The sequence below is a fragment of the Spirosoma utsteinense genome (genome assembly GCF_014282275.1).
GTDB lineage: Bacteria > Bacteroidota > Bacteroidia > Cytophagales > Spirosomataceae > Spirosoma > Spirosoma utsteinense.
In genome coordinates, this window is sequence record NZ_VFIA01000032.1 from 1 (window position 1) to 57671 (window position 57671).

The 57671-nt window shown below is 51.3% G+C and carries 49 protein-coding genes and 1 pseudogene (1 of these 50 running past the window's edge); 22 read left to right on the plus strand and 28 right to left on the minus strand.

Annotated features, from left to right (window positions below; translation table 11 throughout):
* On the plus strand, positions 1-758 hold a 758-nt coding region (locus tag FH603_RS20900; protein ID WP_222439561.1), incomplete at its 5' end, for a hypothetical protein.
* A 437-nt stretch (positions 759-1195) separates the two neighbouring features.
* Here the strand turns inward: FH603_RS20900 and FH603_RS20905 are convergent.
* The 7 genes from FH603_RS20905 to FH603_RS20935 all read right to left on the minus strand — a co-directional run bounded on the left by FH603_RS20905 (position 1196) and on the right by FH603_RS20935 (position 8451).
* Positions 1196-1603, minus strand: a complete 408-nt coding sequence (locus FH603_RS20905) for a hypothetical protein (RefSeq protein WP_186739651.1) — start codon at positions 1601-1603, stop codon at positions 1196-1198.
* Positions 1604-2168: 565 nt separating this feature from the next.
* Positions 2169-2474, minus strand: coding sequence for a hypothetical protein (locus tag FH603_RS20910; protein WP_186739652.1), 306 nt, complete (start codon positions 2472-2474; stop codon positions 2169-2171).
* Between the two features lie 717 nt (positions 2475-3191).
* Complete coding sequence (locus FH603_RS20915; protein ID WP_186739653.1) at positions 3192-4262, minus strand: BT4734/BF3469 family protein; 1071 nt, start codon at positions 4260-4262, stop codon at positions 3192-3194.
* A gap of 103 nt (positions 4263-4365) precedes the next feature.
* Entirely contained in the window at positions 4366-5769 is a 1404-nt protein-coding gene (locus FH603_RS20920; RefSeq protein WP_244968020.1) for an AAA family ATPase, read from the minus strand.
* Complete coding sequence (locus FH603_RS20925; protein WP_186739654.1) at positions 5766-6050, minus strand: helix-turn-helix domain-containing protein; 285 nt, start codon at positions 6048-6050, stop codon at positions 5766-5768. The genes FH603_RS20920 and FH603_RS20925 overlap by 4 nt, the downstream gene beginning before the upstream one ends.
* Before the next feature lie 72 nt (positions 6051-6122).
* Positions 6123-7040 (minus strand): hypothetical protein, encoded by a 918-nt coding sequence (locus tag FH603_RS20930; protein WP_186739655.1) that lies wholly within the window; start codon positions 7038-7040, stop codon positions 6123-6125.
* 43 nt (positions 7041-7083) lie between these two features.
* Positions 7084-8451 carry a site-specific integrase gene (locus FH603_RS20935; protein ID WP_186739656.1) on the minus strand — a complete coding sequence of 456 codons (1368 nt, stop codon included), beginning with the start codon at positions 8449-8451 and terminating at the stop codon, positions 7084-7086.
* Between the two features lie 535 nt (positions 8452-8986).
* Between FH603_RS20935 and FH603_RS20940 the strand changes: the two genes are divergently transcribed.
* From FH603_RS20940 to FH603_RS20950, 4 genes and pseudogenes are all read left to right on the plus strand, one after another.
* On the plus strand, positions 8987-9646 hold the full coding sequence (locus FH603_RS20940; RefSeq protein ID WP_186739657.1) for a DUF6766 family protein: 660 nt from the start codon (positions 8987-8989) through the stop codon (positions 9644-9646).
* Between the two features lie 130 nt (positions 9647-9776).
* The gene (locus FH603_RS20945) at positions 9777-10385 is read left to right on the plus strand and encodes a hypothetical protein (protein ID WP_186739658.1); all 609 of its coding nucleotides are present in this window, start codon (positions 9777-9779) and stop codon (positions 10383-10385) included.
* A gap of 626 nt (positions 10386-11011) precedes the next feature.
* A pseudogene (locus FH603_RS29295) lies at positions 11012-11287 on the plus strand (chitobiase/beta-hexosaminidase C-terminal domain-containing protein); the annotation flags it as partial.
* 189 nt (positions 11288-11476) lie between these two features.
* Positions 11477-15481, plus strand: a complete 4005-nt coding sequence (locus FH603_RS20950) for a lamin tail domain-containing protein (protein WP_244968021.1) — start codon at positions 11477-11479, stop codon at positions 15479-15481.
* A 156-nt stretch (positions 15482-15637) separates the two neighbouring features.
* Here FH603_RS20950 and FH603_RS20955 read toward each other — a convergent pair whose 3' ends face one another.
* The 3 genes from FH603_RS20955 to FH603_RS20965 all read right to left on the minus strand — a co-directional run bounded on the left by FH603_RS20955 (position 15638) and on the right by FH603_RS20965 (position 20147).
* Positions 15638-16255 carry an arginine-tRNA-protein transferase gene (locus FH603_RS20955; protein ID WP_394366382.1) on the minus strand — a complete coding sequence of 206 codons (618 nt, stop codon included), beginning with the start codon at positions 16253-16255 and terminating at the stop codon, positions 15638-15640.
* A 232-nt stretch (positions 16256-16487) separates the two neighbouring features.
* Entirely contained in the window at positions 16488-17237 is a 750-nt protein-coding gene (locus FH603_RS20960) for a GLPGLI family protein (protein WP_186739661.1), read from the minus strand.
* A 30-nt stretch (positions 17238-17267) separates the two neighbouring features.
* Complete coding sequence (locus FH603_RS20965; protein WP_186739662.1) at positions 17268-20147, minus strand: TonB-dependent receptor domain-containing protein; 2880 nt, start codon at positions 20145-20147, stop codon at positions 17268-17270.
* A 264-nt stretch (positions 20148-20411) separates the two neighbouring features.
* Between FH603_RS20965 and FH603_RS20970 the strand changes: the two genes are divergently transcribed.
* The 8 genes from FH603_RS20970 to FH603_RS21005 all read left to right on the plus strand — a co-directional run bounded on the left by FH603_RS20970 (position 20412) and on the right by FH603_RS21005 (position 26683).
* On the plus strand, positions 20412-21005 hold the full coding sequence (locus FH603_RS20970; protein ID WP_186739663.1) for a DUF4230 domain-containing protein: 594 nt from the start codon (positions 20412-20414) through the stop codon (positions 21003-21005).
* Positions 21006-21130: 125 nt separating this feature from the next.
* Positions 21131-21691 (plus strand): YqgE/AlgH family protein, encoded by a 561-nt coding sequence (locus tag FH603_RS20975; protein ID WP_186739664.1) that lies wholly within the window; start codon positions 21131-21133, stop codon positions 21689-21691.
* Positions 21692-21825: 134 nt separating this feature from the next.
* Positions 21826-22431 carry a porin family protein gene (locus FH603_RS20980; protein WP_186739665.1) on the plus strand — a complete coding sequence of 202 codons (606 nt, stop codon included), beginning with the start codon at positions 21826-21828 and terminating at the stop codon, positions 22429-22431.
* 240 nt (positions 22432-22671) lie between these two features.
* The gene (locus tag FH603_RS20985; protein WP_186739666.1) at positions 22672-23139 is read left to right on the plus strand and encodes an NADH-quinone oxidoreductase subunit A; all 468 of its coding nucleotides are present in this window, start codon (positions 22672-22674) and stop codon (positions 23137-23139) included.
* A gap of 8 nt (positions 23140-23147) precedes the next feature.
* A complete protein-coding gene (locus tag FH603_RS20990) occupies positions 23148-23687 on the plus strand; it encodes an LSm family protein (protein ID WP_186739667.1) in 540 nt (179 codons plus the stop codon).
* 28 nt (positions 23688-23715) lie between these two features.
* The gene (locus tag FH603_RS20995; RefSeq protein WP_235985423.1) at positions 23716-24270 is read left to right on the plus strand and encodes an NADH-quinone oxidoreductase subunit B; all 555 of its coding nucleotides are present in this window, start codon (positions 23716-23718) and stop codon (positions 24268-24270) included.
* On the plus strand, positions 24270-25241 hold the full coding sequence (locus FH603_RS21000; protein WP_186739668.1) for a hypothetical protein: 972 nt from the start codon (positions 24270-24272) through the stop codon (positions 25239-25241). Before FH603_RS20995 ends, FH603_RS21000 begins: the two co-directional genes overlap by 1 nt.
* A 170-nt stretch (positions 25242-25411) precedes the next feature.
* Positions 25412-26683 (plus strand): MFS transporter, encoded by a 1272-nt coding sequence (locus FH603_RS21005; RefSeq protein ID WP_186739669.1) that lies wholly within the window; start codon positions 25412-25414, stop codon positions 26681-26683.
* 180 nt (positions 26684-26863) lie between these two features.
* Here FH603_RS21005 and FH603_RS21010 read toward each other — a convergent pair whose 3' ends face one another.
* Both FH603_RS21010 and FH603_RS21015 read right to left on the minus strand, forming a co-directional pair.
* Positions 26864-27325, minus strand: coding sequence for a GNAT family N-acetyltransferase (locus tag FH603_RS21010; protein WP_186739670.1), 462 nt, complete (start codon positions 27323-27325; stop codon positions 26864-26866).
* Between the two features lie 2 nt (positions 27326-27327).
* Positions 27328-27813: a MarR family winged helix-turn-helix transcriptional regulator gene (locus tag FH603_RS21015; RefSeq protein WP_186739671.1), complete on the minus strand. Its 486-nt coding sequence runs from the start codon at positions 27811-27813 to the stop codon at positions 27328-27330.
* 296 nt (positions 27814-28109) lie between these two features.
* Between FH603_RS21015 and ahcY the strand changes: the two genes are divergently transcribed.
* Both ahcY and FH603_RS21025 read left to right on the plus strand, forming a co-directional pair.
* Entirely contained in the window at positions 28110-29420 is a 1311-nt protein-coding gene (gene ahcY / locus FH603_RS21020) for an adenosylhomocysteinase (protein WP_186739672.1), read from the plus strand.
* Between the two features lie 161 nt (positions 29421-29581).
* Entirely contained in the window at positions 29582-30733 is a 1152-nt protein-coding gene (locus FH603_RS21025) for a hypothetical protein (protein ID WP_186739673.1), read from the plus strand.
* Positions 30734-30823: 90 nt separating this feature from the next.
* Here FH603_RS21025 and FH603_RS21030 read toward each other — a convergent pair whose 3' ends face one another.
* The 3 genes from FH603_RS21030 to FH603_RS21035 form a co-directional block, all read right to left on the minus strand.
* Positions 30824-33373: an FdhF/YdeP family oxidoreductase gene (locus FH603_RS21030; protein ID WP_186739674.1), complete on the minus strand. Its 2550-nt coding sequence runs from the start codon at positions 33371-33373 to the stop codon at positions 30824-30826.
* A gap of 115 nt (positions 33374-33488) precedes the next feature.
* Positions 33489-33581 (minus strand): MFS transporter small subunit, encoded by a 93-nt coding sequence (locus FH603_RS29300; RefSeq protein WP_425326521.1) that lies wholly within the window; start codon positions 33579-33581, stop codon positions 33489-33491.
* A 40-nt stretch (positions 33582-33621) separates the two neighbouring features.
* Positions 33622-35040: an OFA family MFS transporter gene (locus FH603_RS21035; protein ID WP_186739675.1), complete on the minus strand. Its 1419-nt coding sequence runs from the start codon at positions 35038-35040 to the stop codon at positions 33622-33624.
* A 291-nt stretch (positions 35041-35331) separates the two neighbouring features.
* Between FH603_RS21035 and FH603_RS21040 the strand changes: the two genes are divergently transcribed.
* The 3 genes from FH603_RS21040 (at position 35332) to purQ (ending at position 37740) form a co-directional block, all read left to right on the plus strand.
* A complete protein-coding gene (locus FH603_RS21040; RefSeq protein ID WP_186739676.1) occupies positions 35332-36072 on the plus strand; it encodes a 5'-nucleotidase C-terminal domain-containing protein in 741 nt (246 codons plus the stop codon).
* Positions 36050-36973 (plus strand): bifunctional metallophosphatase/5'-nucleotidase, encoded by a 924-nt coding sequence (locus FH603_RS21045; RefSeq protein WP_186739677.1) that lies wholly within the window; start codon positions 36050-36052, stop codon positions 36971-36973. Before FH603_RS21040 ends, FH603_RS21045 begins: the two co-directional genes overlap by 23 nt.
* Positions 36974-37053: 80 nt before the next feature.
* On the plus strand, positions 37054-37740 hold the full coding sequence (gene purQ, locus FH603_RS21050) for a phosphoribosylformylglycinamidine synthase subunit PurQ (protein ID WP_186739678.1): 687 nt from the start codon (positions 37054-37056) through the stop codon (positions 37738-37740).
* Positions 37741-37897: 157 nt separating this feature from the next.
* On the opposite strand, the gene FH603_RS29135 is transcribed toward purQ, so the two are convergent.
* From FH603_RS29135 to FH603_RS21060, 3 genes are read right to left on the minus strand one after another with little or no spacing between them, the layout of a single operon-like run.
* Positions 37898-38017, minus strand: coding sequence for an oxidoreductase (locus FH603_RS29135; RefSeq protein WP_342355221.1), 120 nt, complete (start codon positions 38015-38017; stop codon positions 37898-37900).
* Entirely contained in the window at positions 37966-38184 is a 219-nt protein-coding gene (locus FH603_RS21055) for a hypothetical protein (protein WP_235985422.1), read from the minus strand. Before FH603_RS21055 ends, FH603_RS29135 begins: the two co-directional genes overlap by 52 nt.
* A complete protein-coding gene (locus tag FH603_RS21060; protein ID WP_186739679.1) occupies positions 38181-38369 on the minus strand; it encodes an ArsR/SmtB family transcription factor in 189 nt (62 codons plus the stop codon). Before FH603_RS21060 ends, FH603_RS21055 begins: the two co-directional genes overlap by 4 nt.
* A 119-nt stretch (positions 38370-38488) precedes the next feature.
* Here FH603_RS21060 and FH603_RS21065 point away from each other — a divergent pair, with 119 nt between their 5' ends.
* Positions 38489-40126 (plus strand): CotH kinase family protein, encoded by a 1638-nt coding sequence (locus FH603_RS21065; protein ID WP_186739680.1) that lies wholly within the window; start codon positions 38489-38491, stop codon positions 40124-40126.
* A 3-nt stretch (positions 40127-40129) separates the two neighbouring features.
* Here FH603_RS21065 and FH603_RS21070 read toward each other — a convergent pair whose 3' ends face one another.
* Positions 40130-41329, minus strand: coding sequence for an alpha/beta hydrolase family protein (locus FH603_RS21070; protein ID WP_186739681.1), 1200 nt, complete (start codon positions 41327-41329; stop codon positions 40130-40132).
* Positions 41330-41568: 239 nt separating this feature from the next.
* On the opposite strand from FH603_RS21070, the gene FH603_RS21075 reads away from it, so the two are divergent.
* Entirely contained in the window at positions 41569-42447 is an 879-nt protein-coding gene (locus tag FH603_RS21075) for a glycosyltransferase family protein (protein ID WP_186739682.1), read from the plus strand.
* A 260-nt stretch (positions 42448-42707) separates the two neighbouring features.
* On the opposite strand, the gene FH603_RS21080 is transcribed toward FH603_RS21075, so the two are convergent.
* The 9 genes from FH603_RS21080 to FH603_RS21120 all read right to left on the minus strand — a co-directional run bounded on the left by FH603_RS21080 (position 42708) and on the right by FH603_RS21120 (position 56076).
* Positions 42708-45380, minus strand: a complete 2673-nt coding sequence (locus FH603_RS21080; protein ID WP_186739683.1) for a hypothetical protein — start codon at positions 45378-45380, stop codon at positions 42708-42710.
* A 279-nt stretch (positions 45381-45659) separates the two neighbouring features.
* Positions 45660-46535 carry a hydroxypyruvate isomerase family protein gene (locus FH603_RS21085; protein ID WP_186739684.1) on the minus strand — a complete coding sequence of 292 codons (876 nt, stop codon included), beginning with the start codon at positions 46533-46535 and terminating at the stop codon, positions 45660-45662.
* Positions 46536-46661: 126 nt separating this feature from the next.
* Positions 46662-47402 carry a 3-keto-disaccharide hydrolase gene (locus FH603_RS21090; protein ID WP_186739685.1) on the minus strand — a complete coding sequence of 247 codons (741 nt, stop codon included), beginning with the start codon at positions 47400-47402 and terminating at the stop codon, positions 46662-46664.
* 107 nt (positions 47403-47509) lie between these two features.
* Positions 47510-48376 carry a UTP--glucose-1-phosphate uridylyltransferase GalU gene (gene galU / locus FH603_RS21095; RefSeq protein WP_186739686.1) on the minus strand — a complete coding sequence of 289 codons (867 nt, stop codon included), beginning with the start codon at positions 48374-48376 and terminating at the stop codon, positions 47510-47512.
* Positions 48377-48529: 153 nt separating this feature from the next.
* Positions 48530-49525 carry a mevalonate kinase family protein gene (locus FH603_RS21100; RefSeq protein ID WP_186739687.1) on the minus strand — a complete coding sequence of 332 codons (996 nt, stop codon included), beginning with the start codon at positions 49523-49525 and terminating at the stop codon, positions 48530-48532.
* A gap of 205 nt (positions 49526-49730) precedes the next feature.
* Positions 49731-50207, minus strand: coding sequence for a hypothetical protein (locus FH603_RS21105; RefSeq protein WP_186739688.1), 477 nt, complete (start codon positions 50205-50207; stop codon positions 49731-49733).
* Positions 50208-50399: 192 nt separating this feature from the next.
* On the minus strand, positions 50400-52193 hold the full coding sequence (locus FH603_RS21110; protein WP_186739689.1) for a RagB/SusD family nutrient uptake outer membrane protein: 1794 nt from the start codon (positions 52191-52193) through the stop codon (positions 50400-50402).
* 28 nt (positions 52194-52221) lie between these two features.
* Positions 52222-55383, minus strand: coding sequence for a SusC/RagA family TonB-linked outer membrane protein (locus FH603_RS21115; RefSeq protein ID WP_235985420.1), 3162 nt, complete (start codon positions 55381-55383; stop codon positions 52222-52224).
* 321 nt (positions 55384-55704) lie between these two features.
* Positions 55705-56076: an XRE family transcriptional regulator gene (locus tag FH603_RS21120; protein WP_186739691.1), complete on the minus strand. Its 372-nt coding sequence runs from the start codon at positions 56074-56076 to the stop codon at positions 55705-55707.
* 258 nt (positions 56077-56334) lie between these two features.
* Between FH603_RS21120 and FH603_RS21125 the strand changes: the two genes are divergently transcribed.
* Positions 56335-56988, plus strand: a complete 654-nt coding sequence (locus tag FH603_RS21125; protein WP_186739692.1) for a hypothetical protein — start codon at positions 56335-56337, stop codon at positions 56986-56988.
* 79 nt (positions 56989-57067) lie between these two features.
* Positions 57068-57671, plus strand: the 5' portion of a protein-coding gene (locus FH603_RS21130; protein ID WP_186739693.1) for a PD-(D/E)XK nuclease-like domain-containing protein. 182 nt of this gene lie beyond the right edge of the window; only the first 604 of its 786 coding nucleotides appear in the window; the start codon lies at positions 57068-57070; its stop codon lies beyond the right edge, outside the window.

A 57671-nucleotide genomic window follows, 5' to 3' on the forward strand; every position in this document is an offset into this window, starting at 1 on the left:
CGGCCCATTGGAGGTCGGTCAGTGGCTCCCACTGTTTGGTCATGACTTTGTCGTTTGGCGACCACAAAGTTGGCACGACCCTCAACCTTTCTCAATTTCCCAACACGTTCTTAAAAGAGATAGAATCAAGATCAGAAGGCAATATATCATCACCAATAATTGAAATACTGCTAAATAATAACCCAGAATTTCAAGCATTCCCAATTCAGGAATACATCAAAAATTTTAGAAGAAAGTTAAATTCAATAAATTTTAGCAAGTCAAAAGGCTTAGAATTTGAAATTGAATTCCCTTTGAGCTGGTATTTTAATGAAGGAAAAAGACCAAATGTTTTATGGCTACTGAAAAATGATTTAAATGGAGTGTCAAACACAGTAACAGTTTATTTAATATCAAATAAGTTAGGGGTTACGCCCGATATAATAGCTTCAATAAACCCATTAGAATTAGCAGACGAAATTTTTGCGTTAGACAACATTACGACTGAATACTCTAGTTATAATCCTCTTAATTTTAGTAGCACTAGAATGATTATTGATGGTTGTTATGGCGTTAGATTAGAATTTGACTCAAAAATATCACGACTAGGCTTTCAAGGCGAGTTTTTCATCGTAATATATTATGTTATGTTTCGTGATTACTTAATATGTATTAGTTTTTACGTACCTAAGTTAGAGAATGAAATAAATAAGGAAGACAATAAAAAATTTTTTGACTTAATTATGAATAGCTTAATAGTATTAGATAAATACAAGTAGGTTTCTTCTTGAAGATTTTAAGTTTAATCAAACTAAACACCAAATGCATTATATAACATTTTTCGAAGCATTGAAGAGCTTCAAGAAGTAATAAGCTGTATTTTATTATTATTGATCCGTGAGCAAGTCTGTAAAGTCAAGCGGGATACCACGAGCATCAACCGAGCATAATAACAACATAGAGATGAAGTTGCTTTACGGACTAATGCACGGAGTTAGAAGATGTTTTGATTCCCGTTACCATGCAAGACTGCCTTTATCCCAATAAGTTCATCTAACGTAACATGAGTATTACGCTTAATACCTGACACTGCAAATAGTCGCTGACGAATCACCCCGTCCGTATCTGCCTATGTGATGCAGATCGCGTTAATCTGACTAGCAAGTACACTAGCTGTTTCTTCATAAATAGTGTTACTTCTGAAGAGACAATATACTTATGCCGTTGTACCATCTGAATACACTACTCTGATGAAATGAATGTCACTGGTGGCCATTGGTGTGTAAACAGCATGTCCCTCTTCAATTGAAACACTAATATTTGTCGTAGCATAAGGCAAAATTTTGATTTTTACTCGCTTATGTATCATTAACAATTCGTTAGCTGTACGACCTATTCCTACTTCAACGGCTACTATTGTCTTACTACAATTATTATGCGCCCTAATTTTAACACTTCTTCTGAACTGGTCATCTGTGGAAAGTTTAGCAAATAAAACCTTAATGTCTTTTGCCCGACATGCTACTACCATTTCATTCACTCGCTTTTTAGCCTTCTGACTGTATGCTAAACTTTCTACACAACTAAACTCAAGTACGTACAACAAAATAATAAATTTTTTCATAGTAATTAAAGAGTAAAATGGATGGCAGTACATTGAACAATAAAAAATGCCCGCTAGAACCAGCAGGCATTTTTATTATGGCTGCTTTCCAAGCACTACCGTATTTATTGTATCCCTTATTTCATTCCCATAAGGGTTTTCTGATCTAAAAAAGCAAGAGCAATAAATTTCGCCATACAACTCGGAATCTATTTTTTCTGCAGACATCGCCCCGACCGCTTGCCAATCTTCATACCATTTAGAAAATAGCTCACTTCGTCGTCTTGCAAATCTTATATTTCTATTGCCTGGACCTGGGTTCCAAACACTCTCATCACTACAGACATACAACAAGATCCTATCAGGATGCTTTGACATGTAGTATTATAGTAACTCTAATATCGTTGTTCCTATCCGAGGATCAGCAGGCATTTTTCTTGTAGGCCGCGTATTAAGCTCCGGCCCAAACCCAAACATCCTTAATTCATGGGCAAAAGAAGAAGCGGATGATACATAGCCATCCGCTTCGCAAAAGTAAATTATATATCTAATCCCGTTGTCTGTGACAAAGGAAAACTCGGCATCGTTAGCTTTTTCTGGGAAAACCGAATAAGCCTGATAATTGGATACATTTAGGTTCACCCGATTCGCTCTTTTTGTTTCCGTTAGCACCGCCCTTAGCTATATACTCCTGCATTTGGTCTGCTACTTCGACCATTCGACGAAAGTCTATTGCCACAGAAGGAAAGGAACTTGTATTGTTAGCTCCTTCATTACTGCATTGTTTTGCTACGATAATAGGCGAAGTGTTAACCTTTGATACATAGCTAAATGATCGTTGGGTACTACAAGCACCTTGGCTGGCTGCACCCATTCTGTTTACTTGTTTCATCGCTCCGTCCGATAGAGGTATGAGTGTGCCAAAAATTGGTATAATACAATTTCTGGTCTGATAAGGAACACTGCGTTACATTAAAGTGCTACAGTATTGTTACGAATATAGTGATCATTTAGTTTTCATCATAATCCGGAAGTAGGAATCTGGATTCCGGTTTTTACTTCCGCTCGTCGTTAGTTCGCCGGATTTCCAGGCTTTTTCCACCGCAATTGATCGGTTTTCACTAATTCCTGTTGTTCGTTTACCGGATTTGATCGGTTTAGGTGCCTTTACAGCAGAAAACTATTTTCGTTCGCGTGTTTCGTTTGCCATTAATTTGATTATCCGGTTCGGTTTGTCTCACTCCGTCATCAACAACTTCATCCGCTACATCATCACTTGCATTATTGTAGCCTCCTACAGAAAAAGATACATTCTAGCTTTTATCCTATATTTTTCATAATCACATAGATATGTGAGCCAATCCAGTGGCAGAAGTCCAAAGGCCTCTATCCCTCAGCAGGTCTTAGTTATTATTGTCACGCAGGATTCCCTTTATCTCCCTAAGCTCATCCGCATTAATCCCGTGTTCACACGAATGTGCCTCATTGATCCGTGAGCAAGTCTGTAAAATCAAGCGGGATAGCATGAGCATCAACCGAGCATAGTAACAACATAGAAGTGAAGTTGCTTTACGGACCAATACACGGATCAATAATTTGGTTGTGATAACTAAGGCTTATTCCAAGCTGCCGGATAGTGATTAGATTGCTCAACTTCTAACCGTTCAAGCCGTGATTCTTCCGGTCTAAGGATTGAGCCGGGTCGGGCTAGTTGATCGGCAATGGTATAAACAACGACAGGTTTGGAGTCCGTATAGTATGGTTGTTCTTTTTCAACCAGATAAATCGGTTTCGTCAAACCGTACCGGATACCGTCTCGTATCGTTTTCTGTGATTTGCTGAACGTAGGCCATTCACTCGCTATGGTTTCGAGAGCTAAGGTTACAATTTGCTCGTCTACAAGACCCGCTGCTATATACCCGCCCGCTACGGTTGCCGCCTTTAACAAAGTAGTATGCCGTTGGCCCTCACCCGCCGTTCGTACGAAGCGAACGAGCCTAGGTAATAGGTTTCTTTCATCCTGTCTGTTAAAGCGGCTGTAATCAATTGTATGGCTTGCTTTGGGCGGCTCATACGTACCAGACAGTACGATAGCATTTTCATTGATGTACGGAGTGGGATCGTAGGATACAAACCGTAAATCAGTTGGGTTGCCCCCTTTGCCCTTGTCGAGATTAACCCCGAATATATCGCTGAACAACTTTTGTAGATACCGGAAATGGGCCGCTAAGGTTTCAGGCGTCCGGTGGTCTGGTAACTGTACCACAAACCAAAGTCCTTTACGCACCGAAAAGGTGCAAAGTAGTACGTAGGGTAAGCGGGCTATATACTTTTTAAGCTCGGCCATGTTAACGCCGGGATTGTCTTTGATATCTACATCGCCCATCATCATCGGCCATTGTTGGCTGATCTTTTCGGCAAAACTTGTGTCCCTTCTTCGGTGGTGAAGCAGGGCAACGGGTGTAATAGTCGGAAGCTGCTTTTTTAGTTCGCCCTGCTTTTCTGGGTCAGATTCAGCTCGTATGGCTTCGATGGTCGAGCGGTAATACTTGGTACTAACGATACGTCGTAGACTTGTATTTCGGGCTGGTACGTTGGCAAAATGACCCCGCTGGTGGTCGAGTTCAAAGAAGCTGATCGGTACATCCAAGAGGTTAGGGCGGTATGGCTGACTGTTCATCCTGCTAAGTGCTAAAAAAGGTGCCAAACGGTTTTGGCAGGGTAGTTTGATACTGCCAACTGCCAAACCCCCTATATGGCCTTTAGCAGTTGGCAGTATTGATTTAATCGATTGTGACCAGTTTGTAGAACTGGTTGCGACCCTCTTTGTAGTCGCTCAAGCGAACAGCTCGGCCCTCATCATCATACATGGGGGGGTGTTGCTCAATGATCGTTTTTAGGCGTTCTCGAATCGTTGCATTTTTAGCCTTAAACTCACTTTCCAATACCGTCCATACTTCATGTTTGTGTAGGGGTCCATCCGATAAAAGACTTACAAGCCGTTCTGCAAGATCCTCGGTATCCGCTTTGTGTTTGCGGTGGTTGATGTGAGCGGCAATCTGATCAGCCTCAGCCAACACTAATCCGTTCGCATCTTCCCGGTATTGCAGATAAACCGGTTCAGGTCGTTTGCCCCGTCGTAACTTTAAATATCGCAATCGGATGAGGTCGGTATCATTCCCGCTGGCATCCTTTTCGAAACCGATTTGTATTACTGTACTGGCTTTGTTAGCGGCTTCAGTGCCCGTATGCCCTCTTGCTTTTTCGGTGCCTGGGTTTTGGTGAATGACCAGTAAAAAGGTCGCATCGTGCTTGTCACACAGATTGCCGATGAAGTCATATAACCGCATCGACTCCTTGGCGTCGTTGAAGTCGCTAACGGCATCCGTAACCACGTCAATCAGGCAGAACATGTGAAGTGTTGTTTGTTCTCGAACGTGGCTTAGAAAGGCTTCAATACCGTCAAAACGGTGGCCACGCTCAATGGCTTTGATCGACGTAAAGCGGAAATCGGGAGGCTGATCGATTACTGTGTATCCGGCTTTTAATTTTATGCCCTGTATGGCAAAGGGTAACTCCTCGCTTTGATTGCGTTCAGTGTCAATATAGCACACACAGTAACGTTCCAACATTGACCGGCTAAATCCCAAAAAATGGGGGTTGTTCGGGTCACTGGTAAGCATCAGCGCAGCAAAAAGTTCGGCAAGCCTTGATTTGTGGCTACCGTATGCTCCCTGAATAATGTTGAGCGTTCCCCGTCCAATGATACCGGTATCCATACGGCTTACCAGTGGAGGACTAAATACCACGCTACGGGTAGCGGCATTGCTCACCAGTCGTTCACGTTCTAATAAATGGTCTAGGTTCTGTGCTTTCTGACTATACCGTATGTTTTCTTTTAAGTTGTCTGGCTTACCGATTTCAGCGGCAAAGTTGTGGTTAGCAGTTGCGGCTAATTCATCATCCGACATGCCATAAATTGGCAGTATGTGGGCATCTTCGTTGTGCTCAATAGCTATACCTGTTTTCCAGATATAGGATGTGCGTGATAATTTGATACCTGTTTCGTAAGCCTTCTGACGTATTTTATCTAAGGTGAAATCCTTAAACTGTTCTTGTTGAGATTTATCATCTCGCTCCTGAACAGGCAGGAATGGGGTTGCTAATCTTGAAATAGGATGATTCATGCGTCCAGCCCTCCCATCGTTTTCCGGTCACCCTCATCCAACCAAGCCAAAAGTTGAGTACGTCGGAAAGTCAACCGATTTCCCCGCTTCATATGGGGTATTTGGCGCTTTGATACGAGCGTATAGATACGGGCGGCACTTAGTCGAGTGACTTGCCGGGCTAACTCGATACCGCCAACCTCATCAGGGGCGGTTTGAGTCCCATTTTGTTGCCTTAGTTCCTGAAGCACCTGCTCAATAGCAGATAACCGGCGGTCAATTATTTCATAAGGGTTTATCATTACCGTTTAGCGTTTAATTACGCTGGCAATGTTCGGGCGGGGCAAGTGGTGCAACCGGTTGCAACCAGTTGACTATTTTCCTAACCGTTTGCTGTTATTCCTTTTTGCTTCCACTAACTCTCTGTTAGCCAGTTGTAAAGCATCACCAGAAAGAAGTGGCATTACTTTATCAAAGTTTTTGATAGTACTCTTTGCGTCGGCTGTTCTTTCAAGTGGTGAAGTCATTTTACCATATTTATCGAGCAACTTTTGTCCGCTTGTTTGTCCATATTTTTGTGCTATTCCGTCAGCATTATTACGGGTTATAGGCTGGTTACGATAATGATATAGCATTGCTATTTGTGCATGTGTAAGTTCCAGCGGCTCATTACCATCTGCCGGTGGTGTTGAGGTGAGCGATTTATTGGACTGACCGTCTTTAAGATAAGGCTTAATTTCTTCAGCATATTGTTGAATAATGTCTCGAACTAAGAACACGTAGTCGTTCAATCGCTCATAGATTTCAGGCCAATTCACGTTATTATATTCAACTAATTCGGGAAATTGATCGGCAGTTTTGCCCTCGAAAATCGATAGTTGCGTAGATAAGTTATCCAAAGATTTATTATAAGCCTGCAAGCCGATCGTACGGTTTTCTTTCTCAACATCATTACTTGCCTGCCTTAATTCATCACGAAAGCCCATAAGTTGTGGCTCCAAAACAGCCTGGATTCTGCCACTGTCCAACCAACTACGTACATTTTCGCCAGATTTAGGATTAGGCCCATCAGTAATACGACGAATACCTCGAAACACAATCTTAGACGGGCCTTCAAACGGAACTTGTTTAAGTCGTTCAAGCCTATCATATTCATTTTTTAAGGCTTGTGTGGTGCCCGGGTCATCACGTAGCAAACTTAACCCATTAGAAGGATCACGGCTAAACATGGCATAGAGAAGGCGAATTTCTTCAAAGGACGTTTGGGTTATGCTCAATATGTTCGTCCGCATAGCTCTTCGTAGGTATCATTTTTAGTAATTTGGCCTCTAGAACTTATAATAAAGCATCGTAAGCCAAATCAACAGTTTCAGAGGCGAACGAATCTAGGTAGATAGCTGTAATGGCTTCTGTCTTATGCCCCATTGAAGCTGAAATAACTCCTGTAGCTACGCCTGCCCTGCGTAGGCTAGTAGCGAATGAATGCCGGGCTACGTAAGTCGTTAGTGGAGCATTAATGCCTATTTGTTCACCAATTGTTTTTAGATCAGCGTTCACTTGCCCAATGATTTTTTTTAGCCGGTTTTTAATTTGTGTCGGCGTCTTATGGCTGGCCCTGTTGAGGATGCCGAATACATAACTATCAAGTCCGTTATAGGTCAGTGGCCTTTGTCGGTCAACAATTGAAAGAGCAGGTGTCAACATCCGGATAGAGAACTTACCCCCGGTCTTTTGTCGAACGTAGGTCAGGCGTGTATTCCCATCACTATCAGTTGTTAAATCCTGGTAACGTAGACTGGCAAGGTCGGTAAAGCTAATTCCACCAACATAGAAACTAAATAGAAATATATCTTTAGCCCGCTGCAATCGCTCTACTTCAATCGCGTTTCGAAGTTCAGAAAACGGACCGGTAGCTAAAGCCGTTGGTACAAATGTTTCGATTTTTCGAACGTCGTCGCGACTAATCGCTCGTTTACGGGTAGAAGTGTCAAACTTGCTAACATTAAATTTGTGCTTGTCACTAACGTTGCGCCTAAAAGGGTAGTCTTTCAGTTCGGCCAATCCTTCACCGATAGCTTTATTAAAGACAGCCCGAAGGGTTCTAAAACGATTACTTAAAGTCGTATCGGCTACACCCTTCGCACTCATGTGTGTCTCGAAAGCATTAAGGAATTTTACGGTAACCTCCGCAAAGCGAACGTCGTCCTGCTCAGGCGCATCGGCAGATTTAATGAAGTTGACTAACTGATTTTTAAGGTCTCGGTAAACCAAACTATTACCAACTCGGCCCGTCTTTTCCATGCCATAGATCAACTCTTCAATATAGGCCAACAACTTTGATCTACGGGCTTGCTTACGACCTTCAAGAGCTTTCGTAGCTACTTCTTTGGCATTGTGTACCTCATCGTTTCCTGCCAATGTTTCGGCGGCATCTCGGTATTTACGTTCCCAGCCCTCTAACGCAATGATAAGGTTGTTCCGATTTGGTTCAGGATATGATCTGCGGATTGCTTCGCGATAGCCAGTATGTTTGTCATTCCAGTATTTGGGAAATAGACTTAACCCGGTGGCAATGTGTTTGCGTTGCCTGTCTTTGGTTATGCAAACCATAAAAGGGTGGCTCCCATCGGCCAGTGTCTTAGAGGTAAAATACAAAATCCGAACAGTAGCCTTCCCTTCTTTGTGTTCAGTTGTCTTTGCCATTGGTTTACACGTCGGTTTACACAAATATAATAATAAACCTACTATTGGCAATTAACGACAATAAATAAATAATATATATATTACTGATTTACAGCCTATAACGAATAAAAAATAATCAGCAATAAAAGTCAAAGTACTGCCTGTCACGCAGGGGGTCGCGGGTTCGAGTCCCGTCCGGACCGCCACTGAAAGTCAAGCGCTTACAATGTAAAAATTGTAAGCGCTTTTTTATTACACCTGTCTGACGTAGAATTAGTCCGTCAACATCATCCCGTTTTTCAATCGAAAGTCATCACGTGACCACGAAAATTTCGAGATGCCGCAGCCGCATTTCGCCACAACTTAGGGATACGCCCCCCTTACAGGCGTAAAGGGCCAACCGGCTTCAGCCTCCGTGCGTATAGTATCTGGCGTCAGATCCAGATATAATTACGTTGATAGAATAAGTAGTTTACTAACTTGCCATTCCCTAGCCAGCCTAACGGGCTCCCCGACATACGGTAGCAGCCAAAAACAAGGGTTGGCCACATTGCTGATGAAGAAATTTTTGCGTGAGAATGGCCTCTCACTCCTCTTCCTGTTTATCACCTTACTAACCTTACTGGGCCAGATTGTTGTGGGCTGGCATGAGTTTAACAATGAACTTAGTGATTATAATCGTCCCGCACTCGCTTTTACGGCCTACTTAACCAGCGGACACTGTATCGAAGGCGTTTTCGAGAACTGGGAAAGTGAGTTTCTGCAAATGGGTCTTTACGTGATCCTGACCGTCTCGCTCCGTCAGAAAGGGTCTTCGGAGTCTAAACGTATCGACAAAGCCGAAGAAGTAGACCGCGAACCATCACCCAATCGTCCGGGAGCACCCTGGCCCGTTCGTCGGGGCGGATGGGTGCTGATACTCTATCAGAACTCTCTGAGCCTCGCTTTTCTTGTTCTGTTCGCTTTGTCGTTTTTTCTCCATGCAGTAGGGGGCGTTAAGCAGTATAACACGGAGCAGGTGCTAAAAGGAAAGACAGAACTACTCACATTAGGGCAATTTCTGGGAACGAGTGAATTCTGGTTTCAGTCGCTTCAAAACTGGCAGAGCGAATTTCTGTCGGTGTTGTCTATTGTGGTCCTATCTATTTTTCTGCGCCAGAAAGGGTCTCCGGAATCCAAACCCGTTGATGCACCGAATGATGAGACTGGAAAATAATCGCCCGTTGTTATGCTATACATAATCCCGATCAGCGCTAACATAGACTCAAACCCTACCAGCGCGGGTTTAAAGGCATAAATACGAGCGAATAGCCCAACATTTGTACTCCCTGAACGCTTTTAGGGGTATGGCTACCGAAACGAAACCCAATACCGGCCTGTCGCTGACCGATTCGAACGGTCGGGAACAGTTACAGGCTTCCCTGACAGATTATATCACCTTCCTGCGCCGACAACCCGCTATATGTGGTACGCCCGAGCAGCAGGAGACGTTAATCAGGCATGTCGCTCAGGGCCATGACTTAATTAAACTTGTAGCGGCCGAACGACTTAAAATTACCCGTGAGCTCGATAAGCAGAAGCACGACTGGATGGAAATCGAGAAGGAGATGACGGCTCCTATCCTGGCCGCCATGCAACCCCTCAAAGACGCTGTCGAGCATTACAACCGGGAGCAATTGCGCGTTCGGGAGCACCAGCTGGCTGAAGCCGCTGAACATAATGCATCTGCGGTGCCGACGGGTGAAACGACCTGGCTTACGCCGGAGGTGGCACTGGTGGCGCTACCTAAAGGGGTACAGATGAAGTGGACTTTTGAGATAATAGACCGAAATCAGATACCCAACGGCTACTGGACAATCGATGAAGCCGCCATCAAAGCCGACATTACCCGGGGCGCACGGGATATTCCGGGCATCCGCATCTACGAAGAAGCCGTCACTACATTCCGGAAGTAAGCTGTAGAGACGTATAAGGGGCCGGGTTCTGAATGAATGCACCAGATTGCTGCGCTCATTCAGAACCCGACCCCTTATACGTCTCTACATTATATATGATCCTATTTTTTTATAAAAAAAATGATCATATAAATACTATTATTTATGCAAATACGACGAACATATAAAGTCTAAATTCCTCATCAGGCGAAGCAAAATTCTAAACGTTGAAGTTAGTTAAAAATAAAAAATATTATTATCCAACAATGCTAAAAAACACTCTTCGACTGAATTAATGGAATATTAATCTGTATTAAAAAGAAATTATTTTTTATATACCGATTAATAAAAGCAACTTATTTTTTAGCCTGATTCAGCTCACATGATCAAACCAACAATCGGCAGGAATTATATACCCTTACATTAGCAGTGTATCTACAGGGCAACTAACCGGAGCTAATAAACTTCAGATACCATATCCTTTATCCAAATACTATAAAACTTCAGGGCCAGGAATAATACACTTCACAAAAATTATTTATCCATTAAATGATTTTCGGCCAACACGATTTTTTTAATCGTGCGAATTCGCTTGCGTTTACTTTACCCAGCAGTAATATATCCATACACTCAAAGTAAATACTACCATGAAAAATACTGCCTACCTGTTTTGCCTTTTTTTAACAGCGACGTTTTCCGGATTCGGGCAAAACGTCACATTTTCGTCCAGTAGGGGCTTTTATCAAAGCCCCTTACAGCTTACTCTCACAACTAACCTGAGCGAAAGTACGATTCGGTATACTATTGATGGGTCTGCCCCTACTACTTCAGCCGGTCTCATATATACGGACGCAATTCCTATTAATACAACCACTGTTATTCGGGCAATTGGCTATAATACGACCACCACGACGCCAGTTACAACGAACTCCTATTTGTACCTAACCGATATATTAACACAACCCACAACTATCATAGGATGGCCCAATAATAGTTACCCACTCGGATCAGGGTCGGCTACGGCTATTCATGATTACGAAATGGACCCCGATGTAGTGAACAATCCTGCTTATACTAACAGCATTAAAAATGGGCTAACATCAATTCCAACAATGTCCCTTGTTTTAGACAAAAACGATTTTTGGGATTTATATGAAGGCGAAACGAAGCATCCAACCTCAGTAGAAATTTTTTATCCGGATGGAACAAAGGAACAATTTAATTGCGACCTCGAAGCACATAGCCACGATCGGCTGAAACGTTCGCTTAAATTGGGATTCAACGCCAGTACAAACACAAATCTATTAAAAAGTGCCCCGTATAATAATGCAGGTACTGCCAGCACGTTCAACGATACCAAAATTGTATTACGCGCTGGAAATAACCGCTCCTGGGCTCGAAACTGGAATCCCGATCGGACCTGTTATACTCGTGACGAGTGGTACCGGGTATCACAGCAGGCTATTTCCGGAACAGGTGGTAGAGGCACCTTCGTCCATTTGTATGTCAATGGGCTATACTGGGGACTGTATAACCCTGTAGAGCGCACGGATAATGGTATGCTGACCCATTATTTTGGTGGTGCCTTTGCCGACTGGATGTCGTTGGACCATGACGGAGTCAGAGACGGAGACCCTTCACGATTTAACTATCTGACCGGTACGCTCATCAATCAGGACATGAGCATAGCTGCCAATTACACACAGTTAAAGTCGTACCTTGACGTAAGCAAATTCTGCGACTACTTGATTGTAAGCTGGATGATGGGAATGACAGACTGGCCTGGAAATAATTTCCACGGCGGCAACCGTAATAATCCGGCAGCTCCTTTCTTCTACAACGCCTGGGACGCTGAATGGTCTTTTGACGTCACAAATGGATCCAATCAGGGTGCCTGGGTGCATCCTCAGTTTAGAAACACGACGACTGGTACCGCCACTATTGCCAAGATCTGGCACGCAGCCCGGCAAAATTCGGAATTCATGCAGTTGTTTGCCGATCGGGTGTATAAACATTGCTTTAACAGCGGTGCCCTTACCGATGCCGCTTCCCGGGCTCGGTGGGCACTTATCAACAGTTTTATCAACACCGCCATTATTGCCGAATCAGCCCGCTGGGGGGATGCCCTGAACGACGGAATAACGCGTACCCGCGATACGCACTGGACACCCGAGGTAAATCGGGTAGACGGACTCATGAACGGGAATGTAGTCCGGTTCATCAATGCCCTTCAGGAGCAGGGTTATTATCCCACGGTTACGGCCCCTGCCTTCAACCAGGAAGGAGGCTCTGTAGCTACCGGCTTTCAATTGCTGATCACCAACCCCAACCCGTCTGGTACAGTTTATTATAGTATCGATGGATCTGATCCGAAAACAGCGGAAGGAGCAGTAGGGCCCGGCGCTACTGCGTATACAACGCCCGTTACTATAGCCAGCAACCTGACCGTTAAAGCGCGCATTCAACGTGATGGTGTCTGGAGTTCGCTGCACGAAGTTTCTTTCACAGTCTCCGGACTTATCACTGGTCTGTACATCAACGAGTTTATGGCCAGCAACACGAAGAAGCCAGACGAAAACGACGAGTTTGACGACTGGATTGAAATTTACAATGCAACGTCCCAACCCATTGACATCGGTGGCCTGTACATTACAGACCTCTTATCTAATCTTACGCAGTACCAGATCCCTGTCACTAACCCGGCGCTGACAACCATTCCGGCAAAAGGCTATCTGCTTTTATGGGCCGACGGGCAGCCCGCCCAGGGACCGTTACACGTTACCATAAAGCTTAGCAAAGGCGGTGAAGCGATTGGCCTCTCGCAGCTGGTAGGCTCAACACCGACACTTATCGATTCCTATACGTTCGGCCCTCAAAAAGATGATGTATCGCTGGGTCGATTTCCGGATGGGACGGCAACGTTTAAGGAATTTTTCAAGCCAACCCCGGGCAGCAAAAATAGCATACCCTTCCGCGTAAATTTGCTGATCAATGAGATTCTGGCGGTCAACCAATCTTCCATTACCGATGAAACCGGCGAACACGACCCCTGGATTGAACTTTATAATAACAATAATGAGGCTGTTGACATTGGCGGGATGTACCTCTCCAACACCATCAATAACCCCTCTCTATGGAAAATCCCCAGTACCAATGCGGCCCAGACAACGATTCCTGCAAAAGGCTACCTTAAGCTTTGGGCCGATAACCAACCTAATCAGGGTATTCTGCATGTCGGTTTTACCCTTAGTGAAACAGGCGGGCAGATCGTGCTGGCAGACATCGTTGGCCCCGATGTTTCTCTGTCTGATACCCTACGGTATACTACCCAGACAGCCAATGTATCGGTAGGCCGGTTTCCGGATGCCAGCAAACAAGTCAGGCTTTTCAACACGCCCACACCAGGTGCTACCAACACGATTCCACCGCTATCAAACCTCTTTATTAATGAGTTTATGGCGAGTAATTCAAAGAAACCCGATGAATATGGCGAATTCGATGACTGGATCGAGCTCTATAATAATGGTACACAAGCGGTAGATGTCGGCGGACTATACATAACGGATGACCTGACAAATCCGGCTAAATACCAGATTCCTACAACCAATCCGGCGCTAACCACAATTCCGGCCAACGGTTTTCTGTTGATTTGGGCTGATGATCAGGCGACCCAGGGTGTGTTGCACGTAGGCTTTAAGTTAAGCGCTGGCGGGGAACAGATCGGTTTGTTCCAGCCCAATGGAACGGGTACGCTTACGCTGGATTCCCGAACATTCGGGGCTCAGGTAACCGACGTATCATCCGGAAGGGAACAGGATGGGGCCGCTACGTTTGTAAGCTTTACCACACCGACGCCCGGTGCCACTAATTATACAAACCATCCGCCGGTGGTAGCCAACGCCATCCCCGATCAGCAGGCTACCCAGGGCAGTAACTTTAATCTGGTGCTGGCGGCCAACACCTTCACGGACCCCGACGCCGACCCCCTGACTCACGCAGCTAGTTTGGACGACAATGCCAGCCTGCCCCCCTGGCTCAGCTTCAATGCCGCCACCCGCACCTTCAGCGGCACACCCCCCACAGGTAGTCCCGCCAGCCTCACCCTTAAAGTCACCGCCAGTGATGGGCGGGGTGGCTCGGTGAGCGACAGCTTCGGGCTGAGCATCGCGCCCGCCACGCCCGCCAACACGGCTCCCGTGCTGGCCCCTATCGCCAGTAGGACCGCTACGGTGGGCCAGCCCCTGAGCTTCACTGCCCAGGCTACCGACGCCGACTCCCCCGCCCAGACCCTGACCTATACCCTGGCCGGGGCTCCCTCGGCCACCATCCACCCCGTCACCGGTGCCTTCGCCTGGACACCCGCCACTGCCGGTACCTTTAGTCTGAGCATCACCGTGACCGACAACGGAACGCCAGCCCTGAGCGCCCAGCAACTCGTCGGCATCACCGTTAATGCTGCCCTCCCCCTTCAGCAGGCGGTGGTAAGCTACAGCCTGATGAACGCCGACAACGAACAGGAAATAAGGGTGATGACAGCAGGGGAAGTCATCAATCTGGCTACCTTACCCACCCGTAACCTCAACATCCGCGCCAACACCAGCCCTACCCTGGTGGGCTCAGTGAAGATGGTGCTCAGTGGTAAGCAGAGCCGCACCCAGACCGAAACAGGCGCACCCTACGCCCTGTTCGGCGATAACAACGGCAACTACAACGTGTGGGTGCCGGCCCTGGGCAACTACAGCCTGACCACAACGCCGTACACAGGGGGAAGCGCCCAGGGAACGGCGGGCGTACCCCTGACCGTGAGCTTCTCGGTCATAAACCAGGTGTTAGGTGCCCGGCTGAAGATTGAAGGTAACCCTGGCGAGGCTGGCATGATCGTGACTTATTACCCCAACCCCTTCTCTCAATCGTTTACCCTGCGCTTACAGAACAAACTACAGGGCAAACAACCCCTCATCCTGTACGACATCCATGGCCGGGAAGTCTTTCAGATGGATGATGTTCAGCCAGAGCAGACTATCCGTTTAGGGAAAGATTTAGGTTCGGGTATCTACATTTTACAAATAGGCACCGGTAGAGAAACCAAGCGTTACAAGTTGATAAAAGCCCATTGAGCTTCGTAAAAGGGCTGCTCGTTTCCTGCTCTTCACCGCAAGTTCTGTAGCAGGCAGAGTGCATGACCCGCGCAGCGTTAGCCTACATCCGGTTGGCCAATACCAGAAAGGCTCGAAACAACTTGTTTCGAGCCTTTCTGGTAAGAAATAAGGGAGTTAGCCCTGTTCCATCATCTCGGCGGAGAGAAAGTTCACGATCTCCCACGTGAACGGATACCAGAACCCGCTGTTGCTGTCAAATACTTCGGTAGCCGCTTCGCAGGTAAATAGCTTGTAATTGAACTTGTCGTAATTACTGGCCAGATAGCCGGGGTAGTAATACATTTTTTGCTGCGACCGGGCATAATTGGTTTTCAGCAGCATCAGGTACTTACCCAGGCTGTACTTACGGTAAGCCGGGTGGTAAAAATTCATAATCCCGGCAATACTGCGGGAGCCATTGTCGAAGATACCAACGGCGATCAACTGGTTTTCATCCCGAACTTCGATGGCGTACGTTTCAAACGCATTATAGTTGCCTCCGCCTAGCAGACATGATTCGACCGATTCGGGGGCGTCGAAATTTATTGACGCTCTGTACACGGTATAGAGTGTGGTTAGGTCTTCGGAAAACACCAGCGGTTTGATCGTTACCGAAAATCGGGCGTTAACCCGAAGCAGCCTGAGCTGGTCTTTGCCATACTCGACCTTGGCCAGCGTAATACGAAGCCAGTGTACAGGACAAAGTCTGTCCTCGAATGGTATGAACCGACACGTAAAAATATCCTGCTGCATTCGGAAATACCCCATGCTCAGGCACAAATCCAACTCACTTCCTCTCATCTGTACTACGTCTTCCCCGGGTCTTTCGGCTGAGTGACAATTTAAAGTCAAATTTTCAGTATGACCGCATAGGCCGACGGGTTTATCGGTTTTTTTCGATTACCGGCAGCACAAATCAGCCAGCATAAGTCTGGTTGACTACGTGTTGGGGGTAGACTACAGAAGAAGAGATCGGGGATTGAATCTAGTAACGGATTGACCAGTAGGGATTGCGGTGGGCTATCATGCTGTCGGCGATGTGCTGGCGAATAATAGCATCGTAGGCCGTATCATCAATCTTTTTACCTTTCAGTTTTGGCATCTTCAGCTCGTCGGCGGTAACGGGGCGAAACGTGACGCCTGTGGCCTCGATCACAACATCACCATCGTTGAGGCTTAATTCCATGATAACACCCGGCAAGCCATTGTAGCGTTCCGGCCCGGCCGGTACCGGTATATCCTGCGCGAACCAGGCGGTAATCTTCTGTTTCCTGATAGGGTCCTCGGTATCGGCCCGCATACAGATATACCCGGCAATATCCTTGATCTGATTGCCAATTTTCCAGACCGGCGTATGGAGGGAGTCGTCCACGATATAGGTTTTACCCAACATCTCGATCATTTCCGTTTTTTTGTCTTTTTCGAAATTCCGGTACAGTTTCAGTTCGGAGTTACGCCAGGAGTAATTCCCATCTTCGGTTTCACCCTGCTCGCTGGCGTAGCTATAAAAGCTCTCGTTGGCATTGAAGACCAGCTTCATTTTCTCTTTGTACTCACTGTCATTTTTCCAGGTCTGCGCAGCCCGGTCTTTCTCCTCCTGGCTTAGAAAACTCATCCGGCCAATGATCTTTACCCAGGAGGTCCGGCGTTCGTAGCTTACGACACCTTCGGTTTTCTGCCCCAGCGACGTCGTAGCGATCAGCGCGAACAGGAATAGGTTGATGAAACGATTCATAGCTTGATTTTTGATTGACAGTAACTCCTCTTAAAAGCCTCCGTTCCGGCGAATGGTAGCGTTGACACCCCGCATGTTATACGAGAAGCTCAGCAGAAAATACCGCGCCAGTGTATTCACCTGCTCGTTCTGCCGGTAGTTCTGCCCCGCATACTGGGTAATCGATACGTTTCGGTTCAGCAAGTCGACCGACGATAGGCGAATTTCGGCTTTTTTAGCCTTTCCAAGAATATGATAAACCGATGCGTTCCAGAGCGGGATACGCTGATCGAAGTTAGACTGCCTGTTTCGGAACACCCGGTAATTCAGACTGGTATTCACGTAAAAGCTACCCGGCAGTTTCAGGTTCAGATCGCCGTTGAAGTTGTTGTTGGTGATCTGCTGGTTCTGCCCCGAACTGATCGAGTAGCGGGTGTTGGTACGACCAATGCTGGCGTTTCCGTAAAACGTCAGCCACTCCGTCGGCGTCAGGTCGAGCCGGGTACCAATGGTATAGTTGCGGTTCTCGGTTTCGTTGCGCGTTCCGTTGATGTTGGTCAGGTTGTTTCCGAAATTAAGCTGTGAGTTGATGTTCAGGGTTGCCTTTGTTTTCTTGAGCGGAAAACCAACACTCATGTAGGAGCCTATGTTTTTGCCCCCCGTTATGTTTTCCGGAAAGGTTGTCGTGACGAGCGTTTCCGTATTAACCTGTTGACTGTATACGATCTGATTGACGTAATAGGTACCATACACATTCACGAACAGGTTCGTGAAACTGCCGGGGTTGAAATAACTGAACCCACCGTTCACGTTGTGTTGCAGTTCGGGCAGCAGGTTCGGGTTACCCTCGTTGATAAATAGCGGGTTGCTATTATTGATGATGGGTTGCAGATCACGGGACGATGGGATACGAACGTTTACGTCGTAGCCGCCATAGAGGTACTTATTGTTCTTCATGTCGTAGTTGAGCGACACGTTCGGCACGACGGTTGTAAATGTTCGGCTGATGAGACTGTCGACCGGCGAGGTCTGATCGGGGGCATAGCGACCATTGAGCGAGAAGCGCTGCCCCGCCAGCCCAGCCGACAGGTTCAGGCCTTTGAAGGAGTACCGGAGACCGGACCCGACCCGGTTGAACAGGTACTCGTTTTTATAGAACCGGCTCAGCGAATCGTTCCGGATCGGGAAGGCGTCACCTACGTTCAGCACATCCCGGTCAACCTCGTCATACCGTAAGCTGAAGTTATAGAACGTCTCCCAGAAAAACTTTTTGGCAAACGGCTCCACGTACAGCAAACTGGCTTTGTATTCATTCCGTAGGCTGTTTGTAGTTTGTGCCTGCCGAATAACGCGCAGGGCTTCGTTAGCGCTGGTAGCCTGAAAGAACCGCGTTTGAGAGTTGAGATCCAGGTTGCCATCGTTGGTATTGATCTGATAGGTAGCACTGGCCGCAAAACTCCGGCTTTTCTTCTTGAACTTCAGCCGGTACAGCACCGTGCTAGCCGAGCCAAACTGCCGGGAATCACTCTGGTTGGTGGATGAATCGAGTGTCGATGGCGTGTAGTCGGGCAGCGTTCCCGCAGGCGGTATACCATCGCTGCGGGATAAAGCCTGCCGCCGGAACAGGAAAGCATTGCCGTTGTTCAGGCGGGTGTTGTTAATAATAATCAGCGTTTGCATGGAATCGAGCGCTTTCTCGTACCGCAGGCTTACCCGGTGATTACCATTGAAATTAATCTGATTACTGGCTTCTTCGGTCAGGAATGAACCGGTCTGGAGGAAGTTCTCGCGGTTACGGAGGGCATTGATTTCAATGCGGCTCTGATTGTAGTAATAGCTGGTGCTGAGTTTGGTTTTCTTGGTGTCATAGTTGTAGTTGGCTCCTCCGGCGGCATTGTTGGAGAACCCACGCCCCCCGCCCCCGTTGATAGGGATACCTAACGACTCGTCGTCATCCCCGCCAAAATAGAACCCCCGCCCACTGCCGCTGAAACCGAAATCGGCGTTATCGTTCCAGTTGAACGAGTTGCTGCCCCTAAAATCCTGGTAATCGTTGAACGACAAGCCCTGCTGGTTGGTGTTGTTTCCCAGGCCAATGACCGAAAACTGCTGTTTGGAGTCGAATTTATTGTAGTTTCCCTTAACTTCGGCGCGGGCAGGCAGGTCATTGCTGGCAGGCCCGGCACCGGCCGTTACCTTACCGAAACCGCCTTTCTTGAATTCTTCCTTCAGCTCGAGGTTCACGGTTTTCTCTTTCTTCCCGTCTTCCACACCAGTCAGTTTCGACTGCTCTGTTTTATCGTTGTAGACCTGCACTTTCGAAATCGATTCGGCCTGGAGGTTTTTGGTAGCCAGTTTGGGATCCCGGCCGAAAAAGCTTTTACCATCGACGGTCACTTTCTCAACCGTTTGCCCCTGTGCCCGGATATTGCCATCCTGATCGACCTGCACGCCCGGTAGCTTCCTGAGCAGATCTTCGACCGTCGACCCCGGTGGTACCTTGAATGAACTGGCATTATACTCAATGGTATCGCCCTTGATGGTTAGCGGTGCTTTGGCCGTTCGCACAACGACTTCCATCAGTTCTTTCGTAATGGGTTTGAGTACGAGTTCACCCAGGTCTATCACGGCATCACCCGTGGGCTTTACTACCAGATTGTAAGGAATGTAGCCAACGAAAGAGATTTTCAGGATATACGTGCCAGACTTGATATTTTTGAACGTAAACGACCCTTTCTCATCGGCCCGCATGAAGTTGACAAGCGAGGAGTCTTTGGGACTCAGCAACATGATCGTGGAGGAAGCGAGCGGAGCCGCCGACGTGTCGACCGATCGTCCCTGGATACTGATACGGGACGGACTGGGCGCACTTTGCCCATAGAGGCTGGCCGTCAGCAGACATAGCACGGCCAGCAAGAAAAGGTTTTTCATAAAAAAGAGAAAGGTTGAGGGTGGTATTGCTTCCAGAGCAAAACTACTCCATAAAGTGAAAAACAGTTACACCGTTAACGTATTTTAACTAAAAATATAGTAGTTTATTTTTTATATGGGCTAATAGGCTAACAATCAGTGAATAGTGTCGATACTTGTTGACCATAGCCAGCCAATGAAATACGTTTGCCAACCTGCCTGTCGTTGCTAGGTAACCGCTTCTACCCCATCTCAGTCCATCAATTTCCGATCTTTCGGTTGTCTATGTCACGGTTCATCACTACCCTGATTCGCCTGTTCATTATGCTCCTCCTACTGGCAGGACTCATCGCCATCTGGGAGCAGATCCGGGGAAGCAGTGCCCTGAGCCGTTTCCGGCGGGACGACAGTACCGTTCAACACGCCGTACTAAGAGAGGTAACGGCGCTGGGCAAGCTGGAACTGGTTCGCTACACGTTCAAGGACATTGTCGAGCACGAACAGTTAAACACCTTCCTGCCCAATGCCAATGCCATACTGATTGTAGAAGGCGAAGCCACGGGCTGCATCGACCTTACGAAGATTGCCCTTGCCGACATTACTACCCGTAGCGACTCCCTGACGATCCGGTTACCCAAACCCGAACTGTGCAGCTGGAAAATAAACCACGACCGGTCGCGGGTGTACGATACCCGCTTTTCGTTTCTGGATGACTCCCAGCTGGTAAGCGACGCCTACCGGCAGGCCGAACGCCAAATCCGGCAGTCGGCGCTGAACGGCGGTATTCTCGAACAAACCCGCCAGAACGCCGACCGAATGCTGCGGCCACTGCTAACACGGCTATCGGGCCAGCGGGTGGGAGTCACTTTTGAGAAGTGACTGGAGCCGACAGCGTTGCCGTATACGAATAAAAGCCCGCCGTTGTAACAATTTTGGTCTATTTTAGGTAACATCGTCATTAGTCCGTCGTTTTCAATACACCTGTATTTACTGCGTTAGTACTCATGAATGCCAACCCGCCATCTGTTACCAACGGCAACCTGCTGATTGCCGAGCCTTTTTTGGGCGATAGCAATTTCGAACGGAGCGTTGTACTCGTTTGCGAGCACAGTAACGCTGGTACGTTCGGCCTGGTCATGAATCAGTTGACCGATATTCACCTTAGTGACGTTATCGAAGAGATCCACCCCGACTTACCGCTCTTCGTAGGTGGCCCGGTCCAGCAGAATACGCTCCATTTTATCCACCGCCGACCAGACCTGATCGATAACTCGATCCGTATCCTCGACGGTCTCTACTGGAGTGGCGATTTCGAACAGATCAAGGACGCCGTCAACGTCGGCACCCTTACCGAACGCGACGCCCGGTTTTTCATTGGTTACTCAGGCTGGGATGAGGGTCAGCTTGCCGAAGAACTGAGCCAGAAGGCCTGGATCGTGAGCCGTACCGACGCTGACTTTATTTTCGATACACCCGTCGATGCCTTCTGGCGTGGCGTTCTCAAGCGTATGGGCGGTCAGTATAAATCCATTGCCCACTATCCACTCGACCCACGCCTGAATTGATGGCTGGTCTTTGGTTACATTCGGGATGTACACCAACATCTTAACTTTTTTTAACCAATTTTGCGGATAATTCGGCGTTGTCGAATAATGAATCAGCCGTTATAGGGTGGTCATCTCTAACCATCCATTTCCGTATGCATACGTATCGATTACTTGTTCTTGCCTTTCTGATGTCGTCGTCCTTCCTCGTTCGGGCGCAAAGCAACAAACCCACCGGCGGCCACTTCGGCGTAAAAATAGGCGCTTCGCTCACGCGCCTGAACGTTTCGGGTATCACCGCCAATATTCCCAAACAGTCACTGGCTCCAATTCTGGGGGTTATGTATCGGTATCGCCTACAGAAAATCGTGCTCCAGCCAGAGGTGCTACTGGCACAAAAGGGCGGCAACTTCCAGACCTTACGGATTGGCGCAGCAGGCCGTGATACCGAAGCCAATAAATACTACTACGTGAGTGTGCCCGTTCTGTTGGGTTATATTCCCACCGAAGGGCTGACACTACAGGCAGGACCCGAATTCAGTTATGCCCTCAACGCGGGGAAAACGAATGGCCCCGGTGCCAAAAACGATTTGGGCCTGGCCGTTGGTGTACACTATGACTTCCTGGATATGCTCGACAAATTCAGTCTGCACCTGCGCTATGTTCAGGGGTTTACCAACGTATCGCCTGATCCGCTGGCCGTTTACAAAAACCGCGCGCTCCAGGTCTCGATTGTGTATAATCTGTTTCCGAAAAAGTAAGTTGATCAGTCGGCCAGTCAGTGAGTTGATCAGTCGACCAGTCAGTGAGTTGGTTAGTCGACCAGTCAGTGAGTTGATCAGTCGACCAGTCAGTGAGTTGGTTAGTCAGTGAGTGGCTGACGCACACAACTAATCAACTCACTGACTGGTCGACTGATCAACTCACCAACTGACCAACTGACTGACTCACCAACTGACCAACTGACCAACTCACCAACTGACCGACTGATCAACTGACGCATGCTTTCCGACTTCGGCATTATTCTGCTATTCATTCTGGCCGCGTTTGCCTTCATTGGCATCGTGCTGTTTGTGGCGCGGCTGCTGCGTCCGCATCGACCCAATGTGGAGAAGAATAGCACCTACGAGTCTGGGGAGGAGCCAACAGGAAACGCTAATGTGCAGTTCAACATCCGGTTTTATGTTGTAGCGCTCGTATTTGTGCTGTTCGATGTCGAACTGGTGTTTCTCTTTCCATGGGCTACCGTATTCGGGCAGGAGCAGCTCATTCGCGAGACGGGCGGCCTTTGGGGCTGGTTTGCGCTGACGGAAGTTTTTCTGTTCGTCGCCGTGCTGGCCCTGGGCCTGGCTTATGTATGGGCCAAAGGCTACCTCGACTGGGTGAAGCCCAAACCGAAAATACCGACGCTGGACACGAACGTACCACCTGCCTTGTACCAACAGGTAAATGAGCGGTATAAACGCTGATCTAATCCATGCTACGCCGTTCAGCCTTTGTGGCGATCCTGCTTCTGTTTGGCTACGTTCGTGCGGCAGCTCAGGACCAGTCGGTGGAGTCCTACGACGTGCGGGTCAGCACACAGAATGGCAAGCGATTTCGGGGGGTTCTGTATGCCGTGCAGGAGCAGGATCTTTACCTGGACAGTAAGCAAAATAACAGACAGTATCGAATTCCCCTGACCCTCATTCGCAAAGTGGTGATTCACTATAAACGACGCAGAAGCACCATTGAGGGGGCGCTTGTGGGGGGCGGTCTTCTTGCTTTTCTAACCATCCGGTCCAGCCGGAAAAACCCGTTTCGGAGCCCTGCCCTATACAGCGTAAATCTGCTGTTATCTACCGCCAGCGGGGCAGCAGCAGGCGCGATCATCGGACGTAACATTGGTCCCCAGGCCCGCAAAACGATACGCCCCTTCGGGCAAACGCCCGAACAGATAGCCGAAAGCCTGCGCGGGCAACTCGAGCCGTTTACGTACATCCACCAGAGCGACATACTGAACCGCGTGCCGCAATGAGTTGTTGGCCTGTTATATCTTTACGCTTATGAATCCAGTCAACGTGTCCGATAAATCCGGTGAAGCCAGCGTCATTCTGATGCGTTCTGAAGAACTCCTGAACTGGTCGCGGGAGAAATCACTGTGGCCCATGAGTTTCGGGCTGGCTTGCTGCGCCATTGAAATGATGCAGGCCTTTGCCGCCAGCTACGATCTGGAACGCTTCGGTATCTTTCCGCGCCCCTCCCCCCGCCAATCCGACATCATGATCGTGTCTGGCACCGTAACGTTCAAGATGGCCGACCGCATCCGGCGGCTGTATGAACAGATGCCCGAACCCCGCTACGTAATATCCATGGGGTCGTGCTCCAACTGTGGAGGCCCTTACTGGCAACATGGCTACCATGTGGTAAAAGGCGTCGACCGGATTATTCCTGTCGACGTGTATGTACCCGGCTGTCCACCTCGCCCCGAAGCACTCATCGATGGCTTTTTGAAGTTGCAGGAAAAAATCCGGACAGAGCACCCGTTGCTCGGAACTAAAGAATTTGTAGCTTCGGCCGACGACCGCCCCCTTTCCGACAACGGTTCGTTACCCGCCTGATGAATGCGCTGTCTGTTTCCTTCCGCCAAACCCTCCGTTTACTTCGACTCGTTGGGCTGCTCTATGGCGTTACCCTGGTGCTGAGCTTGCTGGCTGCGCTACCGCTCTATAACACCCTGAAGGGCGAGGATCAGAACTCGCTGGCGTTCATGAACCTGCTGAACGGCTTCGATTACACCATTTTTTCGGACTTTATGCGCCGTAGCGGGCCTGCCATTAGTCCATTGATGAGTGTAGGGCGATGGCTGGGTGTTCTGTATTTGTTTATGAGCGTATTTACGGCAGGAGGCATTTTATGGTGCTTTTCGCCTGCACCCGCTCTGCGTTCGGTCGCCCGCTTCCAGGTTGCTCCATTTTTATCGGCCTGTAGCCACTATGTAGGTCGGTTTATCCGGCTGTTCGGCGTTACATTGCTGTTTGTGCTGGTTGGCGCAGGTATTTGGCTCGTCATTGGTACCCTGGTGAGCATGATGCTAAGCGACACGATGACCGAGCGGGGCGTGTTCTGGGTTGGTCTGACCTTTTTTGCGCTGTTCGTACTGACAGCTACACTACTGCTCTGCATCGGCGATTATGCAAAGGTGCTCATGTTTAGTGAGGACGAACACACCGCCTTTCGGGCATTTGGGCGGGCCGGGCGGCTTGTATTACACAATTTGGGGCAAACTTACGGGCGCTACTGGCTGCTGATTGGGATTGGCACTGGTCTGTTTGGGCTCTATTTCCTCCTCGAAGACCTAATTCCCATGAACAGCTGGCTTACGATCCTGCTCATGTTCGTGGTGCAGCAGGCACTGGTCTTTGCGCGGGTCGGCTTAAAGGTCTGGTCGCTGGGAACGGCTTATTCGGTATACATGACCTTGCCTAAACCTGTTTCTCCTGTGCCGCCAACGCCGGTAGCCGAGCCGGTTTTTGCGCAACAGCCGACCGCTGACCCCGACCAGGACCAATCCGGATCAACTCTGGTATAGGTACCCGTAGCAATGGTAGTGCCGGTCTTCCGAAGCTGATATGGTCAGGTTTCCGGAGATCCAGGCTATTAGGGCCAAATTTATTCCACCTCTTGCCAAACCGCCCAATCTTCTTCGGTCCTTTCGTATTATTGCAGAATCATTTCGTTTCGATTCACTGATTTCGCCGTATGGCTGTTCCTACCCTCCCCCCTTCTGAACGTCAAACAACGCCCCCCGGCCTGTTTAGCTTACCTGTCATCGTAGCCGCGCTGGGCTACTTCGTCGACATTTACGACCTGCTCCTCTTCGGCATCGTCCGTGTACCGAGTTTGAAAGACCTTGGTCTCACCCCCGATCAAATCTCGACCGTGGGTACATCCATTATGAACTGGCAAATGGGTGGTTTGCTTATTGGCGGTGTGCTTTGGGGAGTCCTGGGTGACAAACGCGGGCGGCTATCGGTGTTATTCGGTAGTATCATCACCTATTCTATTGCCAATATCGCCTGCGGGTTTGTAACGAACGTAACGTTCATGGACCCAACGACCTACTACGCCCTGATGCGGTTTGTAGCCGGGATCGGGCTCGCGGGTGAGTTGGGAGCTGGCATTACGCTGGTCAGTGAAGTACTGCCGAAAGAAAAGCGCGCTATTGGGACGTCCCTGGTGGCAGGCGTTGGTTTGTTCGGCGCTGTAGTGGCCTATTTCACGGTTAAACTCTTCGACTGGCAAACGGCCTTTTTTGTTGGGGGCGGGCTGGGCTTTGGTCTACTGCTGCTGCGGGTGGGTGTGGTAGAGTCGGGTATGTTCAAGAACGTCACCGAACAAACGGGCGTTACGCGGGGCGACTTCTTTTCATTTTTCACCAACGCCGATCGGTTTAGCCGGTATATCAAATGCATCGGCATCGGCCTGCCTACCTGGTTTGTGATCGGCATTCTGGCTACGTTCAGTAACGAATTCGGAAAAGCGCTGGGCATCAGTGAAGAGATTCAGCCAGGGCTGGCCATCATGTGGTGCTACGTTGGTCTGGCCATTGGTGACCTCTCCAGTGGGTTTATCAGCCACCGGCTGGAATCGCGCAAAAAAGGCGTGGCCCTGCTCATGGGCATCGCACTGCTGTTCAGCCTCGTGTATCTGTTCGTAGGCATATCCAGCGCAACCATGCTCTATGGCCTTTGTCTGGCTATGGGTTTTGGCATCGGCTACTGGGCCATGTTCGTAACTATTGGCGCCGAGCAATTTGGCACCAACCTACGGGCCACGGCCGCCACAACCGTTCCAAACATGGTGCGGGGGCTGGTGATTCCAATGACTCTTTCTTACCAGGCCCTGAAACCCCTCATCAATACCATCAATGCCGGAGCCGTAGTCGGTCTTTTCGCCTTCATCATCGGGTTCTACGCCATCCTGACCATTCCGGAAACGCACGGGAAAGACCTGGACTACCTGGAAGAATAAAAAAATAAGAGAAGTTAGCGGGTTTCTCACATCGGATGGGCCACTACCAGGGGCTTTGCCCACTGGCAGGGCGAGATTACAGCCCTGCCAGTGGGCAAAGCCCCTGGTAGTGGCTCTACATCACTAGCTCTAAGTCACCGGTAGTAATCCAGGTCTTCTCATTAAGCAAGCATAACCAATTTATAACACGATCTCCATCCGAATATCGGCGCGGGCGTAGGGCGTTGGCACGCTGGGCACTTCGTTGAACCCTACCTTTCGATACAACGTCAGCGCTGGTGTCAGCTTCCGGTTCGATTCGAGCCAGAGCGTGCCGATGCCGAATTGACGGGCATACTCAATAGCGGCCAGACATAGTTTTTTACCGATGCCGTGCCCCTGCATCGCGGGGGAAACGGCCATTTTAGCGAGTTCATACCCGGTTTCACCCGTATTTACGACCGCTACACAGCCTACAACGACCTCGTCAGACAAGGCAAAGAAAATCTGGCCGTTATTGGGCAACACATGCTGTTCCGGGTGTTCGAGTTGTTCCAGATCGTGCGGTTCAACAGCAAAATACTGCTCGATCCAGGCAATGTTCAACCGTTTGAAATCGGGCTGGTAACGAGCGTCATAAGGAATGATGGAGATGTTTGTCATCGTCATTTGGGGTTTAGTAACTGATCCTGCACACGGTCGAAAAAGCTTCGGTCGGCGAGTTGCACTTCCATTTCGCTCAATGATACCAGGAGGTTATGCGTCTGACGGGCCATCATGTCCCGGTTGACAACCACAAACGCATCCCAGAGCGGCTGTAATTTGGGAAGCATAGCCTGCCCGGACTCGCTCAGGGTTAGCAATCGCTTACGACCATCCTGCTCCGATTTGGCTGATACAATCAGATCACGCTTCTCTAGTTCATTAATCACCTGAATAACGGCGGGGTGCGAGATGCCCAACTGATCGGCAACTTCCATCACCGCCACCGGCCCCTTTTGGGCAATAAGCACAAAAATGGTAGCCCATCGTACGTCGAAGTCCACACCGAACTGTCGATACGTTGCCGTAACACCCTGCCAGTAGGTGTCACTCAGGCGCCGAAGCCGACTGGCGAGCGCCAGTTCGGCCATGTCAGCCATAAAATCCATAAATAGGTAAGTAACTACGTAAGTTCTTACATAGTTAGGTATTAAATCAGATTTTGTCAAGTGTCCTGCCTTTATTTTTGTTAGTGTGATGCCACGTTCTATGCCACAACGCCCGGTTTACCGTAGAATAGGGTGCAAATCAAACCTGGAGCAAAGGCTATGATGAGGATGCAGGGCTAATCTATTAAACTGTTAGAATTTCTGCCCGAAGACGCTTATTTTTGTACTTTAGTAAGAATCTAATCAGCTGGCCTACATCTTATTATAAGCTGCGGGTAGCTATTCAAACAGTAGCAATGCAAACTTCCACGTACGTACCTTACAAGGTTAAAGACATCGCCCTCGCCGAATGGGGCCGCAAAGAAATCCGGCTTGCCGAAGCTGAAATGCCAGGTTTGATGGCCCTTCGCGCTGAGTTCGGCCCGTCGCAGCCACTGAAAGGCGCTCGTGTTGCCGGTTGCCTGCACATGACGATTCAGACAGCTGTCCTCATCGAAACACTCGTTGCACTGGGTGCCGATGTGACCTGGTCGTCGTGTAATATCTTCTCGACGCAGGACCATGCCGCTGCGGCCATTGCCGCTGCCGGTATTCCCGTGTATGCCTGGAAAGGCATGACCGAAGAAGAATTTAACTGGTGTATTGAGCAAACGTTGTTCTTCGGGGAAGAGCGCCAGCCGCTCAACATGATCCTCGACGATGGTGGCGACCTGACCAACATGGTCTTCGACGTCTATCCCGAGCTGATCCAGGGTATCAAAGGCCTGTCGGAAGAAACGACAACCGGTGTTCACCGCCTGTATGAGCGGATGAAAAACGGTACGCTGCACCTGCCGGCCATTAACGTCAACGATTCGGTAACGAAGTCGAAATTCGACAACAAGTACGGCTGCCGCGAGTCGCTGGTCGATGCCATCCGTCGGGCTACCGACCTGATGCTGGCTGGTAAAGTTGCCGTTGTTGCCGGTTATGGCGACGTAGGTAAAGGTTCGGCCGAGTCGCTGCGGGGAGCGGGCTGCCGTGTGCTGGTAACTGAAATCGATCCGATCTGCGCCCTACAGGCGGCTATGGATGGTTACGAAGTAATTCCTATGGATGAGGCCGTACCGCGTGCCCAGATCTTCGTTACCGCCACGGGTAACGTCCGGATCATCAAGGACCGGCACTTCAAAGCCATGAGGGACAAGGCTATCGTCTGCAACATCGGCCACTTCGACAATGAGATCGACATGGCCTGGCTGAATGAGAACTACGGTCACAGCAAGAGCCAGATAAAGCCACAAGTCGATATGTATGAGATCGATGGCAAAGAAATTATCGTGCTGGCCGAAGGCCGGTTGGTAAACCTTGGCTGCGCCATGGGGCACCCATCCTTTGTAATGTCATGCTCGTTTGCCAACCAGACGCTGGCCCAACTGGAGCTGTGGTCTAACGCTGACAAATACGAGAACAAAGTATACGTCCTGCCGAAAAAGCTGGATGAGAAAGTAGCCGCTATGCACCTGGCCCACGTAGGTGCCCGGCTTGAACCACTGGAGCAGGAGCAGGCCGACTATATCGGCGTAACGGTTGAAGGTCCGTTCAAGTCGGAAATGTACCGGTACTAATTGATGGAGGATATATAGGGACCAGCGCGCTATAGCGTACCTGATTATACAGCGCGGCTTCGGAAACGGGGCCGCGCTTTTTTGCATTAATTTTATTAGGTTTGACAGGTCAACGCCGGAGTATCCGCATCTGCCGGCATGTTCCTGATTTTCTGGCTGCTATGAATCGATTATTGCTCCTGCTTTCAGTATTGTTTCCGCTCCTCTGCCCGGCGCAGCAGGCGGAAATCGATACGCTGCACTGGAGCGCCAATCGACGGCTACAGCTATCCGACTTCCATGCACCCAAGCAACCCGGCCTGGGCGGCTCCGAATTTTACTATCAGATAGGGTACGATGTACGCCCAACGGTCATTGGTACGTTACCCGCCATCGATGCCTACTGCCTCATGTTCCGCAACCTGTCATGGGTTTCGGAAACAGCCCACAATGAGCGCACCCTGGCCTATAATCAGGTGCTGTTCGATCTGGTGGAAATTTATGCCCGCCAGATGAAAGCCAAACTCATTGCCCTCAAAGCCGACCGTCGTTTCAAGCAACAGGCCAAGCAGATCGAGTACCTGACCAACGCCGAACTGGGGGCTGAAGTAAATCGGTTCCGGTCAGAAACCGGCGGTGGCGACGACCTTGAGGTGCTCAAGCGCTGGCAGCGTCAGGTGATCCAGCGGCTTTATGAAGTACCGGATCTGGTAACGAACTTCCAGCCGGCAAAAGTGGGGCTGGGCTTATCGGTTGGCGGGAGCACCCTGATACCAACCGGAAATCTGATGCAAACATTGCCCCGGCAGGTTGGACTCCTGTATGGTGTTGATGTAGCTGTTGGCCGAACGCTGCTATTACTCAACCTGGGCCTCCATAATACCAGCCTGCGAAAAGGATTCACCGATCAGAATCAGGAATGGCCGTATGGCATCCACGTCAGGTCATCCCTGATCGACCTTGGATTCGGCCGTATTATTTACGACTCGCCACATACCCGGCTGGCCCCTTTTGTGGGCTACCGGCTGCTTAACCTGTTGCCCCGCGACCGGAAAGATGATCGCTATAAAGGATTCTCGCTGGCCAGTCACATGCCCACCGCTGGCGTAATCTGGGATCTTAAATTCGGCGGTAACATCTCTCAGCCCGACCGCGTAGAAGATCATTTCTGGTTTGTACGGACTAAACTATCCGTCAGCCCGGTTCTGGCACCCAAATCTCTGTCGGGTGGGCTACTCAACCTACAAATCAGCGTTGGCGGCTTTGGACGCCCCCGACGCGTGAATTATAGACCCGAGCGGACCACCATTGTTTTGCCGGGCAACCTCATGTAACCGTCCCTGTTCCTCCTACGCCCCGACATCGCTCCGCGTAGACGCTACCGCCTGAATACTATCTATTAGTACATCACGAGTTAAAAGCGACTAAGCCGTCACGGCTACGTGCTCACCAATACCATGCCCCGTTGCTACCAGTTCGGTAACGGGCTCCACTGTTATGACCACGAACTTAGAGGTCGGGGTATTACTGATGTAAGCCACACTCGCGACCGGAACAAGCGGATTCGCTTCGGGATAATAAGCCGCCGTGTTGCCCAGAGGAATGTTATACGGAATAGCAATGAACTTCTCCAGTTTTCGCGTTTGCCCTTCAAAATGGCTGGTAATATTGACCAACTGCCGATCCTGAATACCGCGATCGGCCATGTCCTTGGCGTTCATAAAGATGACCCGCCGTTCGTTATAAACGCCCCGGTAGCGGTCGTTATAATCATAAATCGTGGTGTTGAACTGGTCGTGACTCCGGATCGTCATCAGCACCAGCTGGTCAGGCGCAATGTCGTGCATGACCATATCCGTTACGGTGAAGTTAGCCTTCCCGTTTTCGGTGGTGAAGTTACGTTCACGGGGACCGTTCGGCAGGTAGAAACCGCCCGGCTGGCGAATCTTCTCGTTAAACTTCTCGAAGCCGGGAATAACCCGGTCAATAGCATCACGGATGGTGTCGTAATTTTCGGTGAACCCTACCCAATCGGCAGTGGTTCTGTCGCCAAGTGTCGAGATGGCAATGCCCGAGATGATCGCTACCTCACTGAGCATCTCCCCTTCCAGCGGCCGCAGTATGCCCTTGTTCATGCTGACCACGCCCATCGAATTTTCGCAGGACGTAAACTGATGCCCCAATTTCTGCATGTCAATATCGAGGTGAGTGAAGCAGGGAAGAATCAGCGATGTACGGCCCGTAACGAGGTGACCCCGGTTAAGCTTCGTACTGATGAAGGCCGTCAGGCTCTGCTTCCGAAGTGCTTCGGCAACAAACTCGGTATCGGGCGAAGCGGACAGGAAGTTGCCGCCCAGGCTGATAAAGACGCCCGTTTTACCCTCGTACATAGCCTTGATCGCTTCGACGGTATCCCAGCCATGTTCACGGGGCGGCTCGAAGTTAAATTCCTTCTTAAGAGCATCCAGAAATTCGTCGTGAGGGCGCTCCCAGATGCCCATTGTCCGGTCGCCCTGCACGTTGGAGTGGCCGCGTACCGGGCAGGTACCCGCACCAGGTTTGCCAATAGCGCCTTTCAGCAGGTGCAGGTTCACGATTTCCTGAATGCTCATGACCCCGTTCTTCTGCTGCGTCAGGCCCATGGCCCAGCAGGTAATGATTTTCTGCTTCGGCCCGATTATGTCGGCGGCTTCTTTAAGCTGGGCCCGCGTCAGGCCGCTCATCGCTTCGATGTCGTCCCACGATGTATTACGCATGGTTTCGACAAATTCATCGTAGGTCGTCGTGTATTCCTTGATAAAGTCATGGTCGACGACCGTTCCCGGCGCGGCTTCTTCGGCCGCCAGCAGGTGCTTCATGATGCCCCGCAGCACGGCCATGTCGCCGTTTATATTGACCTGTAGATACAGATCGCTAATGGGCGTACCATTGCCGAACAACGTCCCGAGCGCCTTGATCGGATTCATGTAATCCTGCGGATTCTTGAAATAGCTCAGTCCTGCTTCATGCAATGGGTTCACCGCAATAATTTTTGCGCCCTTCCGCTTGGCAATCTGCAACGCCGACAGCATCCGTGGGTGGTTGGTACCAGGATTTTGCCCCATGATGATGATCACCTCCGCATCGTGAATATCGTTGAGTGTGACCGAGCCCTTACCCAGGCCCAGCGTCGGACTAAGGGCCGATCCCGAACTCTCGTGACACATGTTCGAGCAGTCGGGCAAATTGTTGGTACCAAACTGCCTGACGAACAACTGATAGAGGAAAGCAGGCTCGTTGGGCACTTTCCCCGACGTATAAAACAGGGCTTCGTCGGGCGACTTCAGCGCGTTCAGTTCATCGGCCACAAGTTGAAACGCGTCGGGCCACGAGATTTGACGGTAGTGGGTGTCGCCGGGACGCAGCACCATCGGATGGGTTAGCCGACCGGCGTTGTTAAGGTCACGGTCGGTCATGTGCGACAGCGCAACCAGACTATGTTTAGCGAAGAAATCAGGGTCAGCCCGGCGCGTATCGGCATCGGACGCGGTGGCTTTCGCTCCGTTCTCGCAGAATTCAGCGACGGAACGGTGGTCATCAGGATCGGGCCAGGCGCAGGACGAGCAGTCGAAGCCGTCCTTCTGGTTCAGTTTCAGCAGTGCATGTGTACCTCGCCCAACACCGGCTTCACCCCACGAAAACTCCATGGATTTCAACACGGCCGTTACCCCGGCGGCCACCGTAGCGGGTTTGCCTAAGGTAAGGCCGGTAAACTCTTCGGGCGGCTGGGCCAGAATCGGGTTTTTGTTTTTTGCACTCACATTATCGGGGGCCGGGAAGACTCGTTTATCGGCATCAGGTTTGCCCTGCGGATCATAATGATCGTTTGTTGGTAAGGCACCCTGATCGGGACGTTCGCCACTTTTCGGGCCGGTTGCGGCCTGGTCAGCGGGAATGACGGGCTTATTTTCATCGAAATTGGGCGTCTTTTCCATGATATATTCAGTTTGAGGAGTTTGTCGGGTAGTTGTGTAATATCCCTTTAACCCCTTGTTCGGGTATTGGTTTAGCTGTTGGGCTGATATCTGCCACCCATCCGGTAGTGTCTACCTATTTAAATAGCGCAAGAGCTTTCAGCAGAGTTTGTGATACGCCCCAGAGCAGCGGAATACTGACGACCAGCCAGGCGAGAGCAATGCGCATGGGCGAGGATTGAGATGGCTTGTTCATGCAATAAGATCGATCAAACAGTGACAGGTTTCGGTTCGTCTTTAACCTGATAGCGGTCCGCTACAGGCTTCACCAATAGATTACAGATGAAGCCAATCACCAGCAGCGACGCCATAATGTACATGGTCGTATTGTAGGCATCAGCCTTGGCAACACTTTCGGTCAGCCCCGCCAGTTTACCCCGGCCAATATAATATTCACGCAGGAACGCGACAAGATTAGGGCCCACGATAGCGGCCGTGCTCCAGGCAGTCAGCAGCCGTCCGTGGATGGCTCCAACCTGTAACGTGCCGAACATGTCGCGCAGATAAGCCGGAATGGTGGAAAAGCCCGCACCGTACATGGACAGGATCACACAGAAAATAGCCACAAACAGAGCCGGGCTACCCGCACTACCCGCCGTTGGAATCAGCGTGTAGAGCAACGCCCCCAACCCCAGGTAGATCATGTAAATACGCTTGCGACCCGTTCGGTCGGAGAGCGATGACCAGAAGAAGCGGCCGATCAGGTTGAATAAACTGAGCAACCCCACAAATCCGGCTGCGGCTTCGGCCGTGATACCACGCCCCAGACCCAGCCGCCCTGTAGAAAACACCTCCTGAATCATAGGCGATGCCTGCGACAACACGCCGATACCAGCCGTTACGTTCAGACACAGGATAGCCCAGAGCAGCCAGAACTGCGGAGTCTTGATGGCCGTATCGGCCGTTACGCTGGCCGTTGTGATCATCTTGTTCGATGGATCGGTCGTTGGCGTCCAGCCTGCCGGTTTCCAGTCGGCAGCCGGCACCCGGGCAACGATTACCCCAAACAGCATGAAGCAGAAATAGATAACGCCCATGGTAGCAAATGTTTCCCAAACCCCCGTTGACGTGGGCGTCTGGTAGTGCTTCATCAGCGCTACGGCCAGTGGCGAGCCAATCATGGCACCTCCGCCAAAGCCCATTATAGCCAAGCCCGTAGCCATACCAGGCCGGTCGGGAAACCACTTCATCAGGGTTGAAACGGGCGAGATATAGCCTAGTCCAAGACCAATGCCACCCAGCACGCCATAACCACCAATGAACACTGGCAGACTGTGCAGCCGTATACCCAGGGCCGAGACCAGGAAACCGCTGGTAAAGAACAGCGCCGAGGCCAGCATGGTCTTGCGAGGGCCGCTGCGTTCGACCCACTTGCCAAACAGAGCCGCCGACACGCCCAGAAAGAAGAAGGCGAAGTTAAACACCTGCACCGTAGCCGTCAGCGACCAGTCGCCGGGAGCCGACTCTGTAATGCCGATAAGCCGCGACAACGGTATATTAAAAACGCTCAGGCCATACGCCTGCCCAATGCACATGTGAACGGCCAGCGCGGCCGGAGGGAACAGCCAGCGGCTGTAGCCGGGTCCGGCAACGGTATTCTCCCGATCCAGGAACGATAATAAAGCCATAAAACAAGGCAGATTTAAAAGGTTGCAGGCTAATCGATGAGTCCTATAACTCGCTACAGGACTCATCGATTATTACCGGCTCCGTACCTACACCGGCGTTATGAGCATAGAACTATTACCCCACAGGATAAGTCTATTATAAATATATTAAAGTTACCCACCTGGCGAATTGAAAGCTAATGGAAACGAATACCGGCACCAGGGCTAATGGCATCGATTTCCATCCTGTATCCATTCACTCCCAATCGCCTATAGCGACATTGCGCAGAGTTTACGAACTTGCAGGCTATTATGAAAAAGCTCATTCTATGGCTGGCACTGGCTGGCCTGGCTTCCTGTAGCCCCGGCTATCACCTCACGAACCGGACCGCCAGCCGGATTGGTGTCGATTCGGTAACGGCCCCGGCCAATGCCAGCGTCGCCCGTTTCCTGACCCCCTACCGGCAGGGTCTGGAAAAAACGATGAACGAGGTGCTGACCCATTCCACCGGACGTATCGAAAAAGGCCAGCCCGACGGCCCGCTCAATGATATCCTGACCGACGCCCTGCTCCAACAGTCAATTCAGCGCTACGGCAAACCCATCGACTGCTCGCACCTGAACTTCGGCGGTATCCGCAACAACTTGCCGGAAGGTAACATCACCACCGGCTCGGTCTTCGAAGTGATGCCGTTCGACAATCAACTGGTCGTGCTGACCCTCACCGGCGACATGCTCCAGCAATTGCTCGATCATTTTTCCAGTGGCAACAAACTCGTGGTAGGCGGTATGCGGGCCAAACTTCAGAATGGCAAAGCCCAGTCGGTAACGTTTACCAATGGCCGGACGCTCCAGCCAAGCGAAACCTACACGGTGGTGACGAGCGATTATATCGCCGACGGGGGCGACAACGCCAATTTCCTAAAGAACGCCATCAAGCGTGAAACCCTTAATTATCTCATGCGTGATGCCCTGATCGACTATTTCCGGCAGCAGGGCAAAACCGGTCAACCTCTTACGCCAACTTCCGATGGACGCATCAGCCTCAACTAGACGTCAGTTTCTTAAATTGCTGGGCACGGCCGCTGTTGTCGGCTCCGTAGCGCCCGACATCATGGCTGGTAGCGCCAGGCCCAAAACGACGATGCTGACGATCCTGCATACGAACGACGTTCACAGCCGACTGGACCCCTTCCCGATGGACGGAAGCCGGAACGCCGGGCGCGGGGGTGTAGCCCGCCGGGCCACGCTGATCCAGCAGATCCGGCAGGAGCAGGAAAATGTGCTGTTGCTCGATGCGGGCGATATTTTTCAGGGAACACCCTATTTCAACGTTTACAAGGGTGAGCCCGAAATACTGGCCATGAACCAGCTCGGCTACGATGCCGGGACAATTGGAAACCACGATTTCGACGGCGGCATCGACAACATGGTTACGCAGTTCGGCAAGGCGACGTTTCCCCTGCTCATTGCCAACTACGATTTCAGGAACACCGTGCTCGACGGAAAAACCAAGCCCTACAAGGTGTTCACGAAAGACGGTATCAAAGTGGGTGTGTTCGGGCTGGGCATTAAACCGGAAGGGCTGATCCCGAAGGATGCCTATAAAGAAACCAAATACCTCGACCCCATCGACATTGGTAACGATATGGCCACCCGGCTCCGAACCGAACAGAAGTGCGATTATGTTATCTGTCTGTCGCACCTCGGTTATAAGTACGATGGACCAACCGTATCAGATAACGTACTGGCGGCCAGGACCCGGAATATCGACGGAATTATTGGCGGCCATACCCACACGTTTCTGGATGCGCCGGTCACGGTCAACAACGCCGACGGCCAGCCGATCTGGATTAATCAGGTAGGTTTTGCCGGCATTAATCTCGGCCGGATCGACCTGACGTTTGAACGCGGTAAGGCATCCATGGCCGGTCAGTCGGTAGAGGTCAAATAAACTTTGTACCTTTGTTCACGAGGAATAAGGGACTCCCAGTTCAGTCCCTGCTGCTCTTTCACTAATTCAATCGTTCGCCCATGAAATTTGGCGTTGTAGTATTCCCCGGCTCTAACTGCGATCAGGACGCAGTTGACGCGCTGGAATTGATGGACCAGGAAGTTGTTAAACTCTGGCATAAAGACCACGACCTGCAGGGATGTGATTTCATTATCCTGCCTGGTGGCTTTTCGTATGGTGACTACCTGCGCACAGGGTCTGTAGCGCGCTTTTCGCCTATCATGAACGAAGTTATTGCCCATGCCAACCGGGGCGGCTACCTGATGGGTATCTGCAACGGGTTTCAGGTGCTGGCCGAAGCACGGCTTGTACCGGGCGTGTTGCTGCGGAATGCGAACCAGCAGTACATCTGCAAAAACATTTACCTGTCGCCCCAGTCGCCCGATGCCTTGCTGACGGCGGGTCTGGATCGCCCGGCCTATAAAATTCCGATGGCCCACGGCGAAGGCCGTTTCTTTGCCGACGCCGATACGCTCAAATCGCTCAATGATAACGGGCAGGTGCTGTTTCGCTACTGCGACGAAACCGGTGCCATCACCGATGCGGCCAACCCCAACGGTAGCCTTGAAAACATTGCGGGTATCACCAACAAAGGCAAGAACGTCTTTGGTATGATGCCCCACCCCGAACGGGCCGCCGACCCTGCCCTGGGCAATATGGATGGCCGCCTGATCCTGGACCAGATCCTGAAAACGGTGCTGGTGTAAAAAGTCGTAGAAGTCAAAAGTCATAGAAGTCGTAAAAGTCAAAAGTGGCTGACGCTTGAGTATTGCTCTTGCGACAGCCACTTTTGACTTTTACGACTTCTACGACCCCTACAACTTACGACTTCTACGACTTACGACTTCTACGACCCCTACGACTTCAAGGCCGTACGCTACCACCGTATTCGTCGGTACGCTTGCTTGAATCGGGGCTGATAAACTGCTCGATCAGGTAGCCGTTCGCGCTGTGCAGCTCGACACCGTCAAAGCCCGCGTCGATGGCTTTTTAGTTGCCGCAATAAATTCCTGAATGGTGGTTTTCACTTCTTCCGTTGTCAGCGCACGGGGCGTTGGGTGGTCCGGGATCCCGTCGGTATCGCTGTAGATCTGACCGGCAGCGGCCGCTGCCAACGACGCGATAACTTCACCGCCCTGGTGCATATTCACCGAGTGACCAATTCGCTTTCGGTCAGGAGTTTCACAGGATGAGACACGCCTGGCTGCGAAAGACCCGTCAATTCCTGAATATCGGTGCAGGTCAGCGTTCCTTTTCGGGAGAGCTCTATCAGAATCGACAGCCGGTACTTGTCGGCGATGGCTTCGGTAGCTTTTTCAACGAAGCGATCTTCCATGAGCTGCCGCGTATTGACCTATGAGTATACAAAATCAACAAAATCGATTCCCGTGTTATGCTCCCTTCTAATGTACAAAAATTTAGCCCTATTTTTATAGATCCTAACTTTTTCTTCGTATGCGACGCTATTGTCTGTGGTTACTGTTTTCCCTCAGCGGGTCATCGATGGGCGCTTATGCACAGGCAGTGCTATCTTCCGATCTACCCATTGTCGTGATCGATACCGACGGGCGAACGATTGTCAATGAGCCTAAAGTTACGGCTACCCTGCACATCATCGATAACGGTTCCGGTAAACGCAACACCGCCACCGACCGGCCCGCACTAACCAGCACCATTGGCATTGAAATTCGGGGTGCTTCGTCACAGGCGCTTTTCCCAAAGAAATCATATGGATTCGAACTGCGCGATTCGCTGGGCATCAGCTCGGTCAACGCATCGGTTCTGGGTATGCCAGCCGAATCAGACTGGGTCCTGAACGCAACCTATAATGACAAAACCCTCATCCGGGAAACACTGACCTACGACCTGAACCGGGCGATGAGCCCGTACTACACCCCCCGCTATCGCTACTGCGAAGTAGTTCTCAATGGAAGTTATGCCGGCATTTATATCCTGTTCGAGAAAATAAAGCGAAACAAAAATCGCGTGAATATCACCAGCATCAAGAAGACCGATATTACGGGGGATGCGCTGACGGGCGGCTATATTTTCAAGATCGATAAAACCGAAGGATCACTTTCGCGTAGCTGGGACTCGCCCTACCGGGGAACGCGGGGTCAGGCCATTCCCATTCAGATTGACCGCCCTAAACCGGAGGATCTTGCCGAAGAACAATTTCAGTATGCCAGAAAATACATCACCGACTTTGAAAAAGCCCTCAGCGGAGCAGCGTTCGAGGATTCCCTGACCGGTTACCGCAACTACATCAACGACGACTCCTTCGTGGATTACATGCTGATGACCGAAGTATGTAAGAATGTGGACGGGTATCGGCTCAGCACGTTTTTTTACAAAGATCGTGATTCGAAGGGCGCGGCCGGCAAGATCACCATCGGTCCAATCTGGGACTATAACCTTGCCTATGGTAACGCCGATTACTGTTCGGCTAACACCTTCCTGGGCTGGGCCTTCGATTTTCCGCGTATCTGCCCTACCGATGGGTTCCAGACACCGTTCTGGTGGGACCGCTTACTGACGGACCGGGCCTTCGCCAGTAAAGTACGGGTCAAGTACCAGTCTCTGCGTCAGACGGTGCTGAAAACCGAGCGCATTCAGGCACACATCGATTCGGTAGCCAGCGTATTGACCGAAGCCCGAATACGCAACTTCCAGCGGTGGCCGGTGCTGGGCCAGTATGTGTGGCCCAACAGTTACGTTGGTAAAACCTACCAGGACGAAGTTACGTACCTGAAAGCGTGGATTAAAAACCGGCTTGAATGGATGGATACCGCGGTGTTACCTTTTGGCGCGCCAGTGCTGGCCAGTGAACCCATCGACTCGTTCGAACTGGTTGTCAGTCCCAATCCGTCGGCGGGCGACGTGGCCGTACGCTACCAGCTTACGCAGGGTGCCGACCTACACCTGAACATCACCGACGCTACGGGCAGGCTATTGCAAAGTCTGGCGTTACCGGGCCAGCCCGCCGGCAAACACCAGCGAATCATTCCTAATCTGCCTGCTACACCCGGCATTTACTATGTCTTACTGAAGACCGAAACTACATCGGTAAGCCGAAAGCTGATCCGGCAGTGAAAGCTACTGCAAGGTCGAGAAGAACTGTAGGGTTTTAACAAGGTAATCGGGGATGCTGGTATCATGAGCCTTTCCCGGCAACGGCACCAGTTGTACGGACAGAGCGCCTTGTTTCTTCATCGCATCGAAGGCATTCTGACTATTCAGGAAGTACACCTGTTTATCGTCTGTACCGTGAATGAGCAAGGTGGGCGTTTTAGGTACAAAATTATAGATATCGTTTTCTTTCAGGGCGTTCAGGTATTCGGTATCGGTGCCATTCAGGATACCGGCACGAAAGGTGTCGGTGAGGGCCAGGTGCAGGCTGACGTTGATCGTAGCCGCCGTTCCCTGGCTTTGCACCTGGGTGGCATAAGGTTCTTTCAGGTAAAACGACAGGGGCCGGTTGAAGCCGTAAATTCGATTATAGGTTTGCATGACCCAGATATACTGGCTGTTGGCAACAGGAAGACCCGACGAGGGATTACCCAGCAAAAACTTCGAGAAACTGGTTTTGTCATAAGCACCTGCTCCGCAGCTAACCCCTTTCAAAGCAAACGCCATGGGGCTTTCACTTTCAATTTTCTGTTGCAGACCCATCGTGGCGCCCCCGCCCTGGGAATAGCCCGACAGGTACAGGTTGTTGTTCCAGCCGATGGATTTCTGCTGGCAAAACTCCCGAACGGCCAGTAACATGTCGTAGCTGGACGAAGCCAGCGTTTTCCGGTGTTCGTAGGGATGCAGCACCTGTTTGCTTTCGCCGTAACCAATATAATCGGGATACGCAATGAGGTAGCCTAGTGCTGCGCCCAGCGTTCCCATGGTGTAGGCTTCGGTACCTGGCGCGTAATAGGACGGTGCCAGGGTCTCATCGAAAATAGTACCGTGCTGAATGCTGATAAGGGATAATGGACCCGTTTTTGTTGGCACCAGCAGCGCACCCGACGCAGTTATATCGCTGCCATCTACGTTCTTGGTCCGGTAGGTAAGCCGGTACACGGTACACCCGTTCTGTACAAATAGATCGGGCGAAACACCCCCGAATAACGTAGCGTCCTGCTTGAGTTGGGCCAGTGTCTGTTCTTTTGTCAGCTGGGCCAGCTGTGTGCTGCCCACCAGATACTGGTTCTGTGTTGTTGGGTCAAGTGTCGTATCGGTCTGACTACAGGCCGTAACGAACCAGATAATCCATAGGAAACGGATTAGCTTACCAGGGGTGATCATACAGATGTGTTAAAAGAGAGGAAGGTTCGAAAAGCACGTACTACCGCACTGATCTTTAACCAAAGGTCTTCAGATTTCAGGTACTGATCCCGATTATGTATGTCAGTTGCCCGGATAAGTAGGCAGACGGGTATTTACTGTCGGTAAAGCCGGGTAAATGGCCTCCAGTCCGGACAACTTTACTGTAAGAAAAATCAAAACGATACCTTTGGCCCGTATTTCCAAGCGTAGTCTACCCAATGAAAGTTGCCGGCTTTAGTTTTATCCGTAATGCTGTCCAGTTCGATTATCCTATCGTTGAGGCTATTACCTCTGTCCTGCCGCTCTGCGACGAGTTCGTCGTGGCCGTTGGGGATTCGGACGATGATACGCTGGCATTGATTAAGGCTATTCCAAGCGACAAAATCAGGATTATTCATACCACCTGGGATCAGACAGCCCGGGCGGGTGGGCGGGTGCTGGCTCAGGAAACCGACAAAGCCCTGGCAGCGATCTCGCCGGATGCTGACTGGGCCTTCTATATCCAGGGCGACGAGGTGCTGCATGAACAGTCTATCCCCGCCGTTCGGCAGGCGATGGAAACCTACCTCGCTGATCCTACCGTAGATGGTCTACTATTCAAATACCTACATTTCTATGGTTCCTACAGCTATGTGGGCAACTCCCGACGCTGGTACCGGCGCGAAATTCGCATCATTCGTAATTCGGGCAATGTGGTTTCGTACAAAGATGCGCAGGGATTCCGCAGCCGGGACAACCAGAAGTTGCGCGTTAAACTGATCGACGCCCATATTTATCACTACGGTTGGGTAAGACCACCCAAAACGCAGCATACCCGCCTGCAAAGCATGCACCGGTTTTATCACGACGATGGCACAGAAGTCGTGACGGAACCAGAAAAAGCACCCGATTTCGATTATAATCAGGCCGACTCGCTCCTGCCTTTCACCGGCGCTCACCCGGCCGTTATGCAGGCCCGCGTAGACCGGTTAAACTGGTCGTTCAACTTCGATACACGCCAGAAAAACTATAAAACGCCCCGCCTGCGTTTGCTGGCTTTTGTCGAAAAACTAACAGGCTGGCGTATCGGCGAGTACAAGAACTACAAGCTTGTTTGAGTAACAGCGCCCGTACGCCAGCGTTGAAAGCTAGTGTAACGTGAATTCGGGATTAAGCTGCCTTAATTTTGGCCCGTTAGGGCCTTTACAGCGCAGCGTTGGTAGGCCGCCGGAGCGGTAGGACAATTTGATTTCAGCAGTGCCGTCAGGTACATAGACGCTGAAAATTTCTACCGACGCTACGCTGTTAAGGCCCTAACGGGCCAAATCTAATCCCGAATTCACGTTAATGTACGGGCGCTGTTGGTTGACCCGGGAATTTACTGCTTCAGGATTTTAACTGATTTCGTCTGTGATGGGGTCGTAGCCCGTAGCAACAGCAGACCCGGCAGTGACCGCTGAAGGTCAAATACCTGCTCGCCATTTCCCTCAGTCCCTTCCACAAACCGGTTCTCCAGCACCCGGCCACCAGCGTCGCTCAGTACCAGCCGCACCGACCGACCGTCGACGCCACCCAGCCGCACCCGTACCCGGTCGGTAGTTGGATTGCCCAGCACCGTTAGGCTCAGTTCGGCCTCAGGTTCAACAGCCCCCGTCCGGGCCCGACCGCAGGCTGCTTTCAGGTTCCATTCGTAAGTGACCGTTACGCCATTCTGGCGGGCCATCAGCATGAACGGCTGCACATCGTTGGCCGTGCGGCTATCCTGATCCACGAACTGGTTCGGATTAGATGTCCAGCCCGTAATACCCGCAGCCGCATACTCGATCGGTGTCCCGTTGCCGCCACTCGTCCGGAAGGTGATAGCGCCCGTTGCGCAGTCGTAGGCTGGGGGCAGTAAGGCCAGTGCGTTACCCGTTGGTGGGTTTACAGGCGGCTGAGGGTTGGCGCAGTACCCCCCAAAGTCAAACGTATAACTGACGGTTATCCCGTTCTGGGTAGCCGTAATGGTCAGTGGTTTGGGGTCATTCCGCAGACCCTGCTCCACGATACCCGTGTTGCTGGTAAGCGACGAACGGCTGATTCCGGGCGCGATGTAAATAATGGGTGACCCATCACCCCCGCTGGTGTTGAAGGTAATAGCCCCCGTCGCACAGGTATAAGTAGGTTGTGTCAGCGTCAGCGAACCGCCCGTAACAGGGGGCGTTGGCGGCTCAACAGGTTGCCCGTTTGGCGTGATCGTAATGGTGAAGGTAGCGCGGAGCGGGTCGCTGCGGTAGCCACTTGTGCTGGCGGTAACATTCACCGTATAGACTCCCGGCGTACGAGGGGTGCCTACGATCGGTATGTTTGGAATCGTATAGTACGGATAAGACCGGACCTGTAGCTCCAGCCCATCGGGCAGCCCCTCCGCGCTGATCATCCAATCGGAGTTATAACCGGGTATGCCGGTGGTAGGATCGGAGAAGTAAGACCCCAGTGAAAAGAGCAAGGGTTCTCCAGCCTTATAGGATAGATTTGGAATAGGGTAGCTCAGTGGAGGCTGCGGGGCGGTCGTATTACTGCAGGGGGCTCTCAGATCGAACTTATAAACGACGCTGACGCCATTCTGGGTGGCCGTGATCGGAATAATCTTGGGATCATTCCGCAGGCCCTCCTCCACCGTACCCGTGTTACTGGTCGCCGACGCCCGGCTGATTCCCGGTGCCTCATACGTAATCAGCGAGCCATCTCCACCACTGGTGTTGAAGACAATAGCTCCGGTCTGACAATTATACGTTGGTGTCGTTAACCGGAAAGCGCCCGTATTCTGGGATTCCGGCACGAGCTTGACCAATTGATTATTAGCCGTGGCAAACACCAGACTACCATCGCCGGCTACGCCAATCTTAACCAGCGGTCCATCGCCGGGCCCCTCGAAAGTTCGCCGGGCTACCACCTTGAGCAAGTCGGGTTCGTTCAGTGGCTTCTCCGTCGGATCGACCAGCAGAATTTGGGGGTCTACCCCGTTCTGTAGCGAGGAGTTCCCCACGGCATAATACTTCTTTCCGCCAGCACCTGAATACACCGTGATGTAGGCATCGGTGAAGGTATTGTCGATGACCCGCGCCCGTCTGAAACTACCATCCGCGTTCAGTTCAACGATAGCCGTATTTGGTGCGCCGGGATATTTGGCGGGTACTACCCCGGCACCAACCAGCGCATAACCGGTACCATCGGCCGACACGAGCACATCGGTGACCGACTTCAGGGCAGTAATCGAGCCCGGCAAAGGGCCATTTATATTCATGGTTAAGGGTAGACCGTTTAGCAGTCTCTGCCACATGACATCCCCATTGCCGTTTAGCTTGGCTACCCAGCCCCCACCTGGCACATAGTCGCCGACGGAGTTGAAATACCCGGCCACCAGATACCCGCCGTCGGGTGTATTGATAGCCACATTGCCTATTGTCGCGCTGTTGTCGGGCGTGGCGGGATAGGGAGCCGGGAAAGCTACCGATCGAGACCATGAGGCTTGCGGGCCATTGCGCCTAATGAACGTCTTTATCTTCGTGTCATTGTACTCAATACCGCTGGTAAGGGTCAGAACTCCCGCGTCGGGCGTACCCAGCGCGTAGGCTACCCCTTGCCCGGCACCTTCCGAACCTAAATTAGCATTTAGGCGGGCGAGGATACTGTACCCTGTTCCGTATTCCCGTCCAATCAACAATATGCCGCCATTCGACGTAGGATTAGTGAATAGTATGCTGGTCACCGCTGAATACCCACCCACATTCGGTAAGCAGGAGGGGCATCCCGGAATTTTCCCTCCTATGTACGACGTACCGCCAATTAATCCACTTGAGCGGAGTTTATCGCCGTCCAGGTCATATTTAACCACTTGCAGTCCATCGCCCGTTGCAATGTTGCCATCGGTAGTTATGGCCAGCGTTCGGCCAACCCGGGCCCACTGCGCGTCTGGTATGGACTGCCCCCCGGCAGGGTGGATTACAAGCCCTGTCCAGAAAATTACCAGCCCGATAAGCTGTCTTGAGAGTACATAGTTCTTTTTCATATGTGTAGATATTCTGTTAGAAATAAGCCATTTTATTGATAAATTCTAGTATTTTATAAGAAAGATACTATCGTATATAGGTATACGGTTGACTTATCTATGTGTTTTTACTTATCGGTATGTTTTTGCAGAGATGCTTTTTTACAGTCTCTTTTAGCAAAGGGGCATGGCCTTATTAGCCAGTTCAAACCTCCGGGTGATCGCTTGGCTGGCTACCAGCCACAAAAAAAGGCAGACCGTTATGGCCTGCCCTTCCTGTATCTGTTATGATCCGTTCTACTACACGTCGCAGAGTAGCACCGCTTCTTTCAAACTCGTCAGTGGATCACGCTTGGGAATAAACTCCTGCGCTACATATCCCTTGAAACCGGTATCGACAATCGCTTTCATGACCGCCGGATAATAGATCTCCTGCGTCTCGTCGAGTTCATTACGCCCCGGATTGCCGCCCGTGTGGTAGTGACCGATGTATTGCTGGTACTGGCGGATGGTGCGGATAATGTCGCCCTCCATGATCTGCATGTGGTAAATATCGTACAACAGCTTGAAGTTGTTCGAGCCGACGCGCTTACAGAGATCGGCACCCCAGGCCGTATGATCGCACATGTAATCTTTATGATCTACCTTGCTGTTCAGCAATTCCATGATCATGGTAATACCGTACTTCTCGGCGCTGGGCATCAGGCGTTTCAGACCCACGGCACAGTTGGCAGCCCCCTGCTCGTCGCTCATACCCCGGCGATTTCCCGAAAAACAGATCACGGTAGTCATTCCGGCTTCTTTCAGCTTTGGGAAGATGGCCTCGTAACTGGCCACCAGCTCATCGTGAAACTTGGGGTCGTTAAACCCATCATTGATTCCTTTACCGGCACCTTGTGGCAGCGCCGATGTCAGACCATATTTCTTCAGCGTTGGCCACTCGTCCGGACCAGTCAGGTCAATGGATTTTATACCCATTTCCTTCGCGGCTTTGCAAAGATCGTCCAGTGGAATTTTACTGTAACACCACCGGCATACCGAGTGGTTGATGCGGCCTTTCAGGAGTGGGGCCGCCGTTTCGGTTGGGGTCATAGCAGTAGCGAAAGTGCCGGTCAGCGACAGAGTCAGTGCGCTACCAGTCAGGGTTTTAAGGGCCGTTCGGCGGGAAGGGTTCATAGGAATTGTGTCTCTATTATGCGTCTTCAGTATAATCAGTTACGTCTCCTGAGCATCCGTAAAAACCATCCGGCCAGGAAACGGGAAGGATTAGCTACAAAGACGCAAAAGGTTGCGTCTCTACCGTTACAATTCGCGAATCCGGATATTACGGAACCAGACCTTGTTGCCGTGGTCCTGCAAGGCCAGATGGCCAGCACTGTATTTACCAAAGCCTTCCCATCCTTTGAATTTACTTTCGGCCACCATCTTGTCCCACTCAGGACCGCTGGTTTGGTACTCGGCTGTTTTCTTTCCGTTCAGGTACTGTTCGGCTTTGCCTTTGCTGATCACCAGGCGGGCCTTATTCCATTCACCGGCGGGTTTCGCGGCCATCGGGGTAACCGGTTTTTGCAGATCGTAGAGCGATCCAGCCGTACGGTTGCCATCACGTCCCTGCTTGGCATCCGGATGACGCTCGTTGTCGAGCACCTGCATCTCGGGACCAGTCTGGTAAGTAGCTTTGAATTTCGGGTCTTCGTTTACGTGAAAAATAATACCGCTGTTACCCCCTTCGGCAATTTTCCATTCGATCTCCAGCTCGAAATCGCCGTATTCTTTATCGGTTACCAGATCGCCTATGCCACCCTGGGTCAGGTGAATGGCATTGTCGTCAACGACCCATTTCTCCGTAACAGGCTGACCAGGTTTGAGGTAAATATGCCAGCCGGTGAGGGTTTTCCCATCGAATAGCGTTTCCCATTTGCCTTTCCTGGCAGCGGGCTCGCCTGACTTGACCGGGTTCGGTTTAGCTTCGGCAGCGTTGGTATTGGGGGCAATAAGGGCGAGGGCCAGGAGGGCCGCAGCCGATACACGCAGATAGTTCATGGTTGAGAATGTTAAAGTTGTGCGTACTGTAGTTATCGTGAAGAATAAGGAAAGGCCGGTTAAACGTACTTCCAGTAAGGTAAAGGCGAAACGGAAACAAACATACCTCACTTCTGGCTAAGAATCTCTTCCAGAAAGGCCCGGAACGGGGCCGCAAACTCAGAACGCTTCAACGCAAACTCGACGGTTGTCTTCAGAAAATCGAGCTTGTTACCAATATCGTGACGTTTTCCTTCGATACGGTGGGCATACAGATTCTCGCGTTTGAGCAACAGCAGCATGGCGTCGGTCAATTGAATTTCGTTGTTTTTACCCACCGGGGTCTGCTCCAGCATATCGAAAATATCGGGCGTCAGGATGTAGCGGCCCGCGATGGCCAGGTTGGACGGTGCATCGATGAGCGCGGGCTTCTCCACGAGCGTGTCCAGTTCGAGGATACGGTCGCCAATGGACCGCCCGCCTACGATGCCATACCGGTTCACTTTGTCGTGCGGAACCTCTTCTACGGCAATGACCGAGCAGCCATATTGGGCGTAAGTGTCGATGAGCTGCTGGGTTACGGGAATAACCGAGTCCATGATCGTATCGCCCAGCAACACCGCAAACGGCTCGTTACCAACATGATGCCGGGCATACCGGATGGCATCGCCAAGCCCGTTCAGCTCGCGTTGACGAACATAGTGCAGATTGGCCATGTCAGACAGTCGGCGCATCTCATCCAGCAGGAGTTGATCTTCTTTCTCTTCGAGCCGCGTTTCCAGTTCGAAGTTGCGGTCAAAATGGTCTTCGATCGCCCGCTTTCCTTTTCCGGTAATGATCAGGATATCTTCGATACCCGAATCGACGGCTTCCTGCACCACATACTGGATGGTGGGTCGGTCGATAATGGGAAGCATTTCTTTAGGTTGGGCCTTGGTAGCGGGCAAAAACCGGGTTCCCAGACCGGCAGCGGGGATAACAGCTTTCTTAATCATAGCTAGGGGGGAAAGAGGGAGGAAAGGGAGGAGGGAGGAAAGGAGGAGGGATGAGAGGGAGGAAGGGGATTAAAGGGAGGAGAGGGATCAGCGGAATTATGCCTTTTCTCCTTACTCCTTTACTCCTTTACTCCCTCTCCTCCTTCCTCCCCTTCAAACAATATATGGTTTTATAACACGGGCGTTTATTTTCTTGAGTCCAACAAACAGGCGGTTCAGCATGGCATCATCGCGGTAAAGGCCGATAATGGAACCACCCGATCCGGTGAACGAGGCCGATGCTCCGCAGGCCCGTGCCGTATCGATCAGGCTTCGGTTTCTATCGCTGATGGCGTAGATACGGGCGCGCAGATCAAAATTCCGGTTCACAAGCTCATTCAGCGCGTCGGTATCCTGCCGGCGCACAGCTTCATTCCCTTCCCGGGCTACATCGGCAATGGCATTCATGGTTTCCACCACCAGTTCTTCGCCTTTGAGCCAGCGCGCCCGGACGTCGTTATGGACCCGCCCCGACTGTTTGCCAAGGTCGGTGTTATAGGCAATATACAGTTTGGGCAGCAGACGCGGATCGAGGGGCTCATACTGGCCATACCCCTGCTGCTCCATCGTAGCCCGGTCAAAATCCATGTAAACGCAACCTTCATAGCACTGGATAACCCGGTCCTGCAGGCCAGCCGTAATCCCCAGTTCCTCCGATTCTGTCGCCAGCACCAGATTGGGTAGCACCGGTAAGGGAATCTCCACGTTGTAAAACTGCATCAATGCCCGAAACGTAGCCACGATAATGGCACTGGAGCCCGATAAACCCACCTGCCGGGGAATCGATGTGCTATAGCGGATGGAAAAATTCTGGTTGGGCAAGCGGATATGTTCAGCTTCGCAGTACTCGGCAAATTTCTTGATGGCGGCTTTCAGCAGCGGCACTCCACCATGATAACCCAGGGTACTAACAGCGTCGCGCAGGTGATGCAGGCTTCTGAACACGTTGGTATCCTGCGGCTGAGGTTCAACGTGTAATTCGGGCGACGGATACAAGGTAACGGACGCGCCGAAATTACGGACGGTAATGGCAATTGTTTTGCCAAAAAAGCCATCAGACGGGTTTCCAAGCAGGCCCGCCCGGGCGTAGGCACGGGTTTCGATAAGCAAGGTAAAGTCACATAAGGCGGTTAGCAAGCCGCGGATCAACTGAATCGGGGTATCCCGATGGGACAAGTTTACGAAACAAAGACGGACAGCCCGTCGGCCCAGCCAATAAAAAAAGCGACCGGGACGTCTGCCCCGGTCGCTGATCTGATTCGTATACGTTAGTCAGTCAACAACTACAGGTCGTCGAGCAACTACCGGAAAGCCCCTATTGGGAATCCGTTTTATCTTTACCGTCATACCCTTTATTGTGCGGGTCATAGCCTTCGCCGGGGTTGTCCCCATCTTCGAGGTATGTCGCATCGCCCCGGTGGAAAAGGGCATCGTCTGATGGGTTTTCAGCTACTTCGTCCAACTTTTTAGCCGCTTCGTCGCTCATCATATGCCCCTTTGGCTGGCCAGAATCATTGACCGCGTCAGCATCGACATCCCACGCCTGAGTGGTGCCATACTTTTCTCCCACGGGTAGATCAGGTTTACCGACGTTCTTATTGTCTTCCCGACTTTCGGCGGTCATGTTCCGGTTCTCGGTCTCCATGTCCATTCCCGAGGTCGAGTCTTTGTAGGCATTGGTACCAACGCCTTCCGACTCGCGACCGTAGTCTGAATCGCCGTGCTGGTTAGGGTCCTGGGAATAGAACTCAGGATCCACTTTATCTGGATCGAATGGTGATGTCGTTGCCATAACGTTAAGTGGTTTTTAGGGATTATAACCTAAAAAGCAGAGGGGTTGTTTTTAGGAAGGGAGGAAAGGGGGGAAGGAGAAAGGAGGAAAGGGAGGAAAGGGAGGAAAGGGAGGAAAGGGAGGAAGGAGGATGGAAAGGCTTCTTCCCCTTCCTTCCTCCTTCCTCCCTCTCCTCCCTCCTCCCTCTACCACCTATTTATACGCTGGATTCTGGATCAGCGTGGGCGCTCCACTTTTGAACGCATTATCAATAGCCTGCTGTGGGACGGGGAAATACTCGTTCTTCCCTTTGGTGAAGCGCCCGGTTTTCAGGTACGTGCGCTTTTCCCCCTCCTTAATCAGGTACGCGCTCAACGTTTGGTCGGCAATACCCCAGCGAACCAGATCGAAGAAACGGTGACCTTCCATGGCAAACTCCAGCCGGGTTTCGAACCGAACTGCTTTCCGGGCCGCTTCTTTGGTCGCGAAAACAGGCGAGGCCGCTCCGTATTCAGCAATAACATAGTTGGCAGCAGGCTCATTCAGTTCGGTATACGCATCGCGGGTATCGCCGGGGAGCGCCTTCCGGACAAAGTCGGCGGGGTTGGCCGCCCGCTTCCGAACCAGATTGACCAGTTCACGGGCACGGCTCAGGCTCCCTACTTCGACCTCCGCTTCGGCCAGCCACAGCAATACGCTGGCGTACCGGATCAGCCGGTAGTTGTTGGCCGTCAGGTTCTGCCAGCCGACACCCAGCAGGGTATTTTTCTTAGACGCCACGTGCTTCTTGGGCGAGTAAGGCCCGGCATAGGTCTGATCCCGGATAAAGTCGCTGTTGTGGATCTTGAAATCCTTGTACAGAATACCCCGGCGACCAACCGTCCAGTCCAGACGAGGGTCCAGCGTACCCGTGTAAGGCGTGTAAGCGGCTTCCAGCGCAACACCCTGGTCGTTTTTCACGTCGACATCGTTGAACGTATCGAGCAACGGCAAGCCCGTAGCGTCGGTTTTGTAGGCGTTCACCAGGTTCTGCGATGGCTGGTAGAAACCACAGCAGCCCCAGGGCGATGCGTAGGGGTGGGCCAGACCCATACCCGCCGTGGCCGCTCCATCGTCAGATGCCGATTTGGCATACTGCACCTCGAAGATCGACTCGGCATTATTACGCGTATCCGAATCGAAATTCTGAGAGAAGTTGCTCATCAGGCTAAACTTGCCACTGTTTACGATCTGATCGAGTACCGTTTTAGCAGCCTGTAGTTTTGCCGCATTCGGCGCACCGGTGGCTACATCAAACCCCTGAAACATGTACGTTTTGCCGAGATGCGCCAGCGCGGCCCACTTGGTAGGGCGGCCGGGTTGGGCCTGCGTTTCGGGAAGCCCGGCGGCAGCAGCCTGGAAATCAGCTTCGATATTAGGCCAGATCTCTTTGTCGTTCGGTATTTTGGTCGAGTTTGGGTCGGCTACATCGTACGTTTTCTCGTCGATGTAGGGCACGTAGCGGAAAATCTTGCGGGCCTCGAAGTGATAATACCCCCGCAGAAACTTGGCTTCGGCTTCGATCTGCTTCCGGCGGGCGTCGGTGATATCTTTTGCCTCGGCCAGGTTATCAAGCACGTTATTGGTACGGGCCACGCCTTCGTACAGCCCACGCCACTTGTTACGGATGTGTCCGTTGGTAGCCTGAAAATCGTACCGTTCGAGGAACGACTGCTCCGGCTGGTCGCCCGAGTCGGTCCCTTTATACGCATCGTCGGAGGTAAGGCCGCCAAATACCCAGTTCTGGACTTCATTGTTCCAGGCGTCCTGGCCGTCGATACCCTGCCCATCGAGCATTCCGTAGGCCCCAATCAGGATACCCTCGATGCCCTGGTTATTGGACAGCGAATTAGGACTATACTGCCCCTGTGGCGGGCGGGTCAGGAAATCGTTACTGCACGCATCCAGCATCAGCAATCCACCGAGGACCAGCGCCGACACAGCGATTTTTTTATGAACCGTTTGCATAATCTATGCGAGTTTTTTTATGAGTTGATTAAAATGCCAGGTTCAAGCCAACCAGCAGTGAGCGAGACACGGGCAAATAGCCGCCGTCGAAGCCGAGGTTCCGGTTCCGGTCTGAATTGGTGTTGTTCGAGATACTGATCTCCGGGTTCAGCCCGGTGTACTTGGTAACTGTCAGCAGGTTCTGGCCCTGCACGTACACCTGGCAGCTACTCAGCCCAAGCCGGGATAGTACCGTTTTGGGAATTGTATAGCCAAGCTGGACGTTTTTCAGCCGGAAGTACGAGCCGTTCTCGATAAAGTAAGTAGATGGCAGGCTACTGGTCTGGTCGTTGGCATCCGGAATGGGCGTTGTACCACCCTTGTTGGTTGGCGACCATGCTTCGTACAGGGCGCGGGGCGACCGGTTGCCCTGGAACGTGTTGAAATCCGTGAAGTAGCGGGTGTAGTTGAAAATATCATTCCCCTGCGAACCACTGCCAAACAGGGTCAGATCGAAGGCTTTGTAGCCCAGGTTTACGTTCAGCCCGTAGGTGAAATCGGGGTGCGGGTTGCCAATAACGGTCCGGTCAGCATCCGTAATGGTTCCGTCGCCATTGACATCGTCAAACTTGAACTTGCCCGCCCGGTTGTAGGAGCTGGTACCAAACTGTGGCCATGCCCTGGCCTCCTCTTCCGACTGGAAAATACCCAGCACCTTGTACCCAAAGAACGACGAGACAGGCAAACCCGCCTGCGTAACCGTTACGCCACCGCCCGGAACGCGCGAGCTATACCCAAAATAGCGGGTGTTCTCGCTCTCATCGAGTTTCAGCACTTTGTTGCGGTAGGTGGCCACGTTGCCCGTTACACTATACCGCAAAGCACCCACCTGATTGCGGTAGCTGATGGCAAGATCGATACCCCGGTTTTGCATACTACCCACGTTGTAGGACGGAATGTCGGCATCACCGGCGGTAAACGTAAAGGGCGTCGTGAAGAGCATATCCGTTGTTTTCCGGCTCCAGACATCGAAGTTGATCTCCAGTTTGCTGGCCAGCAGAGACAGGTCAAGGCCCAGGTTGGTCGAGGCTGTCGATTCCCATTTAGCATTGGGGTTACCAAAGCGCTGGGGGCTGAAACCAATCGTTGCCGTACTGGTGCTGCCGTCGATCGGGTAGCCATTGTGAAATGTGTCGGACCGGTAGGTCGTGTAGGAGTTGTAATCGCCGATGGCCTGGTTACCCGTAATACCAAAACCAGCGCGCAGCTTCAGGTCATTGACGAACGGCACGTTATTCTTGAAGAAGTTCTCTTCCGAAATCCGCCAGCCCGCACTCACCGCCGGAAAAAGCGCACTGTTGGAGGCCGACAGGAAACGCGACGATTTATCCTGCCGCAGGATACCCTGAATCAGGTATTTATCGCCGAAGGCGTAGTTAACCTTGCCGAACAGCGAGAACAGCGAGTAATCCTGTTCTATCCGACCTTCATTGCTCGACGAGGAGCGGTTGCCCAGATCGAGGTAGCTCTGAATGGACAACTGATCGTTGAAGAAACCACTGCGGAACGCACCGAAAAACTCCTGGTACTGCCGGATAGCTTCCGTCCCAACGAAGGCATCGATCTTATGGACGGTGTTCAGGGTCTTGGTATAGCTCAGCGTATTGGTCCAGACCCACTGGTAATTGTAGCGATTCTGGTCGGTCAGTTCGAGGTTGAAGTTACCCTCGATGTATTCAGGATTGGCCCGGCGGAGGTATTTGGCGCGGTCGCCGTTGGCGTCGATACCAATGGAAGAACGGGCGGTGAAACCGGCAGGCAGATCCACTTCGGCGTAGGCATTACCAAATACGCGGAGGCTGTTATAGCGATTGTCGCGCTGGCGGTAGAGCGTGGCCAACGGGTTTTCGTTGTTACCCAGATTCAGGCCCCGGCTACCGGCAAAGTTACCGGCAATATCATATACGGGTAGCAGCGGGTGGTGCTTGAAAGCGCCCGAAACCGCGTTCTGCTCTTCGTTGTTATTGAAACCGCCTTTCCGGCTGCTGTAGGCCACTGTCAGGTTTTCGCCGATACGAATGCGCTTCTTCACGTTAAATTCGGTGTTGGCCCGGATCGAGTAACGGTCAAAACCAATGTGTTTGACCGTTCCCTGCTGGTTGAAATAATTGACCGTCAGCGCATAGCGCCCTGTCTCTGAACCACCCGTAGCCCCAATCTGGTAGTTCTGGATGGGTGCCGACTGGGTTACTTCATCAAACCAGTTGGTGTTGGCCGAGCGCGTGATGGGGTAAATGTTGCTCGGGGTCAGGGAGTACAGATTAGGATTCACACCAGCTGTCCCTTCCTTGCCGGCACTCGGAAAAACGTAGGCAGGAATCGTCACCTCGCCGTTTGCTCCGTAGGCATACTGTCCGTGTGAGGGCGTTTTACCCGCGCCGAGGTCAGCCTGGTACAGGTACCGGCCCAGCTCTTCGGAGTTCAGCGTTTCGCCTTTCTTGGCCCACTGCTGCGACCCGTAGTAGGAGTTGACGGTGATCTGCGATACACCCGCCTTTCCTTTCTTGGTCGTGATGATGATAACACCGTTGGCCGCCCGCGATCCATAGATCGACGAAGCCGAGGCATCTTTCAGCACCTGAAACGTTTCGATGTCGTTCGGGTTGATCGTACCGAGGTTTTGCGTCGGTACGCCATCGATGATGTAAAGTGGATCATTATTACCAATCGTACCAAACCCCCGGATCCGTACCGTAGCACTACCACCCGGCGTGGCATCGGACGTGACGGTTACACCCGCAACCCGGCCCTGCAACTGCTGGGATACATCTGTGGCCGGAATCGAGAGCAGCTCTTTGGTATTCACCGTAGCAACAGCACCCGTGATGTCGCGCCGGGACTGGGCACTATAGCCCGTTACGACAACTTCATTCAGGGTCGATACATCCTCGGTCAGCGTGATATTAATACTGGTTTGATTGCCAACGGCGATTTCCTGCGCCTTGTAACCAATGAATGAAACGACAAGCACCGCTCCGTTTTCGGCCTGAATGCTGTAATCTCCACTGGCATTGGTCGTTACTCCGCGGGCAGTCCCTTTAACGGATACGTTGGCCCCGGGGATACCGCCACCGTCGCCCTGCCCACTTACCTTACCCGTTCGGACGGGCCCTTGCCCAAACGTTAGTGTCACCGAGAGCAATAAGCTCATCAGCAGGCACAGTCTTGCTGTTGAACAGAAGATGTTCCTCATGAATGAAAATATTAATTTAGGTTATATTTGTATAAGTATTTATACGCAAGCAAATAAGTAATTGTTAGTATAATAATCAATAGTATTTTATTTAATGTGGGAATAATGAAAAAAACCAGCATAAACAGCTAGTTTGACATTTAAATAATGCTACGCTTAGATAAGTATTTTTACTTAACGCCTTTATTATTTATTATTCACTTTACGCGAAGCCAGGCTTACGTGGAATGGATTGATAATCCGTTCTACATAAGCCTGGCTTCGCGTAAAGTGAGTTAGCTATACGTTCCTGTCGTCCCGAAGCGCGGCTAATTCGGCGAGCAGCTGATCATTGGTGGCTTGTAGCAGTGCCATCCGTTCATTTAATTGGAAGAGCAGAAATTCCACGTTACGCAGCCGCTCCTCGGTCGTAATAGCCGCCGATGGCGAGTTAAGCTGTTTGAACATCAGCCCTTCACCCCGCAATAGCCAGTCACCATTGACCTGGGGGTAAGCAGTCAGAATTTTCTCGAGCGTGTCGTAGCGCGGCTTAAGCCGACCGTGCAGAATGTGGTACACTTTTTCGCCCCGATGTTCGCCCAGCTGTCGGGCAAACTCCAAAACACTGACGTTAAGAGCGTCAATTAATTGCTGAAGACGGGTTTCGATCATGGCATATACGGGGCAGCAGGGTACTGGAAAAGGTGGGGCGGGCCGTGTTTCTAACGTATATCCGGGCCCCTGGGCGGCTTATCTACAGCCTTGCTCACTTTTACACACAAAACTGTAAAATAAGCGCTATAATATGAGGAAACGGGTTTGCTTTTTACGCGAAACTGTGTAATTTTAAGTCAGTAAACAGCACCCTTATAAAAGGCAAAAGGGACCGCAAAACGGGTCCCCTGCTTGAACAGTAAACAACAAATACTAATGAACACGCAAAACAACGGCCAAATCGAGACAATTCAAAGCGAAACCGTTCCTAACCCGTTTCAAAAGGGTACCGAATCTGTTGGCGAGTTGTCTGGCAACGGGACTGCCCGACGCTATAAATACCTGGAAGGGCACCCCCGCCAGTATCGCTTCGATGCAAAAGAGGGCGTATTCAATATCAACGGTGCCGAAAAGCTGGGGCGTACACTTACCTTTCAGCCTATTGCCTGGCGCATATTCACGGACAACATCCTGAATATGGGCACCAAGAACTGGGCTGAAATCTTCTTCATCGATGAGAAGAACTGTGTGTCGGCAGTGCTGTTCCATGGCTATTCCGTCGATAATATCTTCCGGCTGATCGAACCACTCTACTACGACGACTTGACCCTCGCCGACGTCGTGATCACGGCCATTGCCGAGAAGAAAGAGAATACTAAAATTCATCCAAAGGGCGTCTACTACATCGCGAACTTCACCTACAAGATGGCCGATGAAAAGCAGACGCAGGTATTAAAGCAGTTTGCGCAGGAAGCCAAAATCTTCCGTCAGGAAACGCTCACCGACATCGCCAATATTAAAACTGCGATGAACTACTACAACCCCTTTGCCAACGTTGCCGAAGAAGCAACGCTGCTGCCGGCGGGTTGAGCCTGACCTGTTTTTTTCCTGCTTGCCGGCACGCTACCAGGGGTGCCGTGCATACTGCATACCCCAAACGCTCTCTGTCATGATTTCACCCAGTGCCACTCAACTCACCCAGTCGCTTTTCAGCCCTGCTGACGAATATCGCTCTATACCACGTGTGTCGAACTCAGACCTCACCCGGCTCAAGGAAGAACACCTGGGTTATGGAATGGGGAGCGGTCCGGCCCGGTACAATATGGACAAAGCGAAGGTCTTTGGCCGGACCTTCCATCAGCACCTGCTCGAACCCGAAACCATCGGTACGGTGCTTCAACAGTTATTACCCGACCTTACGCCAGGGCTGGACGCTATGGAGCCCGATCAGGTCGATAAGCTGGCTACGCTGATGAAAACCATTCGGCAGGATACATTCTGTCGGCGCTACCTGCAACGGTCCGAACGGGAGCGTACCGTACTCTCGACCGACCCAACGACGGGTGTTGCCTGCAAAGCACGGCTGGACATGGTCTATACCAGCCCAAAACGCCGGAATGCCCTCGTTATCGACGTAAAAACAACGTCGGCCAGGACCCAGGCTCAGTTTCTGGAGTCGTGCTACACCTATGACTACGACCGCCAGGCGGCCTTTTACGTGGATAGTCTGCGTCACTCGGACGAAAAAGCGTGGGATTCGACCCGGCAGTTCC

Coding starts and splice junctions, on each gene's coding strand:
- FH603_RS20905 (WP_186739651.1), bottom strand. CDS start 1,603: ATGAAAAAATTTATTATTTTGTTGTACGTACTTGAGTTTAGTTGTGTA.
- FH603_RS20910 (WP_186739652.1), bottom strand. CDS start 2,474: ATGAAACAAGTAAACAGAATGGGTGCAGCCAGCCAAGGTGCTTGTAGT.
- FH603_RS20915 (WP_186739653.1), bottom strand. CDS start 4,262: ATGAACAGTCAGCCATACCGCCCTAACCTCTTGGATGTACCGATCAGC.
- FH603_RS20920 (WP_244968020.1), bottom strand. CDS start 5,769: ATGAATCATCCTATTTCAAGATTAGCAACCCCATTCCTGCCTGTTCAG.
- FH603_RS20925 (WP_186739654.1), bottom strand. CDS start 6,050: ATGATAAACCCTTATGAAATAATTGACCGCCGGTTATCTGCTATTGAG.
- FH603_RS20930 (WP_186739655.1), bottom strand. CDS start 7,040: ATGCGGACGAACATATTGAGCATAACCCAAACGTCCTTTGAAGAAATT.
- FH603_RS20935 (WP_186739656.1), bottom strand. CDS start 8,451: ATGGCAAAGACAACTGAACACAAAGAAGGGAAGGCTACTGTTCGGATT.
- FH603_RS20940 (WP_186739657.1), top strand. CDS start 8,987: ATGAAGAAATTTTTGCGTGAGAATGGCCTCTCACTCCTCTTCCTGTTT.
- FH603_RS20945 (WP_186739658.1), top strand. CDS start 9,777: ATGGCTACCGAAACGAAACCCAATACCGGCCTGTCGCTGACCGATTCG.
- FH603_RS20950 (WP_244968021.1), top strand. CDS start 11,477: ATGTCCCTTGTTTTAGACAAAAACGATTTTTGGGATTTATATGAAGGC.
- FH603_RS20955 (WP_394366382.1), bottom strand. CDS start 16,255: ATGCAGCAGGATATTTTTACGTGTCGGTTCATACCATTCGAGGACAGA.
- FH603_RS20960 (WP_186739661.1), bottom strand. CDS start 17,237: ATGAATCGTTTCATCAACCTATTCCTGTTCGCGCTGATCGCTACGACG.
- FH603_RS20965 (WP_186739662.1), bottom strand. CDS start 20,147: ATGAAAAACCTTTTCTTGCTGGCCGTGCTATGTCTGCTGACGGCCAGC.
- FH603_RS20970 (WP_186739663.1), top strand. CDS start 20,412: ATGTCACGGTTCATCACTACCCTGATTCGCCTGTTCATTATGCTCCTC.
- FH603_RS20975 (WP_186739664.1), top strand. CDS start 21,131: ATGAATGCCAACCCGCCATCTGTTACCAACGGCAACCTGCTGATTGCC.
- FH603_RS20980 (WP_186739665.1), top strand. CDS start 21,826: ATGCATACGTATCGATTACTTGTTCTTGCCTTTCTGATGTCGTCGTCC.
- FH603_RS20985 (WP_186739666.1), top strand. CDS start 22,672: ATGCTTTCCGACTTCGGCATTATTCTGCTATTCATTCTGGCCGCGTTT.
- FH603_RS20990 (WP_186739667.1), top strand. CDS start 23,148: ATGCTACGCCGTTCAGCCTTTGTGGCGATCCTGCTTCTGTTTGGCTAC.
- FH603_RS20995 (WP_235985423.1), top strand. CDS start 23,716: ATGAATCCAGTCAACGTGTCCGATAAATCCGGTGAAGCCAGCGTCATT.
- FH603_RS21000 (WP_186739668.1), top strand. CDS start 24,270: ATGAATGCGCTGTCTGTTTCCTTCCGCCAAACCCTCCGTTTACTTCGA.
- FH603_RS21005 (WP_186739669.1), top strand. CDS start 25,412: ATGGCTGTTCCTACCCTCCCCCCTTCTGAACGTCAAACAACGCCCCCC.
- FH603_RS21010 (WP_186739670.1), bottom strand. CDS start 27,325: ATGACAAACATCTCCATCATTCCTTATGACGCTCGTTACCAGCCCGAT.
- FH603_RS21015 (WP_186739671.1), bottom strand. CDS start 27,813: ATGGATTTTATGGCTGACATGGCCGAACTGGCGCTCGCCAGTCGGCTT.
- ahcY (WP_186739672.1), top strand. CDS start 28,110: ATGCAAACTTCCACGTACGTACCTTACAAGGTTAAAGACATCGCCCTC.
- FH603_RS21025 (WP_186739673.1), top strand. CDS start 29,582: ATGAATCGATTATTGCTCCTGCTTTCAGTATTGTTTCCGCTCCTCTGC.
- FH603_RS21030 (WP_186739674.1), bottom strand. CDS start 33,373: ATGGAAAAGACGCCCAATTTCGATGAAAATAAGCCCGTCATTCCCGCT.
- FH603_RS29300 (WP_425326521.1), bottom strand. CDS start 33,581: ATGCGCATTGCTCTCGCCTGGCTGGTCGTCAGTATTCCGCTGCTCTGG.
- FH603_RS21035 (WP_186739675.1), bottom strand. CDS start 35,040: ATGGCTTTATTATCGTTCCTGGATCGGGAGAATACCGTTGCCGGACCC.
- FH603_RS21040 (WP_186739676.1), top strand. CDS start 35,332: ATGAAAAAGCTCATTCTATGGCTGGCACTGGCTGGCCTGGCTTCCTGT.
- FH603_RS21045 (WP_186739677.1), top strand. CDS start 36,050: ATGGACGCATCAGCCTCAACTAGACGTCAGTTTCTTAAATTGCTGGGC.
- purQ (WP_186739678.1), top strand. CDS start 37,054: ATGAAATTTGGCGTTGTAGTATTCCCCGGCTCTAACTGCGATCAGGAC.
- FH603_RS21060 (WP_186739679.1), bottom strand. CDS start 38,369: ATGGAAGATCGCTTCGTTGAAAAAGCTACCGAAGCCATCGCCGACAAG.
- FH603_RS21065 (WP_186739680.1), top strand. CDS start 38,489: ATGCGACGCTATTGTCTGTGGTTACTGTTTTCCCTCAGCGGGTCATCG.
- FH603_RS21070 (WP_186739681.1), bottom strand. CDS start 41,329: ATGATCACCCCTGGTAAGCTAATCCGTTTCCTATGGATTATCTGGTTC.
- FH603_RS21075 (WP_186739682.1), top strand. CDS start 41,569: ATGAAAGTTGCCGGCTTTAGTTTTATCCGTAATGCTGTCCAGTTCGAT.
- FH603_RS21080 (WP_186739683.1), bottom strand. CDS start 45,380: ATGAAAAAGAACTATGTACTCTCAAGACAGCTTATCGGGCTGGTAATT.
- FH603_RS21085 (WP_186739684.1), bottom strand. CDS start 46,535: ATGAACCCTTCCCGCCGAACGGCCCTTAAAACCCTGACTGGTAGCGCA.
- FH603_RS21090 (WP_186739685.1), bottom strand. CDS start 47,402: ATGAACTATCTGCGTGTATCGGCTGCGGCCCTCCTGGCCCTCGCCCTT.
- galU (WP_186739686.1), bottom strand. CDS start 48,376: ATGATTAAGAAAGCTGTTATCCCCGCTGCCGGTCTGGGAACCCGGTTT.
- FH603_RS21105 (WP_186739688.1), bottom strand. CDS start 50,207: ATGGCAACGACATCACCATTCGATCCAGATAAAGTGGATCCTGAGTTC.
- FH603_RS21110 (WP_186739689.1), bottom strand. CDS start 52,193: ATGCAAACGGTTCATAAAAAAATCGCTGTGTCGGCGCTGGTCCTCGGT.
- FH603_RS21115 (WP_235985420.1), bottom strand. CDS start 55,383: ATGAGCTTATTGCTCTCGGTGACACTAACGTTTGGGCAAGGGCCCGTC.
- FH603_RS21120 (WP_186739691.1), bottom strand. CDS start 56,076: ATGATCGAAACCCGTCTTCAGCAATTAATTGACGCTCTTAACGTCAGT.
- FH603_RS21125 (WP_186739692.1), top strand. CDS start 56,335: ATGAACACGCAAAACAACGGCCAAATCGAGACAATTCAAAGCGAAACC.